Origin of the sequence: Streptomyces sp. 1-11 (assembly GCF_007176755.1) — a bacterium.
Classification (GTDB): domain Bacteria; phylum Actinomycetota; class Actinomycetes; order Streptomycetales; family Streptomycetaceae; genus Streptomyces.
The window spans coordinates 1-55,812 of record NZ_BJTV01000023.1; the positions used below are offsets into that span (position 1 = coordinate 1).

The 55,812-nt window shown below is 73.6% G+C and carries 49 protein-coding genes and 2 pseudogenes (1 of these 51 only partly in view); 21 read left to right on the forward strand and 30 right to left on the reverse strand.

The window, feature by feature from the left end:
• The 5 genes and pseudogenes from TNCT1_RS32595 to tkt all read right to left on the reverse strand — a co-directional run.
• Positions 1–363: pseudogene (locus tag TNCT1_RS32595) on the reverse strand (glucose-6-phosphate isomerase); the annotation flags it as partial.
• A 1-nt stretch (position 364) separates the two neighbouring features.
• The gene (gene opcA, locus TNCT1_RS32600) at positions 365–1,291 is read right to left on the reverse strand and encodes a glucose-6-phosphate dehydrogenase assembly protein OpcA (RefSeq protein WP_143639380.1); all 927 of its coding nucleotides are present in this window, start codon (positions 1,289–1,291) and stop codon (positions 365–367) included.
• Positions 1,288–2,883, reverse strand: coding sequence for a glucose-6-phosphate dehydrogenase (gene zwf, locus TNCT1_RS32605; protein ID WP_143639381.1), 1,596 nt, complete (start codon positions 2,881–2,883; stop codon positions 1,288–1,290). Before zwf ends, opcA begins: the two co-directional genes overlap by 4 nt.
• The gene (gene tal, locus TNCT1_RS32610; RefSeq protein WP_143639383.1) at positions 2,883–4,016 is read right to left on the reverse strand and encodes a transaldolase; all 1,134 of its coding nucleotides are present in this window, start codon (positions 4,014–4,016) and stop codon (positions 2,883–2,885) included. Before tal ends, zwf begins: the two co-directional genes overlap by 1 nt.
• A gap of 28 nt (positions 4,017–4,044) precedes the next feature.
• On the reverse strand, positions 4,045–6,120 hold the full coding sequence (gene tkt / locus TNCT1_RS32615) for a transketolase (RefSeq protein ID WP_143639385.1): 2,076 nt from the start codon (positions 6,118–6,120) through the stop codon (positions 4,045–4,047).
• Positions 6,121–6,264: 144 nt separating this feature from the next.
• Between tkt and TNCT1_RS32620 the strand changes: the two genes are divergently transcribed.
• Both TNCT1_RS32620 and TNCT1_RS32625 read left to right on the forward strand, forming a co-directional pair.
• A complete protein-coding gene (locus TNCT1_RS32620) occupies positions 6,265–7,170 on the forward strand; it encodes an AraC family transcriptional regulator (RefSeq protein ID WP_143639387.1) in 906 nt (301 codons plus the stop codon).
• A gap of 96 nt (positions 7,171–7,266) precedes the next feature.
• On the forward strand, positions 7,267–7,998 hold the full coding sequence (locus TNCT1_RS32625) for a type 1 glutamine amidotransferase (RefSeq protein ID WP_143639389.1): 732 nt from the start codon (positions 7,267–7,269) through the stop codon (positions 7,996–7,998).
• 60 nt (positions 7,999–8,058) lie between these two features.
• Here the strand turns inward: TNCT1_RS32625 and TNCT1_RS32630 are convergent, their stop codons facing one another.
• Entirely contained in the window at positions 8,059–9,462 is a 1,404-nt protein-coding gene (locus TNCT1_RS32630) for a glycoside hydrolase family 16 protein (RefSeq protein WP_143639391.1), read from the reverse strand.
• 330 nt (positions 9,463–9,792) lie between these two features.
• On the opposite strand from TNCT1_RS32630, the gene TNCT1_RS32635 reads away from it, so the two are divergent.
• Positions 9,793–11,130, forward strand: coding sequence for a 6-phospho-beta-glucosidase (locus TNCT1_RS32635; RefSeq protein ID WP_143639393.1), 1,338 nt, complete (start codon positions 9,793–9,795; stop codon positions 11,128–11,130).
• Between the two features lie 245 nt (positions 11,131–11,375).
• Here TNCT1_RS32635 and TNCT1_RS32640 read toward each other — a convergent pair whose 3' ends face one another.
• Both TNCT1_RS32640 and TNCT1_RS32645 read right to left on the reverse strand, forming a co-directional pair.
• The gene (locus tag TNCT1_RS32640) at positions 11,376–13,061 is read right to left on the reverse strand and encodes a carbohydrate binding domain-containing protein (RefSeq protein ID WP_143639395.1); all 1,686 of its coding nucleotides are present in this window, start codon (positions 13,059–13,061) and stop codon (positions 11,376–11,378) included.
• A 137-nt stretch (positions 13,062–13,198) separates the two neighbouring features.
• On the reverse strand, positions 13,199–14,362 hold the full coding sequence (locus tag TNCT1_RS32645; RefSeq protein ID WP_143639397.1) for an ATP-grasp domain-containing protein: 1,164 nt from the start codon (positions 14,360–14,362) through the stop codon (positions 13,199–13,201).
• Between the two features lie 267 nt (positions 14,363–14,629).
• On the opposite strand from TNCT1_RS32645, the gene TNCT1_RS32650 reads away from it, so the two are divergent.
• Positions 14,630–15,535 carry a metallophosphoesterase gene (locus tag TNCT1_RS32650; RefSeq protein ID WP_143639399.1) on the forward strand — a complete coding sequence of 302 codons (906 nt, stop codon included), beginning with the start codon at positions 14,630–14,632 and terminating at the stop codon, positions 15,533–15,535.
• Positions 15,483–16,163 (forward strand): 4'-phosphopantetheinyl transferase, encoded by a 681-nt coding sequence (locus TNCT1_RS32655; RefSeq protein WP_143639401.1) that lies wholly within the window; start codon positions 15,483–15,485, stop codon positions 16,161–16,163. Before TNCT1_RS32650 ends, TNCT1_RS32655 begins: the two co-directional genes overlap by 53 nt.
• A gap of 25 nt (positions 16,164–16,188) precedes the next feature.
• Here the strand turns inward: TNCT1_RS32655 and TNCT1_RS32660 are convergent, their stop codons facing one another.
• A complete protein-coding gene (locus TNCT1_RS32660) occupies positions 16,189–16,416 on the reverse strand; it encodes a hypothetical protein (protein ID WP_143639403.1) in 228 nt (75 codons plus the stop codon).
• 285 nt (positions 16,417–16,701) lie between these two features.
• The gene (locus TNCT1_RS32665; protein WP_143639405.1) at positions 16,702–17,352 is read right to left on the reverse strand and encodes a helix-turn-helix transcriptional regulator; all 651 of its coding nucleotides are present in this window, start codon (positions 17,350–17,352) and stop codon (positions 16,702–16,704) included.
• A gap of 242 nt (positions 17,353–17,594) precedes the next feature.
• Between TNCT1_RS32665 and TNCT1_RS32670 the strand changes: the two genes are divergently transcribed.
• The 4 genes from TNCT1_RS32670 to TNCT1_RS32685 all read left to right on the forward strand — a co-directional run bounded on the left by TNCT1_RS32670 (position 17,595) and on the right by TNCT1_RS32685 (position 23,998).
• Complete coding sequence (locus TNCT1_RS32670) at positions 17,595–18,266, forward strand: hypothetical protein (protein ID WP_143639407.1); 672 nt, start codon at positions 17,595–17,597, stop codon at positions 18,264–18,266.
• Between the two features lie 357 nt (positions 18,267–18,623).
• Entirely contained in the window at positions 18,624–20,768 is a 2,145-nt protein-coding gene (locus tag TNCT1_RS32675; RefSeq protein WP_235903017.1) for a discoidin domain-containing protein, read from the forward strand.
• A gap of 260 nt (positions 20,769–21,028) precedes the next feature.
• Positions 21,029–23,077, forward strand: a complete 2,049-nt coding sequence (locus tag TNCT1_RS32680) for a phosphocholine-specific phospholipase C (RefSeq protein WP_143639411.1) — start codon at positions 21,029–21,031, stop codon at positions 23,075–23,077.
• A gap of 66 nt (positions 23,078–23,143) precedes the next feature.
• On the forward strand, positions 23,144–23,998 hold the full coding sequence (locus tag TNCT1_RS32685) for a phospholipid scramblase-related protein (RefSeq protein WP_143639414.1): 855 nt from the start codon (positions 23,144–23,146) through the stop codon (positions 23,996–23,998).
• 120 nt (positions 23,999–24,118) lie between these two features.
• Here TNCT1_RS32685 and TNCT1_RS32690 read toward each other — a convergent pair whose 3' ends face one another.
• Together TNCT1_RS32690 and TNCT1_RS32695 are read right to left on the reverse strand one after the other, a co-directional pair.
• On the reverse strand, positions 24,119–25,102 hold the full coding sequence (locus TNCT1_RS32690; RefSeq protein ID WP_143639416.1) for a hypothetical protein: 984 nt from the start codon (positions 25,100–25,102) through the stop codon (positions 24,119–24,121).
• Positions 25,099–25,899 (reverse strand): phosphatase PAP2 family protein, encoded by an 801-nt coding sequence (locus TNCT1_RS32695; RefSeq protein WP_143639419.1) that lies wholly within the window; start codon positions 25,897–25,899, stop codon positions 25,099–25,101. The genes TNCT1_RS32690 and TNCT1_RS32695 overlap by 4 nt, the downstream gene beginning before the upstream one ends.
• 200 nt (positions 25,900–26,099) lie before the next feature.
• Between TNCT1_RS32695 and TNCT1_RS32700 the strand changes: the two genes are divergently transcribed.
• Positions 26,100–26,744, forward strand: coding sequence for a TetR/AcrR family transcriptional regulator (locus TNCT1_RS32700; RefSeq protein ID WP_143639421.1), 645 nt, complete (start codon positions 26,100–26,102; stop codon positions 26,742–26,744).
• 118 nt (positions 26,745–26,862) lie between these two features.
• On the opposite strand, the gene TNCT1_RS32705 is transcribed toward TNCT1_RS32700, so the two are convergent.
• Together TNCT1_RS32705 and TNCT1_RS32710 are read right to left on the reverse strand one after the other, a co-directional pair.
• Positions 26,863–27,927 carry a DUF2510 domain-containing protein gene (locus tag TNCT1_RS32705; RefSeq protein ID WP_143639423.1) on the reverse strand — a complete coding sequence of 355 codons (1,065 nt, stop codon included), beginning with the start codon at positions 27,925–27,927 and terminating at the stop codon, positions 26,863–26,865.
• A gap of 118 nt (positions 27,928–28,045) precedes the next feature.
• A complete protein-coding gene (locus TNCT1_RS32710; RefSeq protein WP_143639426.1) occupies positions 28,046–29,197 on the reverse strand; it encodes an anhydro-N-acetylmuramic acid kinase in 1,152 nt (383 codons plus the stop codon).
• Between the two features lie 281 nt (positions 29,198–29,478).
• Between TNCT1_RS32710 and TNCT1_RS32715 the strand changes: the two genes are divergently transcribed.
• Positions 29,479–32,157: an AAA family ATPase gene (locus TNCT1_RS32715; protein ID WP_143639428.1), complete on the forward strand. Its 2,679-nt coding sequence runs from the start codon at positions 29,479–29,481 to the stop codon at positions 32,155–32,157.
• A gap of 94 nt (positions 32,158–32,251) precedes the next feature.
• Here TNCT1_RS32715 and pcaD read toward each other — a convergent pair whose 3' ends face one another.
• The 7 genes and pseudogenes from pcaD to TNCT1_RS32750 form a co-directional block, all read right to left on the reverse strand.
• Entirely contained in the window at positions 32,252–33,373 is a 1,122-nt protein-coding gene (gene pcaD / locus TNCT1_RS32720; protein ID WP_143639430.1) for a 3-oxoadipate enol-lactonase, read from the reverse strand.
• Positions 33,370–34,728 (reverse strand): 3-carboxy-cis,cis-muconate cycloisomerase, encoded by a 1,359-nt coding sequence (gene pcaB, locus TNCT1_RS32725; RefSeq protein ID WP_143639432.1) that lies wholly within the window; start codon positions 34,726–34,728, stop codon positions 33,370–33,372. The genes pcaD and pcaB overlap by 4 nt, the downstream gene beginning before the upstream one ends.
• Entirely contained in the window at positions 34,725–35,327 is a 603-nt protein-coding gene (gene pcaG, locus TNCT1_RS32730; RefSeq protein WP_143639434.1) for a protocatechuate 3,4-dioxygenase subunit alpha, read from the reverse strand. The genes pcaB and pcaG overlap by 4 nt, the downstream gene beginning before the upstream one ends.
• 8 nt (positions 35,328–35,335) lie before the next feature.
• Entirely contained in the window at positions 35,336–36,109 is a 774-nt protein-coding gene (pcaH, locus tag TNCT1_RS32735) for a protocatechuate 3,4-dioxygenase subunit beta (RefSeq protein ID WP_143639527.1), read from the reverse strand.
• A 20-nt stretch (positions 36,110–36,129) separates the two neighbouring features.
• Positions 36,130–36,636: pseudogene (locus TNCT1_RS32740) on the reverse strand (3-oxoadipyl-CoA thiolase); the annotation flags it as partial.
• A 17-nt stretch (positions 36,637–36,653) separates the two neighbouring features.
• The gene (locus TNCT1_RS32745; RefSeq protein ID WP_143639436.1) at positions 36,654–37,298 is read right to left on the reverse strand and encodes a CoA transferase subunit B; all 645 of its coding nucleotides are present in this window, start codon (positions 37,296–37,298) and stop codon (positions 36,654–36,656) included.
• Positions 37,298–38,053, reverse strand: coding sequence for a CoA transferase subunit A (locus TNCT1_RS32750; RefSeq protein ID WP_143639438.1), 756 nt, complete (start codon positions 38,051–38,053; stop codon positions 37,298–37,300). Before TNCT1_RS32750 ends, TNCT1_RS32745 begins: the two co-directional genes overlap by 1 nt.
• Positions 38,054–38,234: 181 nt before the next feature.
• On the opposite strand from TNCT1_RS32750, the gene TNCT1_RS32755 reads away from it, so the two are divergent.
• Positions 38,235–38,702, forward strand: coding sequence for a MarR family winged helix-turn-helix transcriptional regulator (locus TNCT1_RS32755; RefSeq protein ID WP_143639440.1), 468 nt, complete (start codon positions 38,235–38,237; stop codon positions 38,700–38,702).
• A 42-nt stretch (positions 38,703–38,744) separates the two neighbouring features.
• Here the strand turns inward: TNCT1_RS32755 and TNCT1_RS32760 are convergent, their stop codons facing one another.
• Entirely contained in the window at positions 38,745–39,749 is a 1,005-nt protein-coding gene (locus TNCT1_RS32760; RefSeq protein ID WP_143639529.1) for a DUF3048 domain-containing protein, read from the reverse strand.
• Positions 39,750–40,015: 266 nt separating this feature from the next.
• On the opposite strand from TNCT1_RS32760, the gene TNCT1_RS32765 reads away from it, so the two are divergent.
• Positions 40,016–41,206, forward strand: a complete 1,191-nt coding sequence (locus TNCT1_RS32765; RefSeq protein WP_143639442.1) for a zinc-dependent alcohol dehydrogenase — start codon at positions 40,016–40,018, stop codon at positions 41,204–41,206.
• Positions 41,207–41,221: 15 nt separating this feature from the next.
• Here the strand turns inward: TNCT1_RS32765 and TNCT1_RS32770 are convergent, their stop codons facing one another.
• A complete protein-coding gene (locus tag TNCT1_RS32770) occupies positions 41,222–42,298 on the reverse strand; it encodes an ATP-dependent DNA ligase (RefSeq protein WP_143639444.1) in 1,077 nt (358 codons plus the stop codon).
• 74 nt (positions 42,299–42,372) lie between these two features.
• Here TNCT1_RS32770 and ligD point away from each other — a divergent pair, with 74 nt between their 5' ends.
• Both ligD and TNCT1_RS32780 read left to right on the forward strand, forming a co-directional pair.
• A complete protein-coding gene (gene ligD, locus TNCT1_RS32775; protein ID WP_174266533.1) occupies positions 42,373–43,392 on the forward strand; it encodes a non-homologous end-joining DNA ligase in 1,020 nt (339 codons plus the stop codon).
• Between the two features lie 119 nt (positions 43,393–43,511).
• Complete coding sequence (locus tag TNCT1_RS32780) at positions 43,512–44,558, forward strand: LacI family DNA-binding transcriptional regulator (RefSeq protein ID WP_143639446.1); 1,047 nt, start codon at positions 43,512–43,514, stop codon at positions 44,556–44,558.
• Positions 44,559–44,768: 210 nt separating this feature from the next.
• Here the strand turns inward: TNCT1_RS32780 and TNCT1_RS32785 are convergent, their stop codons facing one another.
• Positions 44,769–45,563: a VOC family protein gene (locus TNCT1_RS32785; protein WP_143639448.1), complete on the reverse strand. Its 795-nt coding sequence runs from the start codon at positions 45,561–45,563 to the stop codon at positions 44,769–44,771.
• 304 nt (positions 45,564–45,867) lie between these two features.
• Here TNCT1_RS32785 and TNCT1_RS32790 point away from each other — a divergent pair, with 304 nt between their 5' ends.
• Positions 45,868–46,110, forward strand: coding sequence for a WhiB family transcriptional regulator (locus tag TNCT1_RS32790; protein ID WP_143639450.1), 243 nt, complete (start codon positions 45,868–45,870; stop codon positions 46,108–46,110).
• A 19-nt stretch (positions 46,111–46,129) separates the two neighbouring features.
• On the opposite strand, the gene TNCT1_RS32795 is transcribed toward TNCT1_RS32790, so the two are convergent.
• From TNCT1_RS32795 to TNCT1_RS32810, 4 genes are all read right to left on the reverse strand, one after another.
• A complete protein-coding gene (locus TNCT1_RS32795) occupies positions 46,130–47,104 on the reverse strand; it encodes an acyl-ACP desaturase (protein WP_143639452.1) in 975 nt (324 codons plus the stop codon).
• Between the two features lie 228 nt (positions 47,105–47,332).
• Positions 47,333–48,109: a dimethylargininase gene (gene ddaH / locus TNCT1_RS32800; RefSeq protein ID WP_143639454.1), complete on the reverse strand. Its 777-nt coding sequence runs from the start codon at positions 48,107–48,109 to the stop codon at positions 47,333–47,335.
• Positions 48,110–48,202: 93 nt separating this feature from the next.
• Complete coding sequence (locus tag TNCT1_RS32805) at positions 48,203–49,882, reverse strand: ABC-F family ATP-binding cassette domain-containing protein (RefSeq protein WP_143639456.1); 1,680 nt, start codon at positions 49,880–49,882, stop codon at positions 48,203–48,205.
• A gap of 342 nt (positions 49,883–50,224) precedes the next feature.
• On the reverse strand, positions 50,225–50,641 hold the full coding sequence (locus tag TNCT1_RS32810) for an SsgA family sporulation/cell division regulator (protein ID WP_143639459.1): 417 nt from the start codon (positions 50,639–50,641) through the stop codon (positions 50,225–50,227).
• A gap of 334 nt (positions 50,642–50,975) precedes the next feature.
• Here TNCT1_RS32810 and TNCT1_RS32815 point away from each other — a divergent pair, with 334 nt between their 5' ends.
• Together TNCT1_RS32815 and TNCT1_RS32820 are read left to right on the forward strand one after the other, a co-directional pair.
• On the forward strand, positions 50,976–52,082 hold the full coding sequence (locus TNCT1_RS32815; protein ID WP_373920521.1) for a WD40/YVTN/BNR-like repeat-containing protein: 1,107 nt from the start codon (positions 50,976–50,978) through the stop codon (positions 52,080–52,082).
• A gap of 61 nt (positions 52,083–52,143) precedes the next feature.
• Positions 52,144–52,485 carry a plasmid stabilization protein gene (locus TNCT1_RS32820; RefSeq protein WP_143639462.1) on the forward strand — a complete coding sequence of 114 codons (342 nt, stop codon included), beginning with the start codon at positions 52,144–52,146 and terminating at the stop codon, positions 52,483–52,485.
• A 13-nt stretch (positions 52,486–52,498) separates the two neighbouring features.
• Here the strand turns inward: TNCT1_RS32820 and TNCT1_RS32825 are convergent, their stop codons facing one another.
• Positions 52,499–52,795 (reverse strand): YciI family protein, encoded by a 297-nt coding sequence (locus TNCT1_RS32825; RefSeq protein ID WP_143639464.1) that lies wholly within the window; start codon positions 52,793–52,795, stop codon positions 52,499–52,501.
• Positions 52,796–52,855: 60 nt separating this feature from the next.
• On the opposite strand from TNCT1_RS32825, the gene TNCT1_RS32830 reads away from it, so the two are divergent.
• A complete protein-coding gene (locus TNCT1_RS32830) occupies positions 52,856–53,557 on the forward strand; it encodes an endonuclease V (RefSeq protein ID WP_143639467.1) in 702 nt (233 codons plus the stop codon).
• Positions 53,558–53,569: 12 nt separating this feature from the next.
• Positions 53,570–53,752 (forward strand): morphogenic membrane protein MmpA, encoded by a 183-nt coding sequence (gene mmpA, locus TNCT1_RS37035; RefSeq protein WP_143639469.1) that lies wholly within the window; start codon positions 53,570–53,572, stop codon positions 53,750–53,752.
• 4 nt (positions 53,753–53,756) lie between these two features.
• Here the strand turns inward: mmpA and TNCT1_RS32840 are convergent, their stop codons facing one another.
• Complete coding sequence (locus TNCT1_RS32840; RefSeq protein ID WP_143639472.1) at positions 53,757–54,935, reverse strand: trans-acting enoyl reductase family protein; 1,179 nt, start codon at positions 54,933–54,935, stop codon at positions 53,757–53,759.
• Between the two features lie 205 nt (positions 54,936–55,140).
• On the opposite strand from TNCT1_RS32840, the gene TNCT1_RS32845 reads away from it, so the two are divergent.
• On the forward strand, positions 55,141–55,812 hold the 5' portion of the coding sequence (locus TNCT1_RS32845) for a CaiB/BaiF CoA-transferase family protein (RefSeq protein ID WP_143639473.1). Its footprint extends 480 nt past the window's final position; the window shows 672 of its 1,152 coding nt (coding positions 1–672); the start codon lies at positions 55,141–55,143; the stop codon falls past the right edge of the window.

Sequence of the window (55,812 nt, forward strand, 5' to 3'; positions counted from 1 at the left end):
GGGCACGACGTTCTCCCCGTCCACCTCGACCACCGCGTCCGGCGCGGCCCGCAGCGCGGTGTGCAGCACCGCCCGGTCCTCGGTGACGTTGATCCGCTCACCACGGAACATGGCGTCCCGCAGCGTGAACACCCCGGTGGCCGCGGCGAGTTCCTGGAGCAGGGCCAGGGTCTCGTCGGTGATCAGGTGCTTGCTGTAGTCGATGTGCAGGTCGCCGACCCGGACGACGTAGCGCTCGGCGCGGCCGGGGTCCGCCGCGAACAGCTCGCGCAGCGAAGGCCGGCCCGCTGCCCTGTGGTCCTCGAGCGCCGTCCACTCGGGGCGGCGGGTGAGCTCGGGAAGATCTGACGGTGCGTCGGACATGTCAGGCGTGCTCCTTGGTGGCCTCGCCCCTGAGGGCGGCGGCGTACATCTCGTCGGCGTCGAGGCGGCGCAGCTCCTCGGCGATGAGTTCGGAGGTGGGGCGGACCTTCAGGGCCAGGGTGCGCGGCGGCTGCCCCGGCAGGGTCAGCGTCGCCAGGGGCCCTTCGGGGCGGTCGATGACGATCTCGCCGTTCTCGGTGCCGAGCCGGACCGCGGTGACCACCGGACCGGGCGTGACCACCCGGTCGACCGGCACGTTCAGCCGGGCCTCCAGCCAGCGGGAGAGGAGCTCCGCACTGGGGTTCTCCTGCTCGGCCTCGACGGCCGCCGAGGTCACCTTCACCCGTGCCTGGTCGAGCGCGGCCGCCAGCATGGAACGCCACGGCGTGAGCCGGGTCCAGGCCAGGTCGGTGTCGCCGGGCGCGTAGTGGCGGACCCGGGTCTCCAGGACCTCCAGCGGACGCTCGACGGCGTACAGGTCGGTGATCCGGCGCTGGGCCAGCGTGCCGAGCGGGTCCTTGGAGGGGTTGTCGGGCGCCTCCACCGGCCACCACACGACGACCGGGGCGTCGGGCAGCAGCAGCGGCAGCACCACCGAGTCGGCGTGGTCGGACACCTCGCCGTAGGTGCGCAGCACCACCGTCTCGCCGGTGCCGGCCTCGGAGCCGACCCGGACCTCGGCGTCCAGCCGGGACGCGGTGCGGTCGCGCAGGGTGCGGGCGTGCCGCTTGATGACGACCAGGGTGCGCGAGGGGTGCTCGTGCGAGGCCTCCTCGGCGGCCCGCAGCGAGTCGTAGGCGTTCTCCTCGTCCGTGACGATGACCATCGTCAGGACCATGCCCACGGCCGGGGTGCCGATGGCCCGGCGGCCCTGCACCAGAGCCTTGTTGATCTTGCTTGCCGTGGTGTCGGTCAGGTCGATCTTCATGGCCTGCGCCAGCTCCGTCCGTCTCGTGCGAGCATCTCGTTCGCTTCCTCCGGCCCCCAGGTACCCGCCGGGTACTGGGCCGGCCTGCCGTGCCCGGACCAGTACTCCTCGATCGGGTCGAGGATCTTCCAGGACTCCTCCACCTCCTGGTGGCGGGGGAAGAGGTTGGCGTCGCCGAGCAGCACGTCCAGGATGAGCCGCTCGTACGCCTCCGGGCTGGACTCCGTGAACGACTCGCCGTAGGCGAAGTCCATGGACACGTCCCGGATCTCCATCGAGGTGCCCGGCACCTTGGAGCCGAACCGCACGGTCATGCCCTCGTCCGGCTGGACGCGGATCACGATGGCGTTCGAGCCCAGTTCCTCGGTGGCGGTGGAGTCGAACGGGGAGTGCGGGGCGCGCTTGAAGACCACCGCGATCTCGGTGACCCGGCGGCCGAGCCGCTTGCCGGTGCGCAGGTAGAACGGGACGCCCGCCCAGCGGCGGTTGTCGATGCCGAGCTTGACCGCGGCGAAGGTGTCGGTCTTCGACTTGGAGTCGATGCCGTCCTCCTGGAGGTACCCGACGACCTTCTCGCCGCCCTGCCAGCCGGACGCGTACTGCCCGCGCACGGTGTGCCGGCCGAGGTCCTCCGGCAGCCGCACCGACTTCAGCACCTTCAGCTTCTCGGTGAGCAGCGCCTCCGCGTCGAACGCGATGGGCTCCTCCATGGCGGTGAGCGCCATGAGCTGCAGCAGGTGGTTCTGGATGACGTCACGAGCCGCGCCGATGCCGTCGTAGTAGCCGGCGCGGCCGCCGATGCCGATGTCCTCGGCCATCGTGATCTGCACGTGGTCGACGTAACTGCGGTTCCAGATCGGCTCGTACATCTGGTTGGCGAAGCGCAGCGCCAGGATGTTCTGGACGGTCTCCTTGCCGAGGTAGTGGTCGATCCGGAACACCTGGTCCGGCTCGAACACGTCGTGCACGATCGCGTTGAGCTCGCGGGCGCTGGTCAGGTCGTGGCCGAAGGGCTTCTCGATGACCGCGCGCCGCCAGGCGCCCTGCGGCGGGGAGGCCAGGCCGTGCTTCTTGAGCTGCTGGACGACCTTGGGGAAGAACTTCGGCGGCACCGACAGGTAGAAGGCGAAGTTGCCGCCGGTGCCCCGGGAGGCGTCGAGTTCCTCGACGGCGTCCTTGAGCTGCTTGAACGCGGTGTCGTCGTCGAAGTCGCCGGGGATGAACCGCATGCCCTCGGAGAGCTGCTGCCAGACCTCCTCGCGGAACGGGGTGCGTGAGTGCTCGCGCACCGCGTCGTGCACGACCTGCGCGAAGTCCTGGTCCTCCCAGTCCCGGCGGGCGAAGCCGACGAGGGAGAAGCCGGGCGGCAGCAGACCGCGGTTGGCCAGGTCGTAGACGGCCGGCATCAGCTTCTTGCGGGACAGGTCGCCGGTCACGCCGAAGATGACCAGGCCTGAGGGGCCCGCGATGCGGGGCAGCCGGCGGTCGCCGGCGTCCCGCAGCGGGTTCACCCAGTCGGCGGCCGGGCCGACCGGGACGCGCACGTCCGCGGACGCGGCCGGCTTCTCCGGCTGCTGGGTGTTGGTCGTCATCACGCGTCAACTCCCTTGTTCTTCAACGACTCGGTGACGGCGTCCAGCAGCTCCTGCCAGGCCGTCTCGAACTTGGCGACGCCCTCGTCCTCGAGCTGCTGGACGACCTCGTCGTAGGAGACGCCGAGCCGCTCGACGGCCGCGAGGTCCGCGCGGGCCTGCTCGTATCCCCCGGTCACCGTGTCACCGGTGATCTCGCCGTGGTCGGCGGTGGCCTTCAAGGTGGCCTCCGGCATGGTGTTGACGGTGCCGGGGGCGACCAGCTCGTCGACGTACAGCGTGTCCTTGTACGCGGGGTCCTTGACCCCGGTGGAGGCCCACAGCGGCCGCTGCTTGTTGGCCCGGCCGCCGGCGAGCGCCTGCCAGCGCGCGGAGCCGAACACCTCCTCGTAGGCCTCGTAGGCGAGCCGCGCGTTGGCGAGGGCTGCCCGGCCCTTGAGCGCGAGGGCCTCGTCGGTGCCCAGCGCGGTCAGCCGCTTGTCGATCTCGCTGTCCACGCGGGAGACGAAGAAGGACGCCACCGAGTGGATCTTCGACAGGTCCAGACCCCGCTCCGCGGCCTTCTCCAGGCCGGCCAGGTAGGCGGCCATGACCTCGCGGTAGCGCTCCAGCGAGAAGATCAGCGTCACGTTGACGCTGATGCCCAGGCCGATGACCTCGGTGATCGCCGGCAGGCCCGCCCGGGTCGCCGGGATCTTGATCATCACGTTGGGGCGGTCGACCAGCCAGGCGAGCTGCTTGGCCTCGGCGACCGTGGCCTCGGTGTTGTGCGCGAGCCGCGGGTCGACCTCGATGGAGACCCGGCCGTCACGCCCGTCCGAGGCGGTGTACACGCCGTGCAGGATGTCGGCGGCCGCCCGTACGTCGGCGGTCGTCATCATCCGCACGGCCTCCTCGACCGTCACACCCCGCACCGCGAGGTCGGCGAGCTGCTCCTCGTAGCCCTCGCCGGAGCCTATGGCCGCCTGGAAGATCGAGGGGTTGGTGGTGACGCCGACGACGCCGCCGCCGTCCACGAGAGCGGCCAGGCCGCCCGAGGTGATCCGGCTGCGCGACAGGTCGTCCAGCCAGACCGACACCCCCTCGTCGGCGAGGCGCTTGAGGGCTCCCGGGGTGGCGATTGCTTCGGTCACAGTGATCTTCTTTCCTATCGCGTCGGTATCAGGCGTGCGCGGCGGCCAGCGATTCGCGGGCGGCGGCGACGACGTTCTCGGGGGTGAAGCCGAACTCGGCGAACAGCGTGGCCGCGTCGGCGGAGGCGCCGAAGTGCTCCAGGGAGACGATCCGGCCGGCGTCGCCCACGAACCGGTACCAGGTCAGGCCGATGCCCGCCTCGACGGCGACACGGGCCTTCACGGACGGCGGCAGCACCCGCTCACGGTAGGCGCGCGGCTGCTCCTCGAACCACTCCACGGACGGCATGGACACCACACGTGTGCCGGTCCCCTCGGCCTCCAGCAGATCCCGGGCGGCGACGGCGAGCTGCACCTCGGAGCCGGTCGCGATGATGATCACCTCCGGGGTCTCGGTGGACGACTCGCGCAGCACGTAGCCGCCCTTGGCCGCGTCCTCGTTCGGCGCGTAGGCCGGCACGCCCTGGCGGGTGAGAGCGAGTCCGTGCGGGGCGGGGTCGGTGGCGTGCCTCTTCAGGATCTCGGCCCAGGCGATGGCGGTCTCGTTGGCGTCCGCCGGGCGGACGACGTTCAGGCCCGGGATCGCGCGCAGCGAGGCCAGGTGCTCGACCGGCTGGTGGGTCGGGCCGTCCTCGCCGAGACCGACGGAGTCGTGCGTCCAGATGTACGTCACCGGCAGCTGCATCAGCGCCGACATCCGCACGGCGTTGCGCATGTAGTCGGAGAACACCAGGAAGGTGCCGCCGTAGACGCGGGTGTTGCCGTGCAGGGCGATGCCGTTCATCTCCGCGGCCATCGAGAACTCGCGGATGCCGAAGTGCACGGTACGGCCGTACGGGTCGGCCCCGGGCAGCGGGTTGCCGGCGGGCAGGAAGGAGCTGCCCTTGTCGATGGTGGTGTTGTTCGACCCGGCGAGGTCGGCGGAGCCGCCCCACAGCTCGGGGATCACCGGGCCGAGCGCCTGCAGCACCTTGCCGGAGGCGGCGCGGGTGGCGACGGACTTGCCCTCCTCGAACACCGGCAGCGCGTCCTGCCAGCCCTCGGGCAGCTCGCCCTTGCTGATCCGGTCGAACGACCGCGCCCGCTCGGGGTTCGCGGTCCGCCACTCGGCGATCCGCTTGTCCCAGGCCGCGTGCGCCTCGGCGCCCCGGTCCAGGGCCCGCCGGGCGTGGTCCAGGACCTCGTCGGCGACCTCGAAGGTCCGCTCCGGGTCGAAGCCGAGGAGGCGCTTGGTGGCGGCGATCTCGTCCTCGCCGAGCGCGGAGCCGTGGGAGGCCTCGGTGTTCCGGGCGTTCGGGGCCGGCCAGGCGATGACCGTGCGCAGGGCGATGATGGAGGGCCGTCCGGTCTCGGCCCGCGCGTCCTCGAGCGCGGCGTGCAGCGCCGGGACGTCGACGTCGCCGTCCGCGGTGGGCGCGACGCGCTGGGTGTGCCAGCCGTAGGCCTCGTACCGCTTCAGCACGTCCTCGGAGAACGCGGTGGCGGTGTCGCCCTCGATGGAGATGTGGTTGTCGTCGTAGACGAAGACCAGGTTGCCGAGCTTCTGGTGACCCGCGAGCGAGGAGGCCTCGGCGGAGACGCCCTCCTCCAGGTCGCCGTCGGAGACGATCGCCCAGACGGTGTGGTCGAAGGGGGACTCGCCCTGCGGGGCGTCCGGGTCGAACAGGCCGCGCTCGTAACGGGCGGCCATCGCCATGCCGACCGCGTTGGCCACGCCCTGGCCCAGCGGGCCGGTCGTGGTCTCCACGCCGGCGGTGTGGCCGTACTCCGGGTGACCGGGCGTCTTCGAGCCGTGGGTGCGGAACGCCTTCAGATCGTCCAGCTCCAGCTCGTACCCGGCGAGGAAGAGCTGCGTGTAGAGGGTGAGCGAGGTGTGGCCGGGAGAGAGGACGAAGCGGTCACGGCCGGTCCACTCGGGATCGGCCGGGTCATGCCTCATCACCTTCTGAAAGATCGTGTACGCGACGGGCGCGAGGCTCATCGCGGTGCCCGGGTGGCCGTTGCCGACCTTCTGCACCGCGTCGGCGGCGAGAAGTCGGGCGGTGTCCACGGCACGCCGGTCGAGGTCGGTCCACTCGAAGCTGTCGGGTGTCTGCGTGCTCATCTTCAAGAAGTCCTCGTTCAATGCGTGATTGCTGGCCGGACGCGTTCAAATCTAAAAGTCTGACTTTTTCCAAGGAAGGTCGGGGTGTGCCAGCCTGTGGTGAATCTGGGACAGTGATCGCGAACGGAACGGCACACGGAGCACATGGCGGACGAAACACCCCGAGCCCGGGACGAGGGCACGCGAACCGACGCGATCAGGACCTTCCCCTTCCCGGCCGACCTGGCCCTGGGGGGCGTCGGCATGCAGATCGGCCCCATGGGAGGCGACCGCACCTGGCACGCCGACGCCCCGCTGCACCGCGTCCACCGCATCGACTTCCACGTGGTCATGCTCTTCACCGAGGGCCCCGTACGGCACATGATCGACTTCGCCGAGTACGAGGCCGGGGCCGGCGATCTGCTGTGGATCCGGCCCGGGCAGGTCCACCGCTTCGCCCGGAGCAGCGAGTACCGCGGAACCGTGCTGACCATGCAACCCGGCTTCCTGCCCCGCGCCACCGTCGAGGCCACCGGCCTGTACCGCTACGACCTCCCGCCGCTGCTGCGCCCCGGACCGGAACAACTCGCCGCGCTGCGAGCGGCGCTCGGCCAGCTGCGCCGCGAGTACGAGGACACCGCCACACTGCCGCTCAGCCTGCACACGGCCGTGCTGCGGCACAACCTGACGGCGGTCCTGCTGCGCCTCGCCCACCTCGCGGCCAGCTCCGCCGAGGCGCCCCGGCGGCCCGCCGACAGCACCTTTACGCTCTTCCGGGACGCGGTCGAGAAGGGCTTCGCCACCCAGCACAGCGTCAGCGCCTACGCGGACGCGCTCGGTTACTCCCGCCGGACCCTCGTCCGCGCCGTCCGCGCGGCCACCGGCGAGACGCCGAAGGGGTTCATCGACAAGCGGGTCGTCCTGGAGGCCAAGCGGCTGCTCGCTCACACGGACCTGCCGATCGGCCGCGTCGGGGTGGCGGTGGGCTTCCCGGACGCCGCCAACTTCTCCAAGTTCTTCCAGCTCCACACCGGCCTCACCCCGGTGGCCTTCCGGGCCGAGCTGCTCTGACACCGGCACCCCCGCTCACGCCGGGCGCCGCTGCCGCCGGACGCAACGCCTGCCTAGGATGCCGTGGGAGCCACACGGGAGGGCAGGGGTGAGGACATGAGCAGTCGGGCCAGGGCGCTGGTGGTGCAGAACGGTCCGAACGGCGGGCCGGGCCGGTGGGCCGGCTGGCTGGCCGAGGGCGGCGTCGACGTGGACGTGGTCCGCGCGGACACCGGGCAGGCGCTGCCGGACCGGCTGGAGCACGAGGCGCTGATCGTGCTCGGCGGCGGCTACCTGCCCGACGACGACGTCCGGGCGCCCTGGCTCGCGCGGACCCGGGAGCTGATGGGCCAGGCGCTGGAAGGCGACGTACCGGTCTTCGGGATCTGCCTCGGGGGGCAGATGCTGGCCCATGTGGCGGGCGGCGAGGTGAAGGGCGAGCACGGTGAGCCCGAGTTCGGCAGCACGGTGCTGACCCTGCTCGCGCCGGCGGCCGAGGACCCGCTCTTCGCCGGGCTGCCCGAGCGCCCCGTGGCGGTCGAGAACCATGTGGACGCCATCGTCCGGCTGCCCGCCGGGGCGCGTCCGCTGGCGCGCAGCGAGCGCTGTCCCCACCAGGCCTTCCGCTTCGGGCGCTCGGCGTGGGGCGTGCAGTTCCACCCCGAGGCCGACCCCGAGCAGATCGCGAACTGGCCGGTGGAGCGCCTGTCCCGGCACGGCGTGGACCGGGAGGAACTGCTCCGGGCGGCCCGGCGGACGGATCCCGCCGCTGCCCCGGTGTGGCGCGAGGTGGCGCTGCGCTTCGCACGGCTGGTGCGCGAGCGCCCCGCGGCGGCCGTGACCGGCTGACGGAGCCGGGCCCGTGACCGGCGTGCGGTCACGGGCCCGGGCCGGCGGGCCCGTGACCGGTCAGTGGCCGAAGTCGAACCAGTTGACGTTCACGAAGTCGGCCGGCTGGCCGCTGGTGAAGGTCAGATAGACGTCGTGCGTGCCGGTCACCCCGCCGATGTTCGCCGGGACGGTGCGCCACGACTGCCAGCCTCCGGTGTTGGCCAGCGCGAAGCTGCCGATCGGGGCGTTGCTCCGGCTGTCCAGCCGCACCTCCACCAGTCCGCTCACTCCGGACGCGGCCCCGCTCGCCACCCGGGCGTAGAACTGCGTGGCCGCGGTGGAGCCGAAGTTGACGCCCTTGTACAGCGCCCAGTCGCCGTTGGCGAGGGAGCCGATGTCCTGCCCGCCGCCGGAGTCGGTGGTGGACTCGGGGACCACGCCGGACTGGCTGTCGTAGGACTCGGCCTGGATGACGCTGTAGGCGTCCCGGTTGCCGGAGGGCGGGGGAGTGGTGCCGCCGCCACCGCCGCCCGAGGACTGCAGGACCTGCACGTAGTCCACCGTCATCGGGTGGCCCGGCTCGGTGCCGCTGTCGGGGCCGCCGCCGAAGGCGCCCGGGAAACCGCCGCCCATCGCCACGTTGAGGATGACGAAGTAGCCGTGGTTGGTGGCGTTGGCCCAGGTGGTCGCGTCGACCTGGTTGGCCTTCACGGTGTGGAAGTTGACGCCGTCGAGGTAGAAGCGGATCTCCTCGGGGCTGGTCGAGCGGTCCCACTCCATCGCGTAGGTGTGGAAGCCGGCCTGACAGGTGCTGCCGGTGCAGGACGTGGAGTTGCCGATGCCGGAGGTCTCGTTGCAGGGGCCGCCCGGGTTGGTGCCGCAGTGCATGGTCGACCAGTCGGTGTTCAGACCCTGCACGTTCTCCATGATGTCCAGCTCGCCGACGGCGGGCCAGTTCTGGTAGTTGCCGCGGAACGGCGAGCCGAGCATCCAGAAGGCCGGCCAGTAGCCCTTGGCGGCGGCGCCGGTCACGTTCGGCATCTGGATGCGGGCCTGCACCCGCAGCTTGCCGCCGGCCGGGGGCTGGAAGTCGGTGCGCGTGGTCTCGATGCGGCCCGAGGTCCAGCGCCCCGACGCGTCGCGGCGGGGGGTGATGAGCAGGTTGCCGCTGCCGTCCAGCGCGACGTTGCTGGTGCTCGAGGTCATCGTCTCGACCTCGCCGGTGCCCCAGTTGGCGGCGCCGCCCGGGTACGAGGTTCCGGTGTCGTACTGCCAGTTGGAGGTGTTGACGCCGGAGCCGGCCGAGCCGTTGAAGTCGTCGAGGAAGACCTGGGTCCAGCCGGACGGCGGGGTGGGGGCGGACGCGCTCGCCGGGGCGGTGGCGGCCGTCGCGACCGCCGTGGCCAGACCGACCGTCGCGGCGACCGCGACCAGCGTGCGGCGGAAGAGCCGGGGTCTGCGCGTGCCGGAGGAATCGCTCATGGGGGAGAGCCTCTCGGGTACGGATGGTGTGCGGGGAGGCCTTGGAAGCGCTCCCATGAAGGACTGAGAGCGCTCTCAAGGTGTCGCCAATGTGCTCCCCGGCTCTCCGGTCGTCAAGAGTTAAAGCAGAGAAAGTCCTTTGACCGCATGGGAGTTCAGCACCTGAAGCCACCCGTACCGGAGCAGACCGTGCCGCCCGGGCTGGAGCGGACCGCGCCGCCGCGCCGGGGACGGCGTGGGGGACCGGCCGGCCGGGCCGCCGGCCGTCCCCGGGGGCACACGGTGCGGGGGACCGCACCGTCGCGCGCGTCGATGTGCGAGGGTGCAGGCGTGAGACTGACGATTCTGGGCGGCGGCGGCTTCCGGGTCCCGCTGGTGTACGGGGCGCTGCTGAGCGACCGCGGTGCGGGCCGGGTCACGGAGGTCGTGCTGCACGATCCGGACGACGGCCGGCTGCACGCGGTCGCCCGGGTGCTGGCCGAGCAGGCGTCGGGCGTCCCCGACGCCCCCCGTGTCACCACCACCACCGACCTCGACGAGGCCCTGCGCGGCGCGGACTTCGTCTTCTCCGCGATCCGCGTCGGCGGCCTCCAGGGCCGCGCGGACGACGAACGGGTGGCGCTGGCCGAGGGCGTCCTCGGGCAGGAGACGGTCGGCGCCGGCGGCATCGCCTACGGCCTGCGGACGGTCCCGGTCGCCGTCGACATCGCGCGGCGGGTGGCCCGCCTGGCGCCCGAGGCCTGGGTCATCAACTTCACCAACCCGGCGGGGCTGGTCACCGAGGCCATGTCCCGCCACCTCGGCGACCGCGTGATCGGCATCTGCGACTCGCCGGTCGGCCTGGGCCGCCGGGTGGCCCGCACGCTCGGGGTGCGGCCCGAGGACGCCTGGATCGACTACGTCGGCCTGAACCACCTCGGGTGGCTGCGCGGCCTGCGGGTCGAGGGCCGCGACGAACTGCCGCGCCTGCTCGCCGACCGCGCACTGCTCGGCTCCTTCGAGGAGGGCAGGCTGTTCGGCGCCGACTGGCTGCAGTCGCTGGGCGCGATCCCCAACGAGTACCTGCACTACTACTACTTCAACCGCGAGGCGGTTCGCGCCTACCAGGAGGCGGAGAAGACCCGCGGCGCCTTCCTGCGTGAGCAGCAGGCGCGGTTCTACGACGAGGCCCGCCGCGCCGACGTCTCCGCCCTCGGCGTCTGGGAGCGGACCCGCGCCGAGCGCGAGGCCACCTACATGGCGGAGAACCGGCAGACCGCGGGTGCGGGGGAGCGCGAGGCCGAGGACCTCTCGGGCGGTTACGAGAAGGTGGCCCTCGCCCTGATGCGGGCCATCGCCCGGGACGAGCGCACCACGCTGATCCTCAACGTCCGCAACCGGGGCACCCTGTCCGTCCTGGACGCCGACGCCGTCGTCGAGGTGCCCTGCCTGGTCGACGCCAACGGCGCCCATCCGGTCGCGGCCGCCCCGCTGCCCGGCCACGCCACCGGGCTGGTGTGCGCGGTCAAGGCGGTCGAGCGCGAGGTGCTCGCCGCCGCCGGGTCCGGATCGCGCGCCACGGCCGTGAAGGCCTTCGCGCTGCACCCGCTGGTGGACTCGGTCCAGGTGGCCCGGCGGCTGCTGGAGGGGTACACGGCGGTTCATCCGGGACTCGGGTACCTGAGCTAGCCCGGGGCCGTCGGCCCCAAGCCACGCATCGCACCCCGTGGCCGTTTCCCGGGCCGGCCGGCCGCTCCCCGTGACCGCGGCCGGCCGGTCCGGTCCCCCGTTCCCCCGGTGCCTCCCCCGTGCTTCCCCCGTCGCCCCCCGTTCCTGGTATGGAGAGTCACGGGGTCGCCCCCTGATACACCCCGGACGAAAAAAGTCCCCCCGGCTCCGGAGCCGGGGGGAAGTGGCCGTGCGGGGGGCCGGGTTCAGCCGGTGAAGCCGGCCGTGATGGAGGTGAACTGCCAGGTGTTCTGGCTGATGCCGGAGCAGTTGCTCACCACGCCGCCGCCCGGACAGGGCCGGTCGCGGTTGACCGACCAGTAGGCGAGCCGGGCGATGTGGTGGGAGTTGGCCCAGTCGCGGATCTGGGTCCAGATCGCCGGTGTGGTGTTCTCCTGCTGGTCGGACAGGCCGTTCATGCCGGAGATGCCGATGTGCGCGTAGGCGGTCGCGTCGTCCCAGCCGAAGGTCGACTTCAGCTTGTTCTTGAGACCCTCGGCCGCGTTCACGGTGTTGCCGTACATGTCGGAGCCGCCGCCGAAGTCGAACGGCATGATCGTGAAGACGTCGATGCCCGCCCCCAGCGAGTTCGCCTGCTCGATGAGCCGGTTGCCGTAGTAGGTCGGGCCGGTAGTGGTGGTGCCGAAGGTGACGATGGTCCTCAGGCCCGGGTTGTTGGCCTTGACCGTCTTCAGCGCGGTCAGGATCTTCGCCTGCACGGCCTCGTTCTCGAACTCGTCCGTGTTCTCGATGTCCATGTCGATCGCCTTCAGCGAGTAGGCGTCGATCACCTTCTGCAGCGCCCCCGCGAGCGCGGCGGCCGAGGAGCAGTTGGCGCCCAGCTTGCTGCCCTGCCAGCCGCCGAACGACGGGACGACGTCACCGCCCGCCGAGCGGATCTGGTTGATCGCGGTCTGGTCCGCGCCGCCGGTGAGCGCCCGGCTGCCGTCCCAGGCCGGGTTGCAGCCGCCCGAGTCCAGCACGAACGCCATGGTGAACCACTTGACGCCGGTCGCGCTCATCACTGTGCCCGGGTTCGGCGGATCGCCCCAGCCCTCGTACAGGTAGGGGGCCGCCTGCTTGAACCCGGTGCCCCCGCCGGTCCCGGCGTCCGTCGTGACGGACACGGAGTTGGAGGCCGCCGACACGTTCCCGGCCGCGTCCCGCGCCTTCACACTGAAGGTGTACGCGGTGCTCGGCGACAGCCCGCCGACCGTGGCGGAGGTGCCGGAGACGCTGAGCACCTGATTCGGTCCGGCGTAGACGTCGTACGCTGTGACACCCACGTTGTCCGAGGCCGCGTTCCACTTCAGCGACACGCTCGTGGAGGACTTGCCGGTCGAGGTGAGCCCGCCCGGCGCGGTCGGCGCCTGGGTGTCCCCGCCGCCCGAGCCGCCCGGACCGTCGAGCTGGACGTCGTCGGCGTAGTACGTGCCCTGCGCGTACCAGCCGTGCACGTAGACGGTGGCGCTGGTCTGCGCGGCGCCGGTGGTGAAGGAGACGCTGAGCTGGCTGTACGCCGACGGGGACGTGGTCCAGGTGGAGGCGCCGCCGTCGACGCCGAGGTACACGTAGGAACCGCGGACCCAGCCGCTGAGGGTGTAGGCCGTGTTCGGCTTGACCGCGACCGTCTGGCTGCACTGCGCGTTGTCGGACGAACTCACCGCTCCCTGCAGGGCCTTGGAGCCGCCGTGCACGGGGGAGGAGACGACCGAGCCGAGGTTGCCGGTGCAGGTCCAGGGGGACAGGCCGCCCGACTCGAAGCCGGGGTTGGTGAGGACGTTGGCCGCCTGAGCGGTGCCGGGAAGGGCGACGGCCCCGCCGAGGGCCAGTGCGGCGGAGCCGAGCAGGGCGAGGAGCCGGCGTCTGGGACGCCCGAGTATGTGGCGCACACGATCTCCCTGTGGGAATGGGGGTGTTCGGGAGTACGGGGGAGTGCGGAAGGTGCGCCAACCAAGTTGGTTTGGACCAATCGGGGTGTCAAGGGAGTGAGCCGAGATTGGTCCAGACCGGTTTGCCGTTCAGGGAGTCACGCCGGAGCGGTGGCGGTGGCTTCGGGGGCGGCGGCTCCGGTGGCGGGGACGCCATCCTCCCTGGCCGCTCCGTCAGCGGGCGCCGGTACGGCGGCCAGCGCGGTCGCGGTCTGCGCGGCCCGCTGCTGGGGCAGCGACACCGGCCGCAGCGTCCGCGGCCCCGCCACCACCGTGTAGTCCTGTCCCAGGAACGGCGGCTCGATCGTGCCCGGGTCCTCGCCCAGCGCCAACTGAACCGCCGCCCAAGGGGCGTTGACCCCGCAGAGGGAGAGCTGGTGCAGCCCTCCCGCGGGCCGGGTGTTGACGTCCAGCAGCACCGGCCGGTCGCCGTGCATCCGGAACTGGATGTTGGACAGGTAGTGCAGCCCGAAGCCCTCGGCGAGCAGCCGGGCCGGCGCCAGCCACCGCTCGCGCAGCGTGAAGCCCCGGCGACGGCCGTTCTTGGTGCGGCCCACCGCCAGCCGGACCCGGTTGTCCGGCCCGGTCAGGCAGTCCACCGACACCTCCGGCTGCTCCAGCCGCGGCATCACCAGCCAGTCCACCGGCTCCTCGGCCCGCCGCAGCGCCTCGACCACCAGGTCGAGCTGGACGTACGGCCCGGGGAACCCGCTGAGCTGCGTCAGCGAGAAGGGAGCGCGTGTGATCATCCGGAAGCCGGTCCCGCCCGCACCGGCCGCCGGTTTGAAGCAGGCCCGCTCCCCGGCCGCCTCCAGCTCCTCCACCGCGGCCACGAGCTCGTCCGCCGTGCGCACCCGCCACCACGGCGGCACCGCGACGCCGACCGAGCGCGCCGCCTCGTACGCGGTCGCCTTGTCCTCGAACACGGCCACCGCCTCGGGCGTCGGCGCCAGCAGCGCAGTGCCGGCCGCCCGGAACTCGGCGCGGTGCGCCACGATTGCCGCCTGGTGCAGCCGGGGCACGAACACGTCGATGCCCCGCCGGACGCACTGGTCGAGGGCGTACTCCGCGTACGCGGCCGGCGACAGGCCCTCCGGCTCGGGCTCGGCGGTGTCGGCCGCGGCCAGCACGGGGGAGTCGGGGTCACCGTGCGTGGCGTGGATCTCGACCGCCCGGTCGCTGGGATTCCTCCGGAGCTGATCCATGAAGAAGACGTTCTCCGCGTACGTGCGGTTGAGCCAGACGCGTACGCGAGAGGGCATGCAGGCCGCCTTTCGGGGGTTTCCGGGCAGGGCGCAGCGGCCCGTGCCCGGGCAGGAGAGAGGAAGGGACACCAAACGGCCCTGCGAAAGGGGGGGTTAGGGGCGTCGATGTTGGGGCGATCATACGGCTTTCAAACGCCTGCGCGTGCAACGCGCAGGTCACGGATTCCACCGTCTGCGGCGGTCGAGGACTGGCCGAAGATCTGCTTGCCCCGGCCCCCTGAATGTGTTCAGGTGGTGCCCACGCATGATCGGAAGGGGCACGGGGTGGAGTCGACGGCCGGGGCCGGACAGCTGCTGGCCATCAGCGACCTGCACATCTCGTATCCGGAGAACCGCGCGCTCGTGGAGCGGATGCGCCCCGGGACGGACGACGACTGGCTGATCGTGGCCGGCGACGTGGCCGAGACCGTCGAGGACATCCGCTGGGCCCTCGAAACGCTCGCCGACCGCTTCGCCAAGGTCCTGTGGGCACCCGGCAACCACGAGCTGTGGACCCACCCGAAGGACCCCGTCGCCCTGCGCGGCGTCGCCCGTTACGAGCACCTCGTCGCCCTGTGCCGGGAACTGGGCGTGCTCACGCCCGAGGACCCGTACCCGGTCTGGCGGGGCCCCGGCGGCCCGGTCGCCGTCGCCCCGCTGTTCCTGCTGTACGACTACTCCTTCCTGCCGGACGGCTGCGCCACCAAGACGGACGGCCTGGCCTACGCGCACAGCACCGGCATCGTCTGCAACGACGAGTACCTGCTGCACCCAGACCCCTATCCGACCCGTGAGGACTGGTGCCGCGCCCGCGTCGCCGAGACCGAGCGAAGGCTGGCCGAGCTGCCCGCGGACCTGCCCACCGTCCTGGCCGGTCACTATCCGCTCGACCGGCACCCGACCGACGTCCTGTGGTACCCCGAGTTCGCCATGTGGTGCGGCACCACCCTCACCGCCGACTGGCACCGCCGGTTCCGGGTCGAGACCATGGTCTACGGCCATCTGCACATCCCGCGGACCACCTGGCACGAGGGAGTCCGCTTCGAAGAGGTGTCCGTCGGATACCCCCGCGAATGGCGCAAGCGCCCGGTACCACCGGGGCAGCCGCGCCGCATACTGCCGATGGAGGTCGGACCCGGTGATCGAGGAGCTGCTCCCGGAGTCGGTGGTGGCCGTGGAGTCGCGCGGTGACCAGGACACCGACGAGGCCTACCTCTACCCGCAGGAGCGGTTGCTCGTCGCACGGGCGGTGAGCAAGCGCCGCCGGGAGTTCACGGCGGCACGGGTCTGCGCCCGGCGGGCCATGGAGAAGCTGGGCGTGCCACCGCAGCCCGTCCTGACCGGCGAGCGCGGCGCCCCGGTGTGGCCGGACGGGCTCGCCGGCAGCATGACGCACTGCGACGGCTACCGCGCCGCCGCGCTCGTGCGCGCCGCCGACCTCGCCTCCCTCGGCATCGACGCCGAACCGCACGCGCCGCTGCCGGACGGCGTCTTCGGCACCATCGCGCTCCCCGCCGAGCAGGACCGGCACCGCGCGCTGTCCGCCGCCCGGCCCGCGGTCCACTTCGACCGGCTGCTGTTCAGCGCCAAGGAGTCGGTCTACAAGGCGTGGTTCCCGCTCACCCGCGCCTGGCTCGACTTCTCCGAGGCCGACATCGAACTCACCGCCGAACCCGGCCAGGACACGCGCGGCCGCTTCCACGCCCGGCTGCTCGTCCCCGGCCCGCTGGTCGGCGGTGTGCGCGTGAGCGCCTTCCGGGGGAGCTGGCTCGTCCGGGACGGACTGGTGCTGTCGGCGGTGGCCGTCCCGCACCACTGAGCGGCACGGCCACCCCGGACCGCTCTCACTCCCGCGGGGCCCACTGGGTCAGCAGCCCGAAGAACTCCTCCTCGTTGCCCGCGAGTCCGGCCCGTGCCAGCGCCCCGTCCGCCTCGGCCAGCACGGCGGGCGGGACCAGGACGGGCCGGGGCGCGTCCGGCGGCCCGTCGAAGGCCGCGCGCACGGTGTGCAGCAGCCGCAGATAGGCCTGGACGGCGGTGCGCTCACGGTCGGTCAGTACGGCGGTGGTCATCGGTCGGCTCTCCCCGGTTCGGCGTCACGGATCACGCGCGCTGCGGCGCCGTGCGCCGCTTCGTACGGCGCACGACTCCAGCTTGCCGTCCACCACTGACAACGCGGCGCGGGCAGGCCCTGGTTCGCCCGCTCAGCGGACGCCGTACCCCTTGGCGGACACGGCATCCCGACAACCGGAGCGGATCCGGGACCGGCTGGAGCGGGCCCGGGGACCGGAGCGGGCCCGGGGACCGGCCGGTGCGGCCGCCGGGCCGTCCGCGTGCGCGCGGATGGGTAGAACGGTCTACGACTCGGGCCGCTGGACGCTCTCCAGGAGCATGTCGAGCCACTCGGCGACCTTGTCCCGGTGCTGGTCGGTGGGCAGTTGCGCGGCCCGCCAGGCGATCCCGCGGACCCCGTGGTCCTGCAGCAGCCGCTCCAGCGGGTCCTGCGCCGCCTCGGCCCGCTCCTGGTCGGCGAGCTTCTGCAGCAGCTCCTGCTCGGTGCGCTGCAGGGCGCCCGCCAGCGCCTCGGCGTCCTCCGCGGTGAGGAAGCCGGCGTGCACCCGGAAGAACCGCTGCAGCGCGTCGCAGTGCTCCATGGTCGGCCGCCGGTCGCCGTTGATCAGCGCGCCCGCCTGCTGGCGTGACATGCCCGCGCCGTCCGCGATCTCCTGCTGGGTGTACTTGCGGCCGTTGGGCTTCAGCCGGGTGCGGCGCAGCAGGTCCAGACGCTGCAGGAAGCGGGCCTGCACGTCCGGTTCGCCCGCCGGGCGGCCGCTGAGCAGGGCCTTGACCACCGGCTCCGGGACACCGCAGGCGACGGAGAGCCGCCCCACGTCGAAGACCTCGGTGTGCGGCACGCCGAGCCGGTCGGCGAGCGCGGTGACGCGGGCGGCGACGGCCGAAAGCTGTGCGGTCTCGGTGGCGCCCGGATCCTCGTAGCCATCCGTCACCGACAGAACTCCTACGTCTCTCGAGGGCCTCAGGTGCGTTCCGTGCTTCTCACGAGCGGATTCCGTGAACTTCCCGGAGAGTAGCGGGTGCTTCGAACCCGCATCCAGGTCTCGCCACAACTGTGGCGAATTTCAGCCGTCAACGGGCATGAAATGCCACGATAGTTGACACGGATGTCGTCCGGGCAGCAGGATCGCTTCGCCGCACGAAGGTCGGCAGAGGCAAGAGGGGTGACCTCCCGATGGCACATCAGGCAGGAGGGCAGTGGCCGGCGCCGCGGCCCGTCCCCGAGCGCTGCGAGGTACCGGCGTACCTCCAGGGCTACGCCGCGCTGGTGGAGGCCGTCCCCTTCCCGTCCTTGGTCGTCGACCACCGCTGGAACGTGATGCTGGCCAACGGCGCCTACGGCACGCTCTTCCGCGGTGTGCGCCCCCACCCGACCGCCATGCCCGGGGACAACTTCCTGCGCTTCGTGCTGTTCCACCCCGACGCCGCCGGCGTCCTCGGCGAGCACGAGCAGGGCTGGTGCCTGCCGATGCTGGCGCATCTGAAGGCCGCGCTCGACCACTCGGGCCACGACCACGAACTGCAGTCGATCCGCCGGGACATCGGTCAGGACCCGCTCATGGAGGCCGCGTACCGGCAGGGGCTGCCGCACTGGATCCGCGCCGTCGGCGAGGCCGCGACCCGGATCGACGGCGCCGTGCGCCTGCTGCACCACCCGGACCCGCGCCGGGGCGCCACCGAGTGCCGGATCGTCGACGAGACGCCCCGGACCCTCGCGGAGATCGGCTGCACCCGTCTGACGATGGTGCTGCGCGAGGGCCGCCGCCCGGCCGGCGCCGGACGCCGTCAGCGCCGGACGCGTGGCGCCGGCGCGCATCTGACGGTCGTTCCGGCCCCCCAGGACTGACCCGGTTCCGTCGGCGTTCAGGTCGCCGACGGGACCGGGCCAGGAACTCTCTCCCCCCTCCGCGCATCGACGCGCCTCCGGCGCCGCTGTCCCGTTCACGCAAGCGGCTTGCGCGATTTGCGCTCTTCTTTCGACGCCCATTACGTCAACCCGGCACGCCCATGCCCCCTCATGACCGTCGTTGCCTGTATCCGCATCACTGTCAAAGAATTACAGATTCTGCGCGACATCTTGTGAACGAATGTCGTCGGTGCTTGAGTGTGCGGCGCCCCGCAGGCGCACGTTCCTGCTGTCCCCCGACCCCCACCACGAAGGGACCGGCACATGCACCGCAGTCCGTCCGTACATGTCAGGCGCATGCCAGTGATCGGGGCGGTCGTCGCCCTGGCCGCAGGCATGCTCGTCACCCTGGCGCCCGCCGCGCACGCGGCAGCCGGCGCCACGCTCCCCTTCACCTCCGTCGAGGCGGAGTCGGCGAGCACCACCGGCACGAGGATCGGCCCCGACTACACCCAGGGCTCCCTCGCCTCGGAGGCCTCCGGCCGGCAGGCCGTACGGCTCGCACCAGGACAGCGCGTTGAGTTCACCGTGCCGCGCGCCGCCAACGCGGTGAACGTCTCCTACAGCGTCCCGGACGGCCAGTCCGGCTCGCTGAACGTCTACGTCAACGGCGTCAAGCTGGCCCGGACGCTCCCGGTGACCGCCAAGTACTCCTACATCGACACCGGCTGGATCACGGGCTCGAAGACCCACCACTTCTACGACGACGCCCGGATGCAGCTGGGCCGGGACGTCCAGGCGGGCGACCGCGTCGCCTTCGAGGCCGCCGGCACCCAGGTCACCGTGGACGTCGCCGACTTCGAGCAGGTCGCCGCGGCCGCCGCCCAGCCCGCCGGCTCGGTGTCCGTCGTCTCCAAGGGCGCCGACCCCAGTGGCAACGGCGACTCCACCCAGGCCTTCCGGGACGCCATCGCGGCGGCCCGGGGCGCAGTGGTGTGGATCCCGCCGGGCGACTACCGGCTCACCTCCTCGCTGAGCGGGGTGCAGAACGTCACCCTGCAGGGCGCGGGCAGTTGGCACTCGGTCGTGCACACCTCCCGCTTCATCGACCAGACCAGCTCGTCGGGCGGGGTCCACATCAAGGACTTCGCGGTCCTGGGCGAGGTCACCGAGCGCGTCGACTCAAGCCCCGACAACTTCGTCAACGGCTCCCTCGGCCCGAACTCGTCCGTCTCCGGCATGTGGCTCCAGCACCTCAAGGTCGGGCTCTGGCTGACCGGCAACAACGACAACCTGGTGGTGGAGAACAACCGCGTCCTCGACACCACCGCCGACGGCCTCAACCTCAACGGCACCGCCAAGGGCGTCCGGGTCCGCAACAACTTCCTGCGCAACCAGGGCGACGACGCGCTCGCCATGTGGTCGCTGTACGCCCCGGACACGGACTCCAGCTTCGAGAACAACACCATCTCGCAGCCCAACCTCGCCAACGGCATCGCCGTCTACGGCGGCACCGACATCACGGTGCGCGGCAACCTGGTCTCCGACACCAACGCCCTGGGCAGCGGCATCGCCATCTCCAACCAGAAGTTCCTCGACCCCTTCTCCCCGCTGTCCGGCACCATCACGGTCGACGGCAACACGCTGGTGCGCACCGGCGCGCTCAACCCCAACTGGGGCCATCCGATGGGCGCGCTGCGGGTCGACTCCTACGACAGCGCGATCGACGCGACCGTCAACATCACCAATACCACCATCACCGACAGCCCCTACAGCGCCTTCGAGTTCGTCTCCGGCGGCGGACAGGGCCGTCCGGTGCGGGGCGTCAACGTGACCGGGGCGACCGTGCGCAACACCGGCACGGTCGTGGTCCAGGCCGAGGCCCCGGGAGCGGCCGTCTTCCGCGACGTCACCGCCACCCAGGTGGGGTCCGCGGGCGTCTACAACTGCCCCTACCCGGCGAACTCCGGTGCCTTCACGCTCACCGACGGCGGCGGCAACTCCGGCTGGGCCGGCACCTGGTCGGACTGCTCCAGCTGGCCGCAGCCCGGCCAGGGCAACCCCGCTCCCGACCCGGGCCGCAACCTCGCCAAGGGCCGCCCGGCCACCGCGACCGGCTCGCAGGACGTCTACACGCCGGGCAAGGCGGTCGACGGCGACGCCGGCACGTACTGGGAGTCGGCCAACAACGCCTTCCCGCAGTCCCTGACGGTCGACCTCGGCTCCTCCTACGCGGTGCGCCGGGTGGTGCTGAAGCTGCCCCCGTCCACCGCCTGGGGCGCCCGCACCCAGACCGTCACGGTGCTCGGCAGCACCGACGGCTCGGCCTGGTCGACGGCCCTCGGCGCGCAGGGCTACCGCTTCGACCCGGCCACCGGCAACACGGCCACCGTCTCCCTGCCGAGCGGCACGAACCTGCGCTACCTCCGGCTCTCCGTCAGCGCCAACACCGGCTGGCCGGCGGGGCAGTTCAGCGAGGTGGAGGCGTACCTGGGGAGCTGAGCGGCGCCGGACGCGCGGCGGCCCCCTCCGGCACGGTGTCTCCGGCGTCCACCCGTGACAGGCGCCCGGTTCGCGGGCTTTTGAGGTTCTCCGGGTGCCGCCGGCCGTCCCGCGCGGCCGGCGGCACCGGGCGGACCGCCGGGTTTCACACGGGTGCCATCAGATACTTCCCTGACGTTCGCTGCTCTTGGAACACTCGCTGCGCGCAGATCCCGTCACCAGACGGCGGCAGGTACGTCAGGATGAGAGGACCCTCACCCATGTCCGAGGTCAACAGGCGCCGCTTCCTCCAACTGGCGGGCGCCACGACGGCGTTCACCGCCCTGAGCGGCAGCATCCAGCGCGCGGCCGCACTGCCCGCCCACCACCGCACGGGTTCGGTCCAGGACGTCGAGCACATCGTCGTCCTGATGCAGGAGAACCGCTCGTTCGACCACTACTTCGGCAAGCTCAGGGGAGTCCGGGGCTTCGGCGACCCCCGCCCGGTCACCCAGAACGGCAGGTCCGTCTGGCGGCAGTCCGACGGCGCGAAGGACATCCTCCCCTTCCACCCGGACGCCGACGACCTGGGCCTCGCCTTCATCCAGGACCTCCCGCACGGCTGGAACGACGGCCACACCGCCTTCAACGGCGGCAAGTACGACACGTGGGTGCCCGCCAAGTCCGCGACGACGATGGCGTACCTGACACGCGACGACATCCCCTTCCACTACGCGCTCGCCGACGCCTTCACCATCTGCGACGCCTACCACTGCTCCTTCATCGGCTCCACCGACCCCAACCGCTACTACATGTGGACCGGGTACACCGGCAACGACGGCAAGGGCGGCGGCCCGGTCCTCGGCAACGAGGAGGCGGGTTACAGCTGGACGACGTACCCCGAGCGCCTGGAGCGGGCCGGGGTCTCCTGGCGGATCTACCAGGACGTCGGCGACGGACTGGACGCGGCCGGCGGCTGGGGCTGGATCCAGGACGCCTACCGCGGCAACTACGGCGACAACTCGCTGCTCTACTTCGACCAGTACCGCAACGCCGCACCGGGCGACCCGCTGTACGACAAGGCCCGCACCGGCACCGACGCGCGCAAGGGCGAGGGCTTCTTCGACCGGCTGCGCGCCGACGTCACCTCCGGGAAGCTGCCGCAGGTCTCCTGGATCGTCGCCCCCGAGGCGTTCACCGAGCACCCCAACTGGCCCGCCAACTACGGCGCGTGGTACGTCTCCCAGGTGCTGGACGCGCTGACCGCCGATCCGCAGGTGTGGGCGAAGACGGCGCTGTTCATCACCTACGACGAGAACGACGGCTTCTTCGACCACGTGATCCCGCCCTTCCCGCCCGTCTCCGCCGACCGGGGCCGGTCGACGGTGGACCCCGCGCCCGACGTGTTCAAGGGCGACGCCGGCCACGCCGCGGGCCCCTACGGGCTCGGCCAGCGGGTGCCGATGCTGGTCGTCTCCCCCTGGAGCAAGGGCGGCTACGTCTGCTCCGAGACGTTCGACCACACCTCGATCATCCGGTTCATCGAGACGCGCTTCGGCGTCCGGGAGCCGAACATCTCGCCCTGGCGGCGCGCCGTGTGCGGCGACCTGACCTCGGCCTTCGACTTCTCCCGCAAGGACACCGCACCGGTGGCGCTGCCGTCCACGGCCGGTTACCTGCCGCCGGACCGCGAGCGTCACCCCGACTACGTGCCGCACCCGCCGGCCAGCCCCGCGCTGCCCCGGCAGGAGCGCGGCAGCCGCCCCACGCGTCCGCTCAGGTACGCCCCGGCGGTGGACGGTTCCGTGGACGCGGCGGCGGGGAAGTTCACGCTCACCTTCGCCTCCGGGGCGCACGCCGGAGCCGCGTTCCTGGTCACCTCGGGCAACCGCGGCGACGGCCCCTGGACGTACACCACCGAGGCCGGCAAGACGCTCTCCGACACCTGGAACTCGGCCTGGTCGGGCGGCTCCTACGACCTCGCCGTGCACGGACCGAACGGATTCCGGCGCCTGTTCAAGGGCCGCAACGGCACGGCCGGCCCGGAGGTGACGGCCCGGCACACCGGTGACGACGTGGAACTGGTCCTCACCAACCGCGGCTCCGGCACGGCACGGCTGAAGCTCGTCGACGGCTACGGCGGCGCCCCGGTCACGGTGACGGTGCGGCCCGGGGCGACCGTGCGGCGGACCGTCCGGCTCGCGGCCGGCCGGCGCTGGTACGACCTCACGGTCACCGCGGACACCGATCCGGCGTTCCTGCGCGGCTTCGCCGGCCATGTGGAGAACGGGCTTCCCGGCGTCAGCGACCCGGCCATCATCACGGAGTGAACGGACGATGAACACCGCTCCGGACAGGCTGGTCAGGTACCGGTCACAGCAGGGTAGTGTGCCCCGGTGACCACGCAATCGAACACCCCTGCAGGCTGGTACCCCGACCCGCACGGGGCGGCCCAGACGCTCCGCTACTGGGACGGCGCCCAGTGGACCGACCACACCAACCCGGCGCAGCAGGGCGCCGGTCAGGTCCCGCCGCAGCAGGCCGCCGGCCAGCAGCAGGCCGCCCACATCCCGGAGCAGCAGGGCGGCGACGCCAAGGTGCAGCGCCAGGTGCAGAAGCAGGCGGGGGTCGCGGCCGGCGGTCCCGGCGGCGGCACGCTGTTCACCGAGCCGGTCCTGGTGGTGAACCAGAAGGCCAAGCTGATCGAGCTGACCAACGAGTACAAGGTCATGGACCAGAGCGGCCGGGAGATCGGCGCGGTCACCGAGGTCGGGCAGAGCGCGCTGAAGAAGATCCTGCGCTTCGTCTCCAGCCTCGACCAGTTCATGACCCACAAGCTGGAGATCCGCGACGCCCAGGGCCGGCCGCAGCTCGTGCTGACCCGGCCCGCGAAGTTCTTCAAGTCCCGGGTCATCGTGACGCGCCCGGACGGCTCGCCGGTCGGTGAGATCGTCCAGCAGAACATGATCGGGAAGATCAACTTCGCGATGACCGCGAACGGCCAGCAGGTCGGCGCGATCAAGGCGGAGAACTGGCGGGCCTGGAACTTCGCCATCGTCGACCATGCGGACAACGAGGTCGCCCGGATCACCAAGACCTGGGAAGGCCTCGCCAAGACGCTGTTCACGACCGCGGACAACTACGTCCTGCAGATCCACTACCAGCTCCCCGAGCCGCTGCTGAGCCTCGTCGTGGCGACGGCCCTGACCGTCGACACCGCGCTCAAGCAGGACTCGCGGGGCTGGGGCTGACCGGCCCGCGCGGGGTGTCCGCGCGGACATCGGCCCGCGCGGACACCGGTCCGCGCGGGCGCACGGCGGCGGCCGGTGCGCGCGGGGTGTCCGCGGGCGCCGGCCGCCGCCGTCGTCCGTTCAGAGCGCGGTGAGATGTCCCGGCTGCTCCGGCTGCCGGGGCACCAGCGCGGGTTCCGCGGCCGCCGTGCCGGGCTCCAGCGCCAGGACCGCCGCCACCGGGTGCTCGTCGTCGTCCCCGGCGGGCCCGTCGGGGACGTCATGGCCGCCCGGACCGCCGGGCACGCGCGTCGCCCGGGTCAGCAGGACCACGCCCCGGGCGGCCAGCCCGGCCCCGGCCAGCGCCAGCAGCACCCCGCCGGCCCCGCCGCGCAGGCCCTGGCCCAGCAAGGTCAGCCCGATGACCGCGGCGGCCACAGGGTTGGCCAGGGTCACCATGGCGAGCGGGGCGCCCAGGCCGCCCCGGAAGGCCGTCTGGGACAGCAGCAGTCCGCCGGTGGAGAACGCGGCGACGAGGACGGCGACCACGACCACCTCGAGGCCCGGGTCCGTACCGGCGTGCCGCGTGGCCGCCACCGTCAGCGTCTGGGTGAGGGCCGAGGCGACCCCGGAGGCGAAGCCCGACGCGGTGGCGTGCCGCAGGCCCGGCCTGGCGCCGGGCCGGGACAGCAGGCCGATCAGGGTGGCGGTGGTGCCGGCGACCGCCAGCGCCTCGGGCAGGCTCAGTATCTGTTCGGGCGCCGGTCCCGAGGCCGTGACCAGCACCGCCGCGAGCCCGAGCAGGGTGAGCGCCGTACCGCGCCACTCCACCGTGCTGACCCGCCGCCCTGCGGCCCGCGCCCCGAGCGGCACCGCCGCGACCAGGGTGAGCGCCCCGAGCGGCTGGACGACGGTGAGCGGCCCGTACTTGAGCGCGACCACGTGCAGCAGCGCGGCGGCGGCGTTCAGGCCGACGGCCGACCACCACGCGCCGGTGCCCAGCAGTCGCAGCAGGCCCGTGCCGGCGCTCCGGGAGGCGAGGCGTTCCTGGGCGACGGCGGCCGCCGCGTAGGCGACGGCGGAGACCAAGGACAGGCCGAGGGCGAGCAGGGCGGCGGCGCTCATCGGCCGGCTCCCGCCAGGACCGGCCCCCGCTGGGCGGGCAGCCGGACGGCGCCCCCGGGTGTGCCGGAGGTGTGCCCCGGCGCGCGGACGAGCGCCAGTGCGGCGCCGAGCATGGCGGCCGCCGCCAGCGCGTCGACCCAGTAGTGGTTGGCCGTGCCCACGATCACCAGCAGGGTGACCAGCGGGTGCAGCAGCCACAGCCAGCGCAGCCTCGACCGGGTGGCCGCGATCAGCCCCACCGCCACCATCAGCGCCCAGCCGAAGTGCAGCGAGGGCATCGCCGCGAACTGGTTGGAGAGGTGGTCGCCGGACGGCGGCCCGTAGACCGAGGGGCCGTATACCCGGGCGGTGTCCAGCAGGCCGGTGCCGGTCAGCATCCGCGGCGGGGCCAGCGGGAACGTGAACGGCAGCACCAGGGCGGCCGCGGTCACCGCCGCCAGGACCCGCCGGGCCCAGACGTAGTGGGCGGGGCGCCTGACGTACAGCCAGACGAGGAAGGCCAGGGTTGCCGGGAAGTGGACGGTCGCGTAGTAGGTGTTCGCGAGGTGGACCAGCAGGTCGCCGTGGAGCAGCGCGGACTGCACGCCGGTCTCGTCGGGCAGCCGGACCGCCCGTTCGAGGTCCCAGACGCGGTGGGCGTTGTGGAAGGCGTTCGCGGTGTGACCGACGGCCAGTTGCCGCCCGAGCTTGTAGACGAGGAACAGTCCCGCGACGAGCAGGAACTCGCGCAGGAGCGGCGGTCGCGCGGTCGCTGTCGCGTCCGGCTCCGCTGCTGCAGGCTCCGTTCGGGCGTTCATCCCCCGGCCCCTTCGCTGACGGTCGTGCGGGTGGTGGTGCGGGCGGCCCCGGGTTCTGGCCCCGGAACTCATCGATACGTCTCCGTACCGATACGCCAGTGTACCGATACGCTTGAGTACCGGTACACTGGCGTATCGATTGAGGTGCGACACACTGGAGGCCGGGACTCGTCCCGTTGCGGAGTGAGGAGAGCCAACGCATGACGTCGCAGGCCGAAGACGGACCGGACACGGTCGCCGCCTCGCGCCGCTCCAAGATCACGCCGGAGCGTGAGCGGGAGTTCTTCGACGCCGTGCTGGAGCAGATCCGCGAGTGCGGCTACGACTCCGTGACCATGGAGGGCGTCGCCCACAGCACCCGGTGCAGCAAGTCCACCCTCTACCGGCAGTGGAAGACCAAGCCGCAGTTCGTCGCGGCCGCGCTGCGCGCCAACCGCAAGGTGCGCTTCGCCGGCATCGACACCGGCTCGCTCGCCGAGGACCTGTGCCTGGCCGCGCGGGCCGCGGGGGACTGGTCCAACAAGGACACCCGCCTGATGCAGGCGCTGGGCCACGCGGTCACGGCCGACCACGAACTGGCGCAGGCGCTGCGCGAGGCCCTGGTGCTGCCCGAGATCGCCGAGCTCCAGGAGATGCTGGCGCGGGGCGTGCAGCGCGGCGAGGTGCCCGCGGACCACCCCGCGCTGGAGTACGTCCCGGCCATGATGTTCGGCGTCCTGCGCGTCCGGCCGGTCCTCAGCGGGCAGTACGCCGACGCCGACTACCTCGTCCGCTTCGTGGAGGCCACCGTGCTGCCCGCGCTCGGACTGACCCCGGACCCAGGCCGCCGTTCACGGGATGACTGAACGGTGACCTGCCAGCGCCGCACCGTGGGGACGGGGGCGGCGCGCACCCCCCGGCCGGGTGGGGTTCCCCTTGAGCGGAGGGGCGCCCCACCCGGCCGACTGCTTTCCCAGGACGTCCTCAGACGTCCTGGCCGCTCCCGCCGCCCGACGAGACCTCGATGCCCTTCAGGATCTCGTCGATGACCGCCACGTCCTTGCCGACGTCCACGCCGAAGCGCACCACGACCATCCGCTTCGCGTCGTTGGGCGAGGGGAAGGCCACCGACTCCACGTAGCCGTCGGCGCCCTTGCTGGTGACCGCCTTCCAGCGCACCGCGTAACCCTTCTGCCCGGCCACCGTCACCGCCTTGGCGGACAGCACCTCGTGCGAGGTGATGCTGCCGTAGGTGGTACCGCCGTACGACTGCTTGGCGTTGGCCGCGATGTCCGCCTTGGCGACCTCCTCGGCGGTGTCGCCCTTGGTCCTCAGGTTGAGGGCGGGCGCGGTGTAGGCGCCGCCCGCGGTGCAGGTCTGCGCGCTGTTGCCGGGGCACTTGTAGGAGTCGCCGGAGGTCACCTGGGCGCCGACGCCGATCGACTCCCCGGTCCAGCCCTTGGGCACCGGCAGGCTGATGCCGTTGACCGGGTCGGGCACCATGCCGCCGCCCTGCACCTTGGGCGCGCCGGAGCCGCCGGGCGCGGGCGACTCGCCCGGCCCGCCGCCGCCCGGGCCACCGGAGCCGCCCCGCCCGCCGTCGCCGCCGAAACCGCCGGGACCGCCGCCGGGCCCGTCCTGGCCGCCGGTCCGGCCGTCCTGCCCCGCCTGCGACCCGGCGCGCCCGGAGTCGCCGCCGTCGCCCTTGGCGAGGGCGTACACCCCGACCCCGATGCACACCAGGACCGCGGCCGCGGCTCCCACGGCTATGCCCGTGCGCAGTCCGCGCCGGGGCGCGGCCGGGGGCTGGTACGGGTACGGCGAGTACGCCGGATGTCCCGGCTGCGCCCCGTACGGCTGCTGGTACGCCGGGGGAAACGGCTGCGCGCCGGCGGCCGGCTGCTGCGCCGGGGGACCCCACACGGCGGCCGTACCGGCGGGGCGGGTCCGGTCCGTCCAGGCGCTGCCGTCCCACCAGCGCTCGGTGGGCGGACCGTCATTCGTCTGCCCGGGGTCGGGGTACCACCCGGGAGGAGTCACCTGCGTCATGACCCCACCGTATGAGGCGTCGGTGAAAGCGGGATGAGAGGATCCCCCGCCAACTTCGCGTAACGGGGCATTTCTCCGGAGATTTCCGCGGCGGATTCCGGCGGCGGCCCGGCGGCGGTCACCCGGCCACCACCATCCGCACCGGCGCGCGTCCCGCCGGCGGCGGCAGCCGCAGGCCGTCCCGGCCCGGTGTCAGCGAGCCGAGCACGCTCGGGTGACGGGCGCCGGTGCTGCGCGGGTCGGTGCCGGCCAGGCCGTGCGCGGTGAGGAAGCCGAGCACCGCGAAGGCGTACGCCTCCTTCGCGGCGGCGGGCAGGCCCAGTTCGTCCGAGCCGCGCACCGCGACGCCCGCGAGCCGGTGCCGCAGCACCGCCATGAGCACCGGGTTGCGGGTGCCCCCGCCGGACACCACCACCTCGCCAGCGCCGACCCGCCGCACCGCGTCGGCGACCGTCCGGGCCGTCAGCCGGGTGAGCGTGGCCAGCGCATCCTCGGCGGCCAGCGAGTCCACCCCGAAGGAACGCAGGTACCCGGCGTGGAACAGCTCCTTGCCGGTCGTCTTGGGCGGCTCCAGCGCGTAGTACGGCTCGGCCAGCAGCCGCTCCAGCAGCGCCCCGTCCGGCCGGCCCCGCGCGGCCAGTGCGCCGTCGGTGTCGCAGGCCAGCCGCCCGCCGCTGAAGTGCCGGGCCGCCGCGTCGAGCAGCGCGCAGCCCGGCCCGGTGTCGAACGCCGTGCCGTCCGGCGCGGTCAGGTTGGCGATGCCGCCGATGTTCAGCGCCACCGGCCGGCCCGGCCTGCCCCGCAGCCACAGCAGGTCGACCAGGCTGACCAGCGGAGCGCCCTGACCGCCGGCGGCCACGTCCCGGGCGCGGAAGTCGGCGGCCACCGGCAGCCCGGTCGCCTCCGCGATCCACGCGGGCTGCCCGAGCTGGAGCGTGCCGCGCACCCGGCCGCCGTCCACCCAGTGGTGGACCGTCTGGCCGTGCGAGGCCACCAGCTCGGCGCGCCCGGCGCAGAGTTCGCGGTCGGCGCGTACGGCCGCGGCGGCGAACGCCTGCCCGATCCGGGTGTCGAGCGCGCACACCTCGGCCAGCGGGACGGCGGCCGGCGGCAGCGCCGCCGCGAGCGCGGCCCGCAGCTCACCGCCGTACGGCGCGCTCACCATCCCGAGCGGCTCCAGCACCAGCGTGTCGCCGTCCAGGCGCAGATCCGCCGCGGCGGCGTCCACCGCGTCGTACGACGTACCCGACATCAGCCCGATCACCCGCACCGCTCAACCCGCCTTTCCCGAGGGCATTCCCCCCCGTGATGATCTGCCAGGCGCGGCCGGAGAGCGGCGCGTTGGTCAGGCGGTGGGCGAGCCCCGGTCACGGCGGCCGGGTTGACGGTCCGTCCGCGGCACACCGGCAGGCCGGACGGGATGCGCGTCGCCCGCCCGCGGCATATTTCACCCGGCGGGGCAACACGGGTCCCGACCGATCACCACACGCCCCACCGGACGGCTACGCTCGGGGTCTGTACGTCATTCGGGCGACCCGGGGAGGCAACGGGATGACGGAGCGACGGCCTTCGGCGACCGGCCCCGCTCCCCTGTGGGAGCGGGACACGGAGATCGCCACGGTCACCGGGGCGCTCGACGCCCTGTGCGCCGACCGGTCGTCCGCGGGCAGTCTGCTGGTGCTGCGGGGCGAGGCCGGCCTCGGCAAGACCGCGCTGCTCAACGAGACCCGCCGCATGGCCGAGCGCCGCGGCTGCGCCGTGTGGTCCGCGCGGGGCGGCGAGACGCTGAGGTCCGTCCCCTTCAACGTGGTCCGGCAACTGCTGCAGCCCGCGCTGATCTCCCTGCTGCCGGGAGAGGCCCGGGAGTACCTCGGCGACTGGTACGACATAGCGGGCCCCGCCCTCGGCATAGTGGACCCGCAAGGGGGCACCGCCGACCCGCAGTACGTGTGCGACGGACTCGTCGCCGCCGTGCGCCGGCTCGCCCGCCGCGAGTGGCCGCTGGTCCTGCTCGTCGACGACGCGCACTGGGCCGACCAGGAGACCCTGCGCTGGCTCTCCGCGTTCGCCGAGCGCCTGGACGACCTGTCCGTGCTGGTCGTGGTGGCCCGCCGCCCCGGCGAGGTGAGCGGGGACAGCGCCCGGTACCTCGACGCGGTGGCCGCCGCGGCCCTGCCCGTCAACCTCAGCGCCCTCACCCCGGACGCCACCGCCGGGCTCACCCGCGCCACCGTTGGCCGGCACGCCGACGATCCGTTCTGCCGCGAGGTCTGGGCCGTCACCGGCGGCAACCCCTACGACACCGTCGAACTGCTGGCGAAGGTGCGGGACAGCGAGGTGCAGCCGGTGGAGGCGCGGGCCGGCGAGCTGCGGGCCCTGAACCGCTCCGCCCGCGGCGGCGGCCTCGTCGACCGGCTCAAGGGTCTCGGCATCGAGGCCACCCGGTTCGCCTGGGCGGCCGCCATCCTCGACACCGGCATCTCCGTCGCCCTCGTCGCCCGGCTCGCCGGCATGAGCACCGCGGTCGCCGGGCGCTGCGCCGAACTGCTGCGCAACGCCCGCATCCTCACCGAGCCCGCGGCCGTGGCCGGCGCCGACCCCGGCGACGGCGAGCTGGAGTTCGTCCACCCGCTGATCGCCTCCGCCGTGTACGACTCCATCCCGGCCGGCGTGTGCACCGCCATGCACGGGGTCGCCGCGCAGATCCTCACCGAGAGCGGGCACGGCGCCGCCGAGGCCTCCCGGCACCTGCTGAAGGTGCACCCGGACGACGACGAGGAACTCGTCGGGCAACTGCGCGAGGCGGCCCGCGAACACCTGGCCGTCGGCGCGCCGGACGCGGCCCGCCGCTGCCTGGAACGCGCCCTGCGGGAGCCGCCGCGCCCCGAGGTCCACGCCCACGTGCTCTACGAGCTGGGCCGGGCCACCCTGCTGACCGCGCCCGCCGTCACCGTCGAGCACCTGCGCAACGCCCTGGCCCTGCCGGGCCTCGACGACACGCAGCGGGTCGACGCCGTCGTCCGGCTCTCCCAGGCGCTGCTGCACAACGACGAACTGGAGGAGGCCGTCCGCACGGTCGAGGCCGAGGCCGCCCGGCACCCGTCGTCCCCGGTCGGGATGCGGCTGCGGGCCGTGCAGTTCATGTGGGAGGGCATCCACGGCGAGACCGCCTCCCAGGAACGGTCCCGTCGCCTGGCCGAGCTGGCCCGCATCTGCACCGGCCGGGACAACTCCGAGCGCGCCCTGCTGATCCTGCGCGGCTTCGACGCGATGACCCACGGCGAGAGCGCCGAGGACGTCGTACAGTCCTGCGACCGCGCCCTGGTCAACGGCCGCCTGGCGCCCGGGCTCGGCTGGACCGACGGCGAGTGGGGCATCGAGCTGCTGATGATGCTCGGCAGCGCGTACGCCTACGCCGACCGCCTCGACCGCGCCGAGAGCCTGTTCGCCGAAGCCCTGCGCGCCTACACCGGCGCGGGCTGGCGCGGCGGCCACCTCTCCCTGGCCAACGCCTTCCTCGGCCTCGCCTACCGCAGGCAGGGCAGGCTGCGCGACGCCGAGGCCGCGCTGCGCGAGGCACTGGCGCTCGCCGAGCGCGTCGGCCGCCGCCTGCCGCTGTACTGGTCCGCGACCTGCGGACTGGTCGACACCCTGCTGGCCCGCGGCGACGTCGAGGAGGCCTGGTCGATCGCCGGGCGGTACGGCTTCGCCCCGCCCTACCCGTCCACCATCGTGCTGCCCGACATCCGCTCCGTGCGCGGCCGGCTGCTGCTCGCCGTGGGCCGCACCGAGGACGGCGTCAACGAACTGGAGGCCGCCGAGAAGACCGCCGCCTCCCGCGGCGGCCACAACCCGGTCCTCGCCCCCTGGTCCCTCGACCTCGCCCGGGCCCTGGCCGTACAGGATCCGGCCCGTGCCGCCCGGCTCGCCGCGGACGCCCGCCGGCAGGCCGAGCGGTTCGGCACCGACACGGCCATCGGCGAGGCCCTGCGCTGCGCCGCCGCCCTGGAGACCGGCCGGGGCGCGGTGCGCCTCGCGGCCCAGGCCGTCGCCTACCTGGAGGCCTCGCCCTGCCAGTACGAGCACGCGGCGGCCCGGGTCGAGTACGGCGTCATGACCCGCTCGGTCGCCGAGCTGGAGCGGGGCCTGACCCTGGCGCGCTCCTGCGGGGCGGACGGTCTCGCGGCGCAGGCGCGGGAGGTGCTGGAGACGGGGCGCGGGCTGCGCTAGGGCCGGTCCGGCAAACCAGGGCCGGTCCGGCGAGCCAAGGCCTGGCCGGCAGCTCCCGCCGGGCCCGCGGCGCCCGGCATCGCACCCCGGCGCGTCAGGCGGTCTCCTCCTCGGCCAGCACCCGCTGGGCCGTCGCGAACGCCGAGTTGGCCGCGGGCACCCCGCAGTACACGGCGGTCTGCAGCAGCACCGCGCCGATCTCCTCGGGGGTCAGGCCGTTGCGCCGGGCCGCCCGGACGTGCATGGCCAGCTCGTCGTAGTGGCCGTGCGCGACCAGCGCGGTCAGCGTGATCATGCTGCGCTCGCGGCGGGACAGCGTCGGATCGGTCCAGATCTCCCCCCAGGCGTAGCGGGAGATGAAGTCCTGGAACCGCGCGGTGAACGGGGTCTGCCTCGCCTGCGCCCGGTCCACGTGCGCATCGCCCAGCACTTCCCGGCGCACCGCCATCCCGCTCGCCGCAGGGCCGTCGAGCTGGGCGCGCAGGGCGGCCACGACGGCCTCGGGGACCTCGGCGGGCGCCAGGTGGGAGGCGCCCGGCAGCTCCAGCAGCGTGGCGCCGGGCACCGCGTCCGCGATCTCCCGCAGGTGCGCCGGCGGCGTCGCGGGGTCCTCACGGCCCGCGACGAGCAGCGTCGGCACCGTGATCCGGGCGAGCCGGTCGCGCAGGTCGAAGGCGGCCAGCGCGTCGCAGCAGGCGGCGTACGCCCCGGGGTCGGCCTCCCGGTGGTCCCGCACCAGCCGGGGCACGGTGAAACCGGGCGTGAACCAGCGGGCGTCGGCGCTCTCCGCCAGCCACTCCAGGCCCTCCCGGCGCACCCGCTCGGCGCGCTCGCGCCACGGGTCCGCGCCGCCGAAGTGGGCCGAGGAGCAGATGACCGCGAGGGAGGACAGCCGCTCGGGGTGGTACGCGGCCAGGTGCAGGCCGACCGCTCCGCCCAGCGACACTCCCGCGTAGGCGAACCGCTCGACACCGAGGGCGTCGGCGAGTGCCAGCACCAGGCCGGCCAGGTCGCCGACGGTGGCGCCGGGCCCGATCAGGTCCGCCGCCGAACCGCCGTGGCCCGGCAGGTCCCAGCGGACCACGCGGTGGCCGCCGGTCAGCTCGGGCGCGACCGCGTCCCACAGGGCCGAGGAGGTGCCGAGCGACGGCCCGAGCAGCAGCGCGGGAGCGGACGCCGGTCCTTCGTCGAGGTGGTTGAGGAGTTGCACGGTCAACGACGCTCCAGGGCACGGTCGGTGAGGGCACCGGCGAAACCGGTGTAGCGGGCGGGGTCGGTGAGGTCGTCCAGGTCGGCCTCCCCCAGTTCGGGCTGCTCGGCCAGGAGTTCGCGCAGTGGACGGTCCTCTTCGTGCGCGCGGCGGGCCAGTTCGGTGAGCAGTTCCTTCGCCCGGGCCCGGCCGAGCACGGAGGCCAGGGCGGCGGAGAGCCGTTCGGAGACGATCAGCCCCCGGGTGACGTCGAGGTTCCGCCGCATCGCGCCGGGGTGCGCGCGCAACTCCTCGGCCAAGACGGCCGCGTGCGCGGCGGCGCCGCCGACCAGTCGGAGCAGGTCGCGCAGCGGCTCCCACTCGGCGTGCCAGGCGCCGGCCGGCCGCTCGTCCTCGGCGGCGAGCGAGCCGTACAGGGTGGCCGCGAGCTGCGGGGCGCGCCGGGCGGCGGCCGCGACGAGCGTGGAGCGCACCGGGTTCGCCTTGTGCGGCATGGCCGAGGAGCCGCCGCCGCTGCCCTCGGTCAGCTCGCCGGTCTCCGTGCGCGACAGCGTCAGCACGTCCGCGGCGAGCTTGCCGAGCGCGCCCGCCGCGAAGGCCAGGCAGCCGGCCAGGTCGGCGACCGGGGTGCGCAGCGTGTGCCAGGGCAACGCCGGTGCGGCCAGGCCGACTTCGCGGGCGTAGGCGCCGGTGAGCGCGGCCGCGTCCACGGCGCCGTACGCGCGGAACGCCGCCAGGGTGCCGGCGGCGCCCCCGAGCTGGGCGGGGAGCGAGTCCCGCACCCGGCGCACGCGGTCGCGGGCGTCCAGCACCAGCGAGCGCCAGCCCGCCGCCTTCAGCCCGAACGTCGTCGGCACGGCGTGCTGGGTGAGGGTCCGCCCGGGCATCGGGGTGTCCCGGTGTCCGGCGGCCAGCCGGGCGAGCGCCCGCTCGGTCCGGCCGAGGTCGTCCAGGACCGGGCCCAGGGTGCGCGCGGCCACCAGCATGGCCGCGGTGTCCATGATGTCCTGGCTGGTGGCTCCCCGGTGCACGTACGGACCGTGCTCCTCGCCCGCCGCCTTCGTCAGGTCGGCGACCAGCGGGATGACCGGGTTGCCGCCGGCGCGGGCCCGCTCGGCGAGCGAGCGGACGTCGAAGCGGGCGGGGTCGGCCGCCTCGGTCACCGCGGCGGCGGCCGCCGCCGGCGCGAGACCGAGCCCGGCCTGGGCGCGGGTGAGGGCGGTCTCTGCGTCGAGCAGGGCCCGCAGGTAGGCCGAGTCGCTCGTCGCGGCGGCGGCGGGGGTGCCGGCCCACCCGGGGGCCAGCAGTCCGGTGTCGTCCTCCTGCGGGGGCGTCTCCCGGCCGGAGGGCGGCGGCGTCACCGGAACTCCAGGAAGACCGTCTCGCCCTCGCCCTGGAGGCGGATGTCGAAGCGGTAGGTCCCGTCGCCCTCGGCACCGGCGATCAGCGTGCCGCGCCGGTCGCCCACCCGGGCGAGCAGCGGGTCGGCGGCCAGGGCCGCCTCGTCGCCCGGCAGGTAGATCCGGGTGAACAGGTGGACGAGCAGGCCGCGCGCGAAGACGCACACGCTCAGGTACGGCGCGCTGTCCCCGCGGGCGCCGGGCCGCAGCGTCCGTGCGTACCAGTGGCCGTCCGCGTCGGTCTGGACGCGTCCCCAGCCGGTGAACTCCACGCCGTTGCGGCCCAGATAGCCGCCGGTCGCCGGATCGCGCCGCAGCGATCCGTCCACCTGCGGGACGGTGCCGTCGGGGCGCGGCCCCCACAGCTCGACGAGGGCGTCGGGCAGTGGCCTGCCCTCGCCGTCGAGGACGTAGCCGTGCACGGTGACCGTGTCGGGGTGCCCCAGCGGGGCGATGTCCTCGCCGCCGCGGAAGGGCAGCGCGTACCCGTAGAACGGGCCGACCGTGTGGGACGGGGTGGGCAGCACGTTCCCGGGGCCGCCGGTGTCTGTCTTCGTCATCGCTGCGGTCAGCGTCCTTCCTCGATCCAGGTGGCGGCGGGGCCGTCCAGCACGATGTCCCAGTGGTAGCCGAGGGAGAACTCCGGCACCGACAGGCCGTGGTCGTAGGTGGCGACCAGCCGCTGCCGTGCCGCGTCGTCCGTCACGGACTGCAGGATCGGGTCGTACGGGAAGAGCGGGTCGTTCGGGAAGTACATCTGCGTCACCAGCCGCTGCGTGAACGCCGCGCCGAACACCGAGAAGTGGATGTGCGCCGGACGCCAGGCGTTGACGTGGTTGCGCCACGGGTACGGGCCGGGCTGGATGGTGGTGAAGTGGTAGCGGCCCTCGGCGTCGGTGAGGGTGCGGCCGAAGCCCGTGAAGTTCGGGTCGAGCGGGGCGTCGTGCTGCTCCCGCTGATGGGCGTACCGCCCGGCCGAGTTGGCCTGCCAGATCTCCACGAGCTGGCCGCGCACGGCCCGGCCGTCCCGGTCCAGCAGCCGGCCCGAGACGGTGATGCGCTCGCCGACCGGCTCGCCCCGGTGGTGCCGGGTGAGGTCGTTGTCGACCCCGGTGATGTCGCGCTCCCCGAAGGCGGGGGAGTGCAGCTCGACCAGTTCCGGATCCTTCGCGGTGTCGATGGCGACCAGCGGCTGCCTGGGATGGCGCAGCACCGACGAGCGGTAGGGCGCGTAGTCCCGGCGCGGGTGGTGCTCGACGGGGGCGCCGTCGGCGATCCGCTTCTCGTACGCGGCGCGCTCGGCCGCGATCTCCTGGTCGATGTCCTGCTGGGTGAGTGTCATGGCGGTCACCTGACGCTTCCTTAGCGCTCGAGGACGAGGGCGAGGCCCTGGCCCACGCCGATGCAGAGGGTGGCCACGCCGGTGCCGGAGCCGCGGCGGGCGAGCTGGTGGGCGACGGTGCCCGCGAGCCGGGCGCCGGAAGCGCCATGGGGGTCCCCCCGTTCGAGCGGAGTCGAGAGCGGGGGAGGATGGCCGAGCGCGATCGCCCCGCCCTGCGGGTTGAGGACCGCCGGGTCGAACTCGGGCCACTCGGCGAGACAGCCGAGCACCTGGGCGGCGAACGCCTCGTTCAGTTCGAGCACGGACAGATCGCCGAAGTCCCTGCCCGCCTTGGCGAGGGCGCGGCGGACGGCCTCGACGGGGGCGAGCCCGAAGTACTGCGGGTCGGTCGCGGACACACCCGTCGCCGACACCCGCGCGAGGGGCTCCCGGCCGAGCGACCTCAGCCCCTCCTCGTCGGCGAGGAGCAGCGCGGCGGCGCCGTCGTTGAGCGGGGAGGCGTTGCCCGCGGTCACCGTGCCGCCCTCAACGATGTAGACGGTCTTCACAGCAGGCCCTCCGCGACGGTCAGTTCGGCGTCGGTGCGGGCGGCCACCTCGTCGGCGCTCACCCCGGGCGCGGTCTCCACGAGGACCAGCCCGTCCCCGGTGACGTCGAGCACGCCGAGGTCGGTGACGATCCGGTTCACACACGCCTTGCCCGTGAGCGGCAGCGTGCACCGCCGGAGGATCTTCGGGGAGCCGTCCTTGGCCGTGTGCGTCATGACGACGACGACCGTCCGCGCGCCGTGCACCAGGTCCATCGCGCCGCCGATGCCGGTGACCAGCTTCCCCGGGACCGCCCAGTTGGCCAGGTCGCCGCCCGCGGACACCTGCATCGCGCCCAGCACGGCCACGTCGATGTGCCCGCCGCGGATCATCGCGAACGACAGCGCCGAGTCGAAGAAGGAGGCGCCCGGCAGCACCGTCACGGTCTCCTTGCCGGCGTTGACGAGGTCCGGGTCGACCTCGTCCTCGGCCGGGTAGGGGCCGGTGCCGAGGATGCCGTTCTCCGACTCCAGTACCACCTCGACGCCGGGCGGCAGGTGGTTGGGGATCAGCGTCGGCAGGCCGATGCCGAGATTGACGTACTGGCCGTCCTCCAGCTCGCGGGCCGCGCGGGCGGCCATCTCCTCGCGTGTCCAGGCCATCAGGACCTCACCGTCCGCCGCTCGATCTTCTTGTCCGCCGCCTGCTGAGGGGTCAGCGCCAGCACGCGCTGCACGAAGACGCCGGGCACGTGCACCGCGTCCGGGTCGATGTCCCCGGGCTCCACCAGTTCCTCCACCTCGGCGACGGTCACCCGACCGGCCATCGCGGCCAGCGGGTTGAAGTTGCGGGCGGACCGGTTGAAGACGAGGTTGCCGTGCCGGTCGCCCCGGGCGGCGCGCACCAGCGCGAAGTCGGTGCGGATGCCGCGCTCCAGCACGTACTCCACGCCGTCGAACTCCCGCACCTCCTTCGGCGGCGAGGCCAGCGCGACCCCGCCCGTCCCGTCGTAGCGCCAGGGCAGCCCGCCGTCGGCGACCTGCGTGCCCACGCCCGCCGGGGTGTAGAACGCGGGGATGCCCGCGCCGCCGGCGCGCAGCCGCTCGGCGAGGGTGCCCTGCGGGATCAGCTCGACCTCCAGCTCACCGGCCAGGTACTGGCGGGCGAACTCCTTGTTGGCGCCGATGTAGGAGCCGGTCACCCGGGCGATCCGGCCGGCCGCGAGCAGCACCGCGAGGCCGGACTCCATCGCTCCGCAGTTGTTCGACACCACGCCCAGTCGGGCCGTGCCGCGCTCGTACAGCGCCTGGATCAGTACGTTCGGCACACCGCTCAGCCCGAAACCGCCGACCGCGAGGGACGCGCCGTCCGGCACATCGGCCACCGCCTCGGCGGCCGTGGCGACCACCTTGTCCATCCGTGAAGCCCCATCTCTGCAAATTAATCAGGGCACTGAGTATTTCAGCGAGGTGGCGCTCACGCTGCCACCGGATGCGTGAACCGTCAAGACCTCGCATAACCCAGGATCAAGCCCGCAGACAGCGACTTCTTCGGCCGGTATTGTTCAGTGCACCAACGATTCGATCAGGGGAGCGCGCATGGCCGCGGCGGACCTCACCACCCATCCCGGGCACCTGGCCCGGCGGCTCCAGCAGGCGCACTACCTGCTGTGGAACACGATGGTCTCGGAGGAGATCACCTCCCCGCAGTTCGCCGTCCTGAACGTGCTCGTCGCCGAGCCGGGACTCGACCAGCGCACCGTGGGGGAGCGGGTGGGCCTCGACCGGTCGACCATCGCCGAGGTCATCAGCCGGCTCGGCCGCCGCGGCCTGCTGGACAAGGTGCGCGATCCGCAGGACGGGCGCCGCTTCCTGCTCCGGCTCACCGACGACGGGACGCGCACGCACCGCAGGCTGAACGTGCGCACCGCCCGTATGAACCAGGTCTTCCTCGCGCCGCTGACCGCCGAGGAGCAGACCGTCTTCTTCGACCTGATCCGCCGGGTCGCGGACGCCGCCGAGGAACTGCGCAACCCGGCGGAGCCGCCGGCCCTCCGGCAGGGCTGACGGCCCGGTCAGCCGCCGGCCCTCCGGTAGGGCTGAGCCCGGTCAGCCGCCGGACGGGGCGAACACCACCCACACCTGGCCGGCGGCGAAGTTCACCGGGCCGCCGGCCGCCGCCGTGAACCGCGTGCCGTCCGCCGCGGCCGGCCGGGACCACCGCGCCGCGAAGGAGCGCCCGTCGCGCAGCACCTCCGCACGGCCGGAACCGACCGTCTCGGTGTACGGGGTGCGGTTGCCGAGCACGTCGTGGAACTTCGAGAGGCGGATCCGCACGTACTGCACGACGACGGTCGGCGGCGCCATGGGGCCGCCGTCCGTGGTCGCAGCGGGCGTGCCGTCCATGGCGACCAGCCAGCCGCCCCGCCGTCCGGACCAGGTGAAGGTGAAGCGCGCCGCCGGAAAGCGCACCGTGCGGGTGGCCGCCGGCGCTCCGCCGGAGGGCGCCGGACCGTACCGGAACCCCGTGGTCAGCGCGGTCCGGCCCGGGGCGGAGCGCAGCAGCCGGGCGGGGCGCAGGTACAGGTTGTGCGGCGCGGCCCGGCCCGCGCCCCGGTAGTAGGCGCCCGCGGCGTCGTCGGGCGACTCGGCCCGCAGCGGCGCCCGGCCGATCAGCGGCAGCAGCTTGTGCTGGGCGCCCGAGTAGGCCAGCGTCGGCCGGTGGAACTGGCGCAGCAGCTCCAGGTCCGACTCGCGGGCGCTGCGCACCGGCCCGACCGACTTCGGCAGCCGGGTGGCGTACACCGCCATCAGCCGGCTCAGACCGCCCTCGACCTGCTCCGCGTACACCACGTCGGCGGCGTCGAGTCCGGTCTGCGGGCGCGCAGCGGGCACGTTGTCGATCTTCACGGCGAGCGGTGACCCGGCCGGCGGCGTGGGTGTGGGGGCGGGCGTGGAGGCGACGGGAGCGCTCGGCGTGGGGGTGCGCGCCGGGGCGCGGGCGTCGTCGGCCGGTCCGTGGCGGGTGCAGCCCGCCGTGAGTGAGGCCACCGCCGTCGCGGTGACGAGTGCCGCCGTCAGCGCGGCGCGGCGCGAGCGCGCCGCGGATCGCATGCCCACCGTCGTCTCCCCGTTCGTATAGGTCGATTGTGTGCTCGCCGGGACAGTCCGGGCCATACCCGGTACGCCGTTTCCGCGCGCGTCCGCTGGGCCGATCGGGCCCCTGGCGTGACCCGGGCGGGCGGCGGGGGAGCGGGCCGTGCGCCGCCGGCGACGGAGAGCACGCGGTTCGCTGAGGCTCGCCCGGGTACCCGGCCGCCACCCCAGAACGGACGCGCCAGGGCGAACCGGCGCGCACGCGAGCAAGGGAGCGCGACCTCATGAAGGCAGTCACCTGGCAGGGCAGGCGGGACGTGCGGGTGGAGGATGTGCCGGACCCGCGGATCGAGGAACCCACCGACGCGGTCATCCGCATCACGTCCAGCGGTCTGTGCGGCTCCGACCTGCACCTGTACGAGGTGCTCACCCCGTTCATGACCCCGGGTGACATCCTCGGGCACGAACCGATGGGCATCGTGGAGGAGGTCGGCGCGGCCGTGCCCGACCTCGCGGTGGGCGACCGGGTCGTGGTGCCCTTCCAGATCGCCTGCGGCAACTGCTGGATGTGTCTGACGGGACTGCCGACCCAGTGCGAGACCACCCAGGTCACCAGCGAGCACATGGGCGCCCCGCTGTTCGGCTACACCCGGCTGTACGGCGCGGTGCCCGGCGCCCAGGCCGAGTACCTGCGCGTCCCGCAGGCCCAGTTCGGGCCGATGAAGGTGCCCCACGGCCCGCCGGACGACCGGTTCGTCTACCTCTCCGACGTGCTGCCCACCGCCTGGCAGGCGGTCGAGTACGCCTCCGTCCCGCCCGGCGGCACCCTCGCCGTGCTCGGGCTCGGACCCATCGGTGACATGGCCTGCCGCATCGCGATGGCCCGGGGCGCCGAGCGGGTGTTCGGCGTCGACCTGGTGCCCGAGCGGCTGGCCCGGGCCAAGCGGCGCGGCACCCAGACGTACGACCTCAGGGCCTTCGACGACGAGAAGGAACTCGTGGAGGCGATCCGCGACGAGACCGGCGGCCGGGGCCCGGACGCCGTGATCGACGCCGTCGGCACCGAGGCCCACGGCGGCGCGACCGCGAAGCTGGTCCAGACGGCCGCCGCCATGATGCCCCGCAAGATCAGCGGCCCCATCGCCGAACGCTTCAGCGTCGACCGGCTCTCCGCCCTGTACATGGCCATCGAACTGGTCCGGCGCGGCGGCACCATCTCGCTCAGCGGCGTCTACGGCGGCATGGCCGACCCGCTGCCGCTGCTCACCATGTTCGACAAGCAGATCCAGCTGCGCATGGGGCAGGCCAACGTGCGCCGCTGGAGCGACGAGATCATGCCCTACCTCACGGACGAGGACCCGCTCGGCGTCGACGACTTCGCCACCCACAGGGTGCCGCTGTCCGAGGCCCCGCACGCGTACGAGATGTTCCAGCGCAAGCAGGACGGCGCCGTCAAGATCCTGATGCAGCCCTAGGGGCGGGGCGGGTCTCTAGGGGGCGCCGCCGGTGCCCAGGATCTCCGCCAGGTCGTAGCGCACCGGCTCCTCCAGCTGGGCGTAGGTGCAGCTCTCCGGCGCGCGGTCCGGGCGCCAGCGGCGGAAACGGGCCGTGTGCCGGAAGCGGGCGCCGTTCTCCATGTGGTCGTAGGCCACCTCGGCGACCCGCTCCGGCCGCAGCGGCACCCAGGACAGGTCCTTCTTGCCCGACCAGCGGCTCGGCGCCCCCGGCAGCCGGGCCGTCCCGTGCGCCTCCACCTCCCCCCAGGCCGCCCACGGGTGCCCGGCGGCGTCGTCCATCCGCAGCGGCTGGAGCTCCTCGATCAGCTCGGCCCGCCGCTTCATCGGGAAGGCGGCCGACACGCCCACGTGCTGCAGCGCGCCCCGGTCGTCGTAGAGGCCGAGCAGCAGCGAGCCCACCACCGGCCCGCTCTTGTGCAACCGGTAGCCGGCCACCACCACGTCCGCCGTCCGCTCGTGCTTGATCTTGAACATGGCCCGCTGGTCCTGCAGGTAGCGCAGGCCGAGCGGCTTGGCCACGATCCCGTCCAGACCGGCCCCCTCGTACTGCTCGAACCACCGCCCGGCCAGCTCGGCGTCGGTGGTCGCGGGCGCCAGGTGGACCGGCGCGGCCACGCCGGCCAGGGCCCCGTCGAGCAGGGCCCGCCGGTCGGTGAGCGGCATGTCCAGCAGGGACCGGTCGTCCAGGGCCAGCAGGTCGAACGCCACGAACGAGGCCGGGGTCCGCTCCGCCAGCGTCCGCACCCGTGACTGGGCCGGATGGATCCGCTCGGTCAGCGCGTCGAAGTCCAGCCGGCCCTCCCGCGCGATCACGATCTCCCCGTCCAGCACGCACCGCTCGGGCACCCGCTCCCGCAGCGCCGCCACCAGTTCGGGGAAGTAGCGGGTCAGCGGCTTGCCGGTACGGCTGCCCAGCTCCACCTCGTCACCGTCGCGGAACACGATGGCCCGGAACCCGTCCCACTTCGCCTCGTAGTGCATGCCCGGCGGGATCCTCGCCACCGGCTTGGCGAGCATCGGCTTCACGGGCGGCATCACCGGGAGATCCATGCGTCCGATTCTGCTCGCATACGTACGGGCGCGCCCGGTATGCGCGCTGTGCGGGGTGCGCCTACCGTGGCCGCATGGGTGAAGCGGTGCAACTGGAGGTGGCCGGGCGGACCGTACGGCTGTCCAGCCCGGACAAGGTGTTCTTCCCCGAGCGCGGTTTCACCAAGCTGGACCTCGCCCGGTACTACGCCGCCGTCGGCCCCGGCATCCTGCGCGCCCTGCGCGAGCGCCCCACCACCCTGGAGCGCTATCCGGACGGCGTCGGCGGCGAGTGGTTCTACCAGAAGCGGGCCCCCAAGGGCATGCCCGACTGGATCCCGACCGCCCACATCACCTTCCCCAGCGGCCGCAGCGCCGACGAGATGTGCCCCACCGAGGAGGCCGCCGTGGTGTGGGCCGCCCAGTACGGCACGCTCACCTTCCACCCCTGGCCGGTGCGCCGCGGCGACGTCGAACACCCCGACGAGCTGCGCATCGACCTCGACCCGCAGCCCGGCACCGACTACGCCGACGCCGTCCGCGCCGCCCACGAACTGCGCGCCGTCCTCGACGAGTACGGCGGCCTGCGCGGCTGGCCCAAGACCTCCGGCGGCCGGGGCCTGCACGTCTTCGTCCCCATCGAACCCCGCTGGACCTTCACCCAGGTCCGCCGCGCCGCGATCGCGGTGGGCCGGGAGATGGAACGCCGGATGCCGGACCGGGTGACCATCAAGTGGTGGAAGGAGGAGCGCGGCGAACGCATCTTCATCGACTACAACCAGACCGCCCGCGACCGCACCATCGCCTCCGCCTACTCCGTCCGGCCCCGCCCGCACGCCCCCGTCTCCGCGCCGCTGCGCTGGGAGGAGGTCGGCGCGGCCCACCCCCGCGACTTCGACCTCGCCACCATGCCGGCCCGCTTCGCCGAACTCGGCGACGTGCACGCCGGCATGGACGACCACGCCTACTCCCTCGACGCCCTGCTGGAGCTGGCCCGCCGCGACGAGCACGACCACGGCCTCGGCGACCTGCCGTACCCGCCGGAGTATCCGAAGATGCCGGGCGAGCCCAAGCGGGTCCAGCCGAGCCGGGCCCGCGGTGAGCGGGCCTCCTGAAGGACGCCACCCACGCCCGCAGCAGGGTCCGCCACGGCGCCGGCCGGCCCGGTCCGCGGCCCGTCCGGCCCGCCGGACCGCGGCTATCCTGATCGTCAGCCGCCGATGAGGAGCCCGAAGTGACCGAGGCAGTGTCGCGTCCCACGCTGGAGGCCGTGGCCGCGCGGGCCGGGGTGTCCCGGGCCACCGTGTCACGGGTGGTCAACGGCGGGGACGGAGTCCGCGAGCCGCTGGCCGAGCGGGTCCGGCGGGCGGTCGAGGAGCTCGGGTACGTACCCAACCAGGCCGCGCGCAGCCTCGTCACCAAGCGGCACGACGCCGTCGCCGTCGTCATCGCCGAGCCCGAGGCGCGGGTGTTCGCCGACCCCTTCTTCGCCCTGCAACTGCGCGGCATCAGCAAGGAACTGACGGCCCACGACAACCAGCTCGTGCTGCTGCTGACCGAGGGCCGCGCCGACCACGCGCGCGTGGCCCGCTACCTCGCCGGGGGCCACGTCGACGGCGCGCTCGTGTTCTCCCTGCACCTCGACGACCCGCTGCCCGGCCTGATCCGCAAGGCGGGCGTGCCCACCGTGTTCGGCGGCCGGCCCGACTGGAGCGACGGCGACGGCGCCCCCGGCCCGGTGTACGTCGACAGCGACAACCGGGGCGGCGCCCGCGCGGCCGTACGCCACCTCGCGGGCCTCGGCCGGACCCGGATCGCGCACATCACCGGCGCGCTCGACCAGACCTCGGCGGTGGACCGGCTCGACGGCTACCGGGACGTCATGGGCGACGCCGACCCCCGCCTCGTGCTGGAGAGCGACTTCACCGCGGGCGGCGGCGAACAGGCCATGCGCGAACTGCTGGACCGCTGCCCGGACGTGGACGCCGTGTTCGCCGCCAACGACCTCACCGCGCTCGGCGTCCTGCGCGTGCTGCGCGAGCGCGGCCTGCGCGTGCCCGAGGACGTGGCCGTGATCGGCTTCGACGACGTGCTGCCCGTAGCCGAGGAGTGCGACCCGCCGCTGACCACGGTCCGTCAGGACATCGAGGAGATGGGCCGGCTGATGGCCCGGCTGCTGCTGGGCGGCCGGACCGAGGACGGCGGCGCGGGGGAGCGGCCGGAGCCCGCGGCGCCCGGCGTGGTCCTGCCGACCACGCTGATACGCCGCGCCTCCGCCTGAGGCCCTGGCAGGCCCCGGGGCGGGCCGGGCAGGCCCCGGACCGCGCCAGGGCCCGTCCGGCAGTTTCCGCCGGGCCCGCGGCACCTGGCACCGCACCTCGCCGCGTTGTCGGCCACGCCCGGGTACATCCGGTACGAGGGCGGCTCTCCGCCCTGCGATGCACGGCACCGGACGCCCCGGGCCGGTCCGACGCACACGGTCGGACAGCCCCTAGCCCTGCGCCGACTCGCTCCTGATGACCGCGAAGCGGGCGCCGTACGGGTCGGCGAGCCTGGCCGTGCGGCCGACGCCCGGGAGGGTCGTCGGCGGCACCCGCACCGTGCCGCCGAGCCGCCGCGCCTCGTCGGCGACCGCGTCGGGGTCCTCGACCTCGAAGTACGGCAGCCAGCAGGGGCCCGCCTGCGCCTCCACCGGGTCGTCGGCCAGCGGCACCATCCCGCCGAACATCGCGTCCTCCCCGGCCCCCGCGGGGTTGACGCAGGTGTACGTGCCGCCGGGGAACGGCACACCGGAGGTCTCCAGACCGAGGACCCAGTGGTAGAACGCGGCGGCCGCCGCGATGTCCGCCGTGTACAGCTCGACCCAGCACAGCGCGCCCGGCTCGTTCGCCACGTCGACGCCTTCGATCCGCCCGGGCTGCCAGACGCCGAACGGCACCCTCGCCCGGTCGGCCAGGACCGCCATGTGCCCCTGCCCCATCACGTCCAGGGGCGGGAACAGCACGGCGCCGTGCGCCCGTTCGGCCGCCTCTGCGGTGGCCTGGGCGTCCTCGCTGCGGAAGTACACCGTCCAGGCCGGCGGGCCCTGGTGGTCCGGGCCGGTCCGCATGCCGCCGGCCACGGTCCTGCCGTCGAGCTGGAAGAAGCCGTAGCCACCGGCGTCCGGCCCCGCGGACCGGAACCGCCAGCCGAAGAGACCGCCGTAGAAGGACAGGGCGCCGTCCAGGTCCGGGGTGCCGAGATCGACCCAGTTCGGAGCGCCGTTGACGAAACGGGTGGTGAGCATCTACGCCCTCCTCGACAGGGGGCCCGTGAACCGGGGCCCGTCCTCTGCACTGCCGAGTCTGGCACCACCCGCCGACAACGCCGCCGAGGCGCCGCGGTGCGCCGGGACCCCGCACCGGCCGGCCCGGCCGGTGCGACGGGTTCCGCCGCGTTCGGCGCCGGTCCCGCGCGCCGCCGTGCGCGGGCGTCCCGCACGCCGCATCATCGGGACGGTGCACGCCCGCGCCGGGGGCCGCCGACGGCGTAGGCGCGGCGTTGATGCGGCGTTGATCGAACGTTTTTCGCCGCACGGCACGATCCTGGCCATGCACACCGAAACGATCACCCCGGCCGACACCGCCTGGCAGGCCCAGGCCCTGTGCGCGCAGACCGGGGCCGACTTCTTCTTCCCCGAGCCCGGCAGCTCGGTCCGCGAGGCGAAGCGCATCTGCGGCATGTGCGAGATGCGCCCCGCCTGCCTCGACTACGCGCTGAGCAACGACGAACGCTTCGGCGTCTGGGGCGGCCTGTCCGAGAAGGAGCGCCTCGCGCTGAGGCGCTCCGGCTGACACCCGGCGGCGGCTTTCGTCAGCCGGCCGCCCGCGACGCCATGCGGGCCTTGCGCGCCGCCAGCCGCTCGTCGAACTTGGCGGCCTCCGCGTCCAGACCGCCCATGAACAGGCCCAGCTCCTCCTGGGCCCGCAGGCCCTCCGGGCCGAGGCCGTCGATCTCCAGGACCTTCAGGAAGCGCAGCACGGGCTGCAGCACGTCGTCGTGGTGGATGCGCAGGTTGTAGACCTCGCCGATGGCCATCTGCGCCGCGGCCCGCTCGAAGCCGGGGATGCCGTGCCCGGGCATGCGGAAGTCGACGACGACGTCCCGGACCGCCTGCATGGTGAGGTCGGGGGCGAGTTCGAAGGCGGCCTTCAGCAGGTTGCGGTAGAAGACCATGTGCAGGTTCTCGTCGGTCGCGATGCGGGCCAGCATGCGGTCGCAGACCGGGTCGCCGGACTGGTGGCCGGTGTTGCGGTGCGAGATCCGGGTGGCCAGCTCCTGGAAGGCGACGTACGCGATCGAGTGCAGCATCGAGTGCCGGTTGTCGGACTCGAAGCCCTCGCTCATGTGGGACATGCGGAACTGCTCCAGCTTGTCCGGGTCGACCGCGCGCGAGGTGAGCAGGTAGTCGCGCATCACGATGCCGTGCCGGCCCTCCTCGGCCGTCCAGCGGTGCACCCACGTGCCCCACGCGCCGTCGCGCCCGAAGAGCGAGGCGATCTCGTGGTGGTAGCTCGGGAGGTTGTCCTCGGTCAGCAGGTTGACGACGAGGGCGATACGGCCGATCTCCGTCACCCCGGACTGTTCCTTGTCCCAGGCCTCGCCGTCCTCGAACAGGCCGGGGAAGTTGCGGCCGTCGCTCCAGGGCACGTACTCGTGCGGCATCCAGTCCTTGGCGACCTTCAGATGCCGGTTCAGCTCCTTCTCGACCACTTCCTCCAGCGCGTACAGCAGCCGCGCGTCGGTCCAGGCGGACGGGCTGCCGAGGTGAGGGGAGGTGATCGTCACGGGAACTCCAGGGGGACGCCGAGCTGAAGGGGAGAGAAGGGGACGGTCCGGCGAGCGGTGCCGGGAAACCTACGTGATCGTAGGCTACGAATCCGTAGGTTACGAAGCCGTAGGTTAAGGGCGCCGTAAACACCGCTGATCAGGCGCCCTGGAGCGGGCAGTTGACCGGTGCGTCGCCGGCCCCCGGACCCGCAGGTGCCGGGGCCGCCAGGGAGGGGTGTCACCGCGTCAGGCGTACAGCTCCCGCAGCCGCACCGAGAGGCACGTCACACAGCCCTCGAGCTTCTCGAACTCGCCGATGTCCACGGTGACCACCTCGTGCCCCAGATCGGTCAGCAGCTCCGCCGTCTTCGGGGCGCTCGCCGCCATCAGCAGCCGGTGGCCGCCGAGCAGCACCACGTGCGCGCCGGACTCCTCCGGCACCGAGAGGAACCCCGGGAACAGCGACGGCCGGTCCACCATCGGGATGTGCCCGATGACCGTCCCGTCCGGCAGCGCGGTGACCGCCGACTTCAGATGCAGCACCTTGCTCACCGGCACGGCCACCACCCGCGCGCCCAGCGGCTCGAAGGCGGCCCGCACCTGCTGCACGCCGGCCGCGTCGGTGCGCCCGCCCCGGCCCACGTAGACGGTGTCGCCGACCTTGAGGACGTCACCGCCGTCCAGCGTGCCCGGCTCCCGGATCCAGTTCACCGAGCAGCCCAGACGGGCCACCGCCTCCTCGACGCCGGCGGTCTCCGCGCGCCGGGACTCGGCGCCGGGCCGGGTGATCAGCGCCACGTTCCGGTACAGCACCACCGTGTCCTCGACGAACACCGCGTCGGGGCAGTCGTCCGCCGGGTCGACCTCGATGGTCTCCCAGCCGTGCGCGCCGAGCGCCTCGACGTAGGCCTCCCACTGCTCGACGGCGCGCTCCACGTCGACCTCCGCCCGCTCGACGTGCGTGACCAGCCCCTCGGCGAGCAGCGGGCCGGGGCGGCGGACGAGGGCCTTCTTGCTGGGCACGGGAGGCCTTTCCTGATCGGCGGTGCGGTCCGGCCCCCGTGAGCCGGGCACCGGACCGCCATCATGCAGCGCGCCATGGTCAGTACAAAACCCTCACTCTGGCTCGTCAGCAGGCTGTTCCCCGGCTGAGACACCCGGCGGAACCTGCCGGTCCGGGTCCGCGAGTTCCGCGGGCGTGGTGGGGGTCAGTCTCCCTCCCTCCATCAGCAGCCACCGGGTGATGCCGATGGACTCGAGGAACGGCAGGTCGTGGCTGGCCACGACCAGGGCGCCCCGGTAGGCCCCGAGCGCCGAGGTGAGCTGCCGGACGCTCGCCATGTCGAGGTTGTTGGTCGGCTCGTCCAGCAGGAGGAGCTGGGGCGCCGGTTCGGCGAGCATCAGCGCGGCCAGCGCCGCCCGGAAGCGCTCGCCGCCGGAGAGCGTCCCCGCCTTCTGGTCGGCCCGCGCGCCTCGGAACAGGAAGCGGGCGAGCCGCGCCCGGATCCGGTTGTTGGTGGCGCCCGGCGCGAACCGGGCCACGTTCTCGGCGACGGTCGACTCGTCGTCGAGCACGTCGAGGCGCTGCGGCAGGAACCGCAGCGGCACGTGCGTCCGCGCCTCGCCGGCCCGCGCCGGCAGCTCCCCGGCGATGGTCCGCAGCAGCGTCGTCTTGCCGGCGCCGTTGCGTCCGACGAGCGCGATGCGCTCCGGCCCGCGCAGATCGAGGATGCCCTCGACGCGGGCCCCGTAGGCCGTCCGCAGGTTCTCCAGGGTGAGCACCTCACGGCCGGGGGGCACGGCCGTGAACGGCAGTTCGACGCGGATCTCGTCGTCGTCCCGTACCGCCTCCACCGCCTCGTCCAGCCGTTCCCTGGCATCGGCGAGCCGTTCCTCGTGCATGATCCGGTGCTTGCCCGCGGACTCCTGCGCGGCGCGTCTGCGCGCGCCCACGAGGATCCTCGGCAGGCTCCCGGAGTCGCCGACCTTCTGCCCGTAGCGCTTGCGCTTGGCCAGCTTGACCTGGGCGTCGGCGAGTTCGCGTTGCTGCCTGCGCACGTCCGCCTCGGCGACCCGCACCATCCTTTCGGCCGCCTCCTGTTCGACGGCCAGGGCCTCCTCGTAGGCGGAGAAGTTGCCGCCGTACCGGACGATCTCCCCCGACCGCAGGTCCGCGATCTGGTCGGCCAGGTCCAGCAGTTCGCGGTCGTGGCTGACGACCACCAGCACACCCGGCCAGGCGTCGACGGCCGCGTACAGCCGGCGGCGCGCGTACAGGTCCAGGTTGTTGGTGGGCTCGTCGAGCAGCAGGACGTCGGGGCGGCGCAGCAGCAGCGCGGCCAGCCGCAGCAGCACCGACTCGCCGCCGGACACCTCGCCGACGGTGCGGTCCAGGCCGATGTGGCCGAGGCCGAGTCCGCCGAGCGTGACCAGGGCGCGCTCCTCGACGTCCCAGTCGTCGCCGACCGCCTCGAAGTGCGCCTCGGCGACGTCGCCCGCCTCGATGGCGTGCAGCGCGGCCCGCCGGGCGGCGATGCCCAGGACCTCGTCGACGCGGAGCGTGGTGCCGAGCGTGACGTTCTGCGGCAGGTAGCCGATCTCGCCGGTCACCTTGACGGTGCCGCCGGACGGGGTCAGTTCGCCGGCGAGCAGTTTCAGCAGGGTGGACTTCCCCGACCCGTTGACGCCGACGAGCCCGGTCCTGCCGGGTCCGAAGGCGACGTCGAGGCCGTCGAAGACAGGGGTGCCGTCCGGCCAGGCGAAGGACAGGGACGTGCAGGTGAGGGACATGGACATGGGGCCTCGCGGTTGCTGGATGCGGTCTGGGCTGACGCGTGTCGAGACACCGCGAGGCGGAAACCGAAGGCCTGGGCAGCAGGGGTGCCCGTGAACAGGGGCCTGCGCCGGAGGACGGCTCGGACGCCGAGGTCGAACGCCACGCACACCTCACCGGTGTGAACGCGGTGTCTCAGGACCTCAGACGAGCAACGTCCTTCTCCTATCGACGGCAACAGAACCGCATCAAACGTACGAGGGGGGCGGGAGGCTGTCAACGCGATTTCCGCGGACGGCCCGCGCCCCGACGGCGGGGCGGGGCGCACCGCGGGAGCCGGCCCGGGCCCGGCCGCACGCCCGGGGTCAGCAGGCGTCGCGCATCAGGACGGCCAGGTCGTGGTCGAGGTCGAGCTGCAGGTGCTCCAGACCGACCGGCACGAGGTCGCCGGTCGCCTTAAGGAACCGCCGGATCTCGCCCGAGCGCACGTGCACGACCGCCGTGCCCTCGGGGGCGTGGAACTCCAGCACCGTGCGGTCGTAGCCGTACGGCCGCACCCGGACGTCCCCGTGGCCTTCCGGGCCCTCGAGGCCCGCCGCGAGGAGTTCACGGGAGAAGGTCCAGCAGACGTCGACGCCCTCCAGGGTGGCCGGCGCGGGGAAGGTCATCCGGACGGCGAACGGGTCGCGCCGGTCGTAGCACAGCACGGCGGGGATGCTCGGCATGCGCGGTGCGGCGGCGACGAGGCGGGCCTCTACGGGCTGCTCGATCATGGTGGACAACGCCTTGCTCCCTCGTGACGGACGGACGTGCTTCCGGTGTGGCACCGGTACTGGAGGAGACGTCGGATCCGGCCGGCCCGTGCACACGGGACACGAGTGACCTCGGTCACCGCGTTCATGCGCTGGGGGCGGCGACGCCTCCCGGGACGGGGCTTCCGCACGCGGCCGGTACAGGTCTTCCGGATGCCGCCGGGGCGGGCCTTCCGGACACGGCCGGACGGGTCTTGCGGACGCGGCCGGGACGGGCCCTCCTGACGACGCCGGGACGACACTCCGGACGCCGATGGGACGGCCCTCTGGACGGTGCCGGGGCGGTCCGCTAGCTTCGCCCGCCATGAGGCGCTTGGGGAGCACGCGACGCGGGGGACGGACGAATCGGCTGCTGGCGGCGGGGGTGGTGTGCGCGGCGGCACTGGCCGCGGCGGCGGTCCCCGCCGCCGCCGAGGCGACCGCACCCGCCCGGGGCGGGGTGCACTGGGCGCAGAAGGACACCGGCGCTCCGCAGGTCCGCTTCCGCGGCCTGGCCGCCGTCGACCGCCGGACCGCCTGGCTCGCCGGCACCGGCGGCACCGTGCTGCGCACCGGCGACGGCGGGGCGAGCTGGCGGAACGTCTCCCCGCCCGGCGCGGCCGACCTGCAGTTCCGGGACGTCGAGGCGTTCGACGGGCGGCGCGCTGTGGTGCTCGCCATCGGCGAGGGCGAGGCCTCCCGCGTCTACCGCACCGAGGACGGCGGGAGCACCTGGACGGAGTCCTTCCGCAACACCGACCCGAAGGCGTTCTACGACTGCCTCGCCTTCTTCGACCACCGCCACGGCCTCGCCATGGGCGACCCGGTGGACGGCCGGTTCCGCATCCTGTCCACCAGCGACGGCGGCCGTTCCTGGCGCGTCCTGCCCTCCGCCGGTATGCCGGCCGCCCTGGACGGCGAGGCCGGCTTCGCGGCGAGCGGCCAGTGCCTGGTCACCGCCGGTCCGAAGGACGTGTGGCTGGCCACCGGCGGCGGAGCCCGCGCGCGCGTGCTGCACTCCGCCGACCGCGGACTGACCTGGACGGCCACCGACACGCCGGTGCCCGCGGGCGATCCCGCCAGGGGCGTCTTCGCGCTCGCCTTCCGCGACCGCGCCCACGGACTCGCCGTCGGCGGCGACTACCGCCCCGACCAGCCCTCGCCGCGGGCCGCCGCGGTGACCGGCGACGGCGGCCGCACCTGGCGCCCGGCCGCCACCCCGCCGCCGGCCTACCGCTCCGGCGCCGCCTGGCTCCCGCACAGCCGCGGCACCGCGCTGGCCGTCGGCCCGACCGGCACCGACCTGACCACCGACGGCGGCCGCACCTGGCGCCCGGTCGACACCGGCTCCTACGACACCGTGTCCTGCACCCCGGACCTGAGCTGCTGGGCGGCCGGTGAGAAGGGCCGGGTGGCCCGGCTGGAACGCTGACGTAGCCGCGCGTAACCCGGGTACTCGTCTCCCACCGTTGAGCGTCAGGAAGGGAGCGATCATGCCAGCCGGTTCCAGCCCCAAGCGCGAACGCCAGTACGAGCACATCAAGGAGAGCGCGCAGGACCGGGGGGAGAGCGCCGGGCGCGCGAAGGAGATCGCCGCGCGGACCGTGAACAAGGAACGCGCCCGCTCGGGCGAGGCCAAGACCGCCAGCCGCAGCTCGACGCAGGACAAGAAGTCCTCCGGCGAGCGCGGCGGCCAGCGGTCGGGCAACCGGGTGGGCCCGCACGGTCCGACCCGCGACCAGCTCTACAACGAGGCCAGGCAGCGCGGCATCGAGGGCCGCTCGCACATGAACAAGGACGAGCTGCGGCGCGCGCTGGACGACAAGAAGGGCTGAACCCGCGACGGGGTCAGTCCGCCGCCTGCCGGTGCCGGGCCAGCTCCGGAGCCGTCTTCGTGGCCCGGAACTCCGTGATGCGGTACGTGCACACCCCGGCGGCGACGAACGGGTCGCCGGCGGCCACCTCCTCGATGCCGGCACGGTCCTCCGCGACGGCGAGGATCACCCCGCCGTCGCGGGGCTCCTTGCGCCCTGAGGCCAGGAAGCGGCCGGTCCCGTAGTGCTCGTCGAGCCAGGCGCGGTGCGCCGGCAGCACGGCCTCCACGTCCTCCAGCGGGGCGGTGTACGTCAGCTCCAGTACGAACATGATCGCGAGCCTACCCGGGTGCGTCGCCGGCCGTGTCCGGGCCGTACAGTCCTGTCCACCATGAGGACCGCAGACGTGCCCGCGAACTGGCCGGCGACCGAGGAGGAGGCCCGCGCCGTCCAGGACGAACTGCGCGGGCGGGTGGTGCTCGACGAGCCGGGGCCGCCGCCCGGGTCGGGGCGGGTGACGGGCGTGGACGTCGCCTACGACGACGAGCGCGACCTCGTGGCCGCGGCGGCCGTCGTGCTGGACGCGGCCACCCTCGAGGTCGTCGCCGAGGCCACGGCGGTCGGCCGGATCTCCTTCCCGTACGTCCCCGGGCTGCTCGCCTTCCGCGAGGTCCCGACCGTACGGGCCGCCCTCGACGCCCTGCCGTGCCCGCCGGGCCTTGTGGTGTGCGACGGCTACGGTCTCGCCCATCCGCGCCGCTTCGGCCTCGCCGCCCATCTCGGCGTCCTCACCGGCCTGCCGACCATCGGCGTCGCCAAGAACCCCTTCACCTTCAGCCACGACGAACCCGGCCCGCTCCGCGGCGGCTCGGCCCCGCTCCTCGACGGCCGCGAGGAGGTCGGCCGGGCGCTGCGCACCCGGGACCGCGTCAAACCGGTCTTCGTCTCCGTGGGCCACCGCGTGAGCCTGGACAACGCCCTGGCGCACACGCTGGCCCTGACGCCCCGGTACCGGCTGCCGGAGACCACCCGCAGGGCGGACGCCCTGTGCCGGCAGGCCCTGAAGCGGGCGGTCGCCGAGCACCAGGACTGAGCAGCCGTACGGATGTGCGGGGCGCGGGCCGGCCGGCGGGGTGGGAGCCTGGCGACGCACCGTGCGCCCAGGCCCCTCACCGCTCCGGACCGGCCCGTCGAGCGGGCCGTGAACGCCGCTCCCGCGCTCTGCGCGCTCGCCGGGCCCGGCCGAATCCGCGGGATGATCCGGACCTCGGTGCGGTGGCTCCTGTGACGGGTCAGCGGCTCGCCGCGACCCGGAAGCGGATGCCCGCCCGCCGCAGCCGCTCGGTGAGCGCGTCGCCCATCGCCGCCGCGGTGGTGACCTGCCCCGCCGTCGGCGGGAGATCGTCGAAGGCCAGGCAGAGCGCCGACTCGGCGAACATCTTCGCCGTCTCGTCGTAGCCGGGGTCGCCGCCCGAGACCTCGGTGAACACGCGACGCCCGCCGCCTTCGCCAACGAAGCGCACCCGGAACCAGCTCCGCGCCCGCTTCTGCGCGCTCGGCCCGTCCCCGGGCCTGAGCCGGTCCGAGAGCCAGCGCCGGGCGGGCGGAAGCTGGGCGGCCGCCGCGACCGCCCCGACCGCGGCGGCCCCGCCCGCGGCCACCGGCAGGTGCCGGACCGCCGCGTAGTGCCGGTAGCGGAAGTCGGGCCCGTAGCGCTCCAGCGCCTTCGCCGAGCGGCGCACGATCTGCGGGTCTATGGTCGACAGCGGCAGCGCCCAGGCGCCCACCTCCCGGGCGAACCGCGGGGCGCCCGCCGGCGCCGACGCCCGGCGCCCCAGCAGCCGCGGCTCGTGCCGCCGGCGTTCCCGGGCCGCCGCCGCCATCTGCCGGCCGCGCGCGAACTGGTTCAGCGCGGAGGCCAGCGTTCCGCCGGAGAAGGCGGCGTCCGCCGTCACGAACCCGTCCACGGTCAGCGGCACCCCCTCCGGCAGGTGCCGGACCGTGAAGTGCACCCCCAGATCGTGCGGCACGGAGTCGAAACCGCAGGCGTGCACCAGACGGGCGCCGGTCTCCCGCGCGCGTGCGTCGTGCCGGACGTACATCAGGTCCACGAACTCGGGCTCACCGGTGAGGTCCAGGTAGTCGGTGCCGGCGTCCGCGCAGGCGGCGACCAGTTCCTCGCCGTACTCCAGATACGGTCCGACGGTCGAGGCCACCACGCGCGCGTGCTCGGCGAGGGCCCGCACGGTGGCCGGTTCGCGCACGTCCGCACGGAGCGTGCCGACGCCGGAGCCCCCGGGCAGCCGCGCCCGCAGCCGCTCCAGCGCGAGTTCGTCACGGCCCGCGACCGCCCAGCGCAGGTCCGCGGGCGCATGCGCCGCGAGGTACTCCGCGGTGAGCGTGCCGACGAAGCCGGTGGCCCCGAAAAGCACGAGGTCGTAGGGACGTTCCGTCCGTTTTAGCCTGCTCATGTCACCCCTTGCCTCCGCAGCCCGCGCCGCTGTTGGTGGCTGAGGCTAGCGTGAGTGGTGCGGAGCCGGTCGACCAGCCCGGCGACGACGGCTGCGGGCACTTGGCTAAGCGCTTGCTCGTTCGGGTCTTGTGCGGAGTGGAACGTGTTCTTAGCATCCTCGGTGTTACATCGGTTGTGTCACATGGGCTTGGGGGCAGGACGGCATGACGACGGCAGGGACGCCGGGCCACGGCCCGCTCTCGGGAGTGCGCGTGGTCGAACTGGCCGGCATCGGGCCGGGCCCGTTCGCCGCCATGCTCCTCGCCGACCTGGGCGCCGACGTGGTCCGGGTGGACCGCCCGGGCGGCCCGGGCCTCGGGATCGACCCGGCGCACGACGTGACCAACCGCAACAAGCGCTCGGTCGTCGTCGACCTCAAGGCGCCGGACGGCGCCGCGCGCGTGCTCGACCTCGCCGGGCGCGCCGACATCCTCCTGGAGGGCTACCGCCCCGGGGTCGCCGAGCGGCTCGGCGTCGGCCCCGCCGACTGCCACGCCCGCAACGCCCGGCTGGTCTACGGCCGCATGACCGGCTGGGGCCAGGACGGCCCGCTCGCCGACCGCGCCGGCCACGACGTGACGTACATCGCCCTCACCGGCACCCTCGGCATGATCGGCCGGGCCGACGGGCCGCCCGCCATCCCCGCCAATCTGCTCGGCGACTACGCGGGCGGCTCCCTCTACCTGGTCGTCGGCGTCCTGGCCGCCCTGCACCACGCGCGCGCCACCGGCACGGGCCAGGTCGTGGACGCGGCCATCGTGGACGGCGCCGCGCACCTGTCCGCGATGATCCACGGCATGCTGTCCGCCGGCGGCTGGCAGGACCGGCGCGGCGCC

Bases quoted from the DNA above. Each gene is read 5' to 3' on its own strand.
- TNCT1_RS32765 (WP_143639442.1), top strand. From the start codon at position 40,016: ATGAAGGCAGTCACCTGGCAGGGCAGGCGGGACGTGCGGGTGGAGGAT.
- ligD (WP_174266533.1), top strand. From the start codon at position 42,373: ATGGGTGAAGCGGTGCAACTGGAGGTGGCCGGGCGGACCGTACGGCTG.
- mmpA (WP_143639469.1), top strand. From the start codon at position 53,570: ATGTGCGGGGCGCGGGCCGGCCGGCGGGGTGGGAGCCTGGCGACGCAC.
- TNCT1_RS32830 (WP_143639467.1), top strand. From the start codon at position 52,856: ATGAGGACCGCAGACGTGCCCGCGAACTGGCCGGCGACCGAGGAGGAG.
- TNCT1_RS32825 (WP_143639464.1), bottom strand. From the start codon at position 52,795: ATGTTCGTACTGGAGCTGACGTACACCGCCCCGCTGGAGGACGTGGAG.
- TNCT1_RS32790 (WP_143639450.1), top strand. From the start codon at position 45,868: ATGCACACCGAAACGATCACCCCGGCCGACACCGCCTGGCAGGCCCAG.
- TNCT1_RS32760 (WP_143639529.1), bottom strand. From the start codon at position 39,749: ATGCGATCCGCGGCGCGCTCGCGCCGCGCCGCGCTGACGGCGGCACTC.
- TNCT1_RS32690 (WP_143639416.1), bottom strand. From the start codon at position 25,102: ATGAGCGCCGCCGCCCTGCTCGCCCTCGGCCTGTCCTTGGTCTCCGCC.
- TNCT1_RS32805 (WP_143639456.1), bottom strand. From the start codon at position 49,882: ATGTCCATGTCCCTCACCTGCACGTCCCTGTCCTTCGCCTGGCCGGAC.
- TNCT1_RS32625 (WP_143639389.1), top strand. From the start codon at position 7,267: ATGAGCAGTCGGGCCAGGGCGCTGGTGGTGCAGAACGGTCCGAACGGC.
- TNCT1_RS32770 (WP_143639444.1), bottom strand. From the start codon at position 42,298: ATGGATCTCCCGGTGATGCCGCCCGTGAAGCCGATGCTCGCCAAGCCG.
- pcaG (WP_143639434.1), bottom strand. From the start codon at position 35,327: ATGACGAAGACAGACACCGGCGGCCCCGGGAACGTGCTGCCCACCCCG.
- TNCT1_RS32745 (WP_143639436.1), bottom strand. From the start codon at position 37,298: ATGGCCTGGACACGCGAGGAGATGGCCGCCCGCGCGGCCCGCGAGCTG.
- TNCT1_RS32680 (WP_143639411.1), top strand. From the start codon at position 21,029: ATGTCCGAGGTCAACAGGCGCCGCTTCCTCCAACTGGCGGGCGCCACG.
- TNCT1_RS32700 (WP_143639421.1), top strand. From the start codon at position 26,100: ATGACGTCGCAGGCCGAAGACGGACCGGACACGGTCGCCGCCTCGCGC.
- tkt (WP_143639385.1), bottom strand. From the start codon at position 6,120: ATGAGCACGCAGACACCCGACAGCTTCGAGTGGACCGACCTCGACCGG.
- TNCT1_RS32785 (WP_143639448.1), bottom strand. From the start codon at position 45,563: ATGCTCACCACCCGTTTCGTCAACGGCGCTCCGAACTGGGTCGATCTC.
- TNCT1_RS32630 (WP_143639391.1), bottom strand. From the start codon at position 9,462: ATGAGCGATTCCTCCGGCACGCGCAGACCCCGGCTCTTCCGCCGCACG.
- TNCT1_RS32705 (WP_143639423.1), bottom strand. From the start codon at position 27,927: ATGACGCAGGTGACTCCTCCCGGGTGGTACCCCGACCCCGGGCAGACG.
- TNCT1_RS32620 (WP_143639387.1), top strand. From the start codon at position 6,265: ATGGCGGACGAAACACCCCGAGCCCGGGACGAGGGCACGCGAACCGAC.
- TNCT1_RS32695 (WP_143639419.1), bottom strand. From the start codon at position 25,899: ATGAACGCCCGAACGGAGCCTGCAGCAGCGGAGCCGGACGCGACAGCG.
- zwf (WP_143639381.1), bottom strand. From the start codon at position 2,883: ATGACGACCAACACCCAGCAGCCGGAGAAGCCGGCCGCGTCCGCGGAC.
- pcaH (WP_143639527.1), bottom strand. From the start codon at position 36,109: ATGACACTCACCCAGCAGGACATCGACCAGGAGATCGCGGCCGAGCGC.
- TNCT1_RS32750 (WP_143639438.1), bottom strand. From the start codon at position 38,053: ATGGACAAGGTGGTCGCCACGGCCGCCGAGGCGGTGGCCGATGTGCCG.
- TNCT1_RS32755 (WP_143639440.1), top strand. From the start codon at position 38,235: ATGGCCGCGGCGGACCTCACCACCCATCCCGGGCACCTGGCCCGGCGG.
- TNCT1_RS32670 (WP_143639407.1), top strand. From the start codon at position 17,595: ATGGCACATCAGGCAGGAGGGCAGTGGCCGGCGCCGCGGCCCGTCCCC.
- TNCT1_RS32715 (WP_143639428.1), top strand. From the start codon at position 29,479: ATGACGGAGCGACGGCCTTCGGCGACCGGCCCCGCTCCCCTGTGGGAG.
- TNCT1_RS32840 (WP_143639472.1), bottom strand. From the start codon at position 54,935: ATGAGCAGGCTAAAACGGACGGAACGTCCCTACGACCTCGTGCTTTTC.
- opcA (WP_143639380.1), bottom strand. From the start codon at position 1,291: ATGAAGATCGACCTGACCGACACCACGGCAAGCAAGATCAACAAGGCT.
- TNCT1_RS32820 (WP_143639462.1), top strand. From the start codon at position 52,144: ATGCCAGCCGGTTCCAGCCCCAAGCGCGAACGCCAGTACGAGCACATC.
- TNCT1_RS32675 (WP_235903017.1), top strand. From the start codon at position 18,624: ATGCCAGTGATCGGGGCGGTCGTCGCCCTGGCCGCAGGCATGCTCGTC.
- TNCT1_RS32645 (WP_143639397.1), bottom strand. From the start codon at position 14,362: ATGCCCTCTCGCGTACGCGTCTGGCTCAACCGCACGTACGCGGAGAAC.
- TNCT1_RS32815 (WP_373920521.1), top strand. From the start codon at position 50,976: ATGAGGCGCTTGGGGAGCACGCGACGCGGGGGACGGACGAATCGGCTG.
- TNCT1_RS32660 (WP_143639403.1), bottom strand. From the start codon at position 16,416: ATGACCACCGCCGTACTGACCGACCGTGAGCGCACCGCCGTCCAGGCC.